Raw genomic sequence first — 57,671 nt, 5'->3', positions numbered from 1 at the left:
CCCGAGCCGCCGGCCCCGGTACCGCCCCCGGACGGCACCTGGCCGCCCTGCCCGCCCGCCCCGCCGCCCGGACCCGCCGACGGGGAGGGCTGCCCGGGCTTCGCGGGCGCGCCCGGGCTGGGCGAGGCGCCGGCCGCGCCGGAGGCCTTCCCGGGCTCGCCGGGCTTGCCCGCCTGGCCGCCCGCGGCGTCCTTCACGCCGTGGCCGTTGCCGTGCACCCCGGAGCCGCGGCCGCCGGCCGCCCCGGCGGGCCCGCCCGTGTCCTTGCCGCCGACCGAAGCCGCGGGCCCCGGCTTCGCGGCGTCCTCGCCGACGCTCATGCAGCCGGCCGTCGCCGCCACCGCGAGCGCGGAGACGGCCAGTCTGAGGGAGGCGGACAGGGAAGCGGTCAAAGGGCGCACGGGGGCACCTCCGGAGCACTGCGGCGGGGTCCGCGATGAGTGGGTCAATGAGCCCAACTCCCTTTACCCCGTAAGAGACACGCCCCTTACGCGAACAGCTGTCGCGCCACCTGCGAACCGAGTGTCACCGCTCCCAGCCCGACCAGCACCGACGCCGCGACGTTCGCCGCGGCCAGGAACCGCCAGCCGCGCTCGGCCAGCCGCAGGGTCTCGTACGAGAAGGTCGAGTAGGTGCTGAGCGCCCCGCACAGCCCCGTCCCCAGCAGCAGGTTCACCCGCGAGGAGCCCGCACCGGCCAGCGCCGCCCCCGCCAGCACCCCGAGCAGCAGACAGGCCGCCGCGTTGACCACGAAGGTCCCCCACGGGAACACGGAGTCGTGGCGCGCCTGCACCGCCCGGTCGGTCAGGTACCGCAGCGGCGCACCGACGACGGCGCCCGCGACCACCAGCAGCCAGTTCACCGGCGCCCCCGCGCGGCCAGCGCCAGCCGCGTCGCCGAGGCCGCCGCCCACACCGCGCCCAGCGCCGCCACCACCGTCAGCCCGGCGTACGCGAGCGCGGTCCCGGCCTCGCCCTCGTCCAGCAGCCGGGAGAAGTCGACGGCGTAGGTGGAGAAGGTGGTGAACCCGCCGAGCACCCCCACCCCCGCGAACGGCCGCAGCAGCGGGTGCGGGGCGCTCCGCCCGCCCTCGCTGATCAGCACCATGAGTACGCCGATCAGCGCGCAGCCCGCGGCGTTGGTCCAGAAGGTCGCCCACGGGAAGGCCCCGGGCCCGGCCGGCCACAGCAGGGCCACCCCGTACCGGGCCGAGGCGCCGACGGCCCCGCCCGCGGCGACGGCGGCGAGCACCCGGCCCTGCGGCTCGGCGCGCTGGGCGGGCACGTGGAGGTCGACGTCGGGGTCGATGGCCTCCGCGCCGGGGACGGGCTCGGTCACCCGTAGCCCAGGGCGTGCAGCCGCTCGTCGTCGATCCCGAAGTGGTGGGCGATCTCGTGCACCACCGTCACCTCCGTCTCGGCGACCACGCTCTCCCGGTCCTCGCACATCCGCAACGTGGGGTTCCGGTAGATGGTGATGCGGTCGGGGAGCACTCCGGCGTACCACTCGCCGCGCTCGGTGAGCGGGGTCCCCTCGTACAGGCCGAGCAGCTCGGGGTCGTCGGCCGGCGGCTCGTCCTCGACGAACACGGCGACGTTGTCCATCAGCCGCGTCAGCTCCGGCGGAATACGGTCCAGGGCCTCTGCGACGAGCTCCTCGAACTCCTCGCGCGTCATCTCCAGCACCCGGCCATTGTCGCCCCGGTAGGGGCGCCCGCAGCTCGCGGGGGGAAACCGTTTTGGCGATAGCTCCTCCGATCCCATATGCTTCTCACGTCCCCGACGCGCTGGAAAGTGCCCGGCGGGCCTTTAGCCCTCATCGTCTAGTGGCCCAGGACGCCGCCCTTTCAAGGCGGTAGCACGGGTTCGAATCCCGTTGGGGGTACGCAACACCATGTGCAAGACTTGTTCTTGCACACACCAGGTCCTGTGGAGCAGTTGGTTAGCTCGCCACCCTGTCAAGGTGGAGGTCGCGGGTTCAAGTCCCGTCAGGATCGCTGAGGCTGGAAACGGTCTCGTGGCTGGGTAGCTCAGTTGGTACGAGCGATCGCCTGAAAAGCGATAGGTCGCCGGTTCGACCCCGGCCCCAGCCACAAAAGGAAGGCCCCGTCCATCGGACGGGGCCTTCCGCGTTCTACTCCTCCCCCCGCTCCGCCCGGGCGGAGCGCCGCCACCGCGCCAGGCCGAACGCGATCGCGCCCGCGCCGACGAGGCCGAGCAGCGCCCAGTCCGGCACGGCGTCCGCGACGGAGCCCACCCACCGCTCGACGGCGTAGGAGTCGTCCACGTCCAGCAGCCCGGGCAGGGCGCTCGCCCCGTCGTAGGCCAGGAACAGCGCGCCCAGGGTGATGAAGAACAGCCCGGACAGCAGCGAGGTCGTGTGCAGTTCGAAGCGGCCCGCCCGGAAGGCCCGGCCGCGCAGCCAGCGCCGCCGGCCGAGGTCGAAGCGCTCCCACAGCAGGGCCAGCACGAACAGCGGTACGGCCATGCCCAGCGCGTACACCGCCAGCAGCAGGCCGCCGTAGACCGGGCTGCCGCTGACCGCCGCCACCGTCAGGACACTGCCGAGGATGGGGCCGGCGCAGAAGCCCGCCAGCCCGTAGACCGCGCCGAGGGCGTAGACCGACAGGGCGGTCGTCGGGCGGATCCGGCCGGACAGCTCGCTGATCCGCCTCGGGGCGAAGCCGAGGCCCAGGATCTGGGCGAGGCCGAGCGCGATGATCAGCCAGCCGCCGGCGAGGACGAGCAGGTCGCGGTTGCCGTGGAGGAAGCGGCCCGCGTACGAGCCCGCCGCGCCCATCGGCACGAGGGTGCTCGCGAGGCCCGCGTAGAAGATCCCGGTGCGTGCCAGGAGCCGTGAGCGGGAGTCGATGGAGTACGCGAAGAAGGCGGGCAGCAGCAGGGCGCTGCACGGGCTGAGCAGCGCGAGGAGCCCGCCGAGCAGGGCGGCCAGGTATCCGATGTGGGTCACTGCTCGGCCGCCGCCTTGGCCTTGGCGATGGCGGCGGCGAAGGCGTCCAGGGGCTGGGCGCCGGCGATGGGCTGCCCGTTGACGAGGAAGGAGGGGGTGGACTGGACGCCGATGCGGTAGCCCTCCTCCTGGTCGCGGCGCAGGGCGGCGGCGGCCCGCTCGCCGGCCAGGTCGGCCTTGAAGCGGTCCAGGTCGGGGACGCCTGCCTCGCGGGCCAGCTCGACGAGCCGGTCCTCGCCGAAGCCCTTGGCCTTGGCGCCCTCGGCGTACGCGGCCGCGTGGAAGGCGGTGAAGCGGTCCTGCTGCCCGGCGGCCCAGGCGGCCTTGGCGGCGGCCTCGGACTCGGCGCCGAAGATCGGGAAGTTGCGCCACTCGATGCGGAGGGTGCCGTCCTCGACGTACCTCTTCACCAGTTCGGGTTCGGTGTCGCGGGCGAACTTGCCGCAGTAGCCGCACTTGAAGTCGGAGTACTCGATCAGGACGACGGGCGCGTCGGCGCGGCCGACGGCGAGCTTGTCGCCGGCCTCGCGCCGGGCCAGCGCCTTGAGCTCGGCGGCGGGGTCGGTACGGGGGGTGGCGGCGGCGGTGTCGCGGCGCGGCTTCTCCTCCGGGGCGGTGGCCTGCCAGGACACCAGCCCGAGGGTGACGGCGGCGACGGCGACCCCGGCGGAGATCAGCAGGGGCTTGCGGGACGAGCGGGACATGGGTGTGCTCCAGAGCTGCGTGGCTGCGTGTGATGTAGGGGGGTGGTGGCCCCCCTACACCCGCATCACGGACAGCTCCACCGGCTTCGGCGCCCGCTGGTCGGGGCCGCGTACGGGCACCCGTGCGCGGGCCTCGGCGTGCGGGCGCGCCTGCTCGGGCGCGTGCCGCCCGGCCGCGAGCTGCGCGTGCTCCTGCCCGCCGGCCCGGGGCGGCACCCCGGACCCCTGCCCGTGCCCCTTCCCTCCGGGGTCACAGGAGGGCCCCCGCTCCCCGCCCACGTCCGCCGCCGCTCCACCGACCGCCTGCGGGCCCACGTCCGCCGCCGCTCCACCGACCGCCTGCGGGCCCGCGCCCGGCCCGGGAACCGCTCCCGGCATCCGGTCCGCTGCCGCCCGCAGGGGCGGACCCTGGTCCGGGGTCGCCCGTACCGTCCCGGCCAGGGCAAGGGCGAGGGCCGTCCCCAGCAGGACCACGAGGACGGCGGCAGCCGAACGGCGGAAGGACAACGGTGGGCGGCCTCTCACTGGCACAACTGGGGGACTCGTCCCGAAATGGTACGGGGAGGGGCACAAATGCGTTCGCCACCCGCCCGGCCCAGGTGAGATCCTCGATCAGGTATGTCTACTTCCTTCGCCGCCCTGCAGACGCTTCTCGGTGAGATCTCCCTCCGTGACGCGCACCGCCTCGGCCGCCGCCTCGAGGGCGCCCGCCGTATCCGCAAGCCCGAGGCCAGGCAGGCCGTGCTCGACGAGATCGCCGCGGAGGCCGAGAAGGCCGCCGGGCGACTGGCCGGCCGCGCCTCGCGCATGCCGGAGGTCACGTATCCCGAGAACCTGCCCGTCAGCCAGAAGAAGGACGAGATCGCCGAGGCGATACGCGACCACCAGGTCGTGATCGTCGCGGGCGAGACCGGCTCCGGCAAGACCACGCAGATCCCCAAGATCTGCATGGAGCTGGGGCGCGGCGTCCGGGGCATGATCGGGCACACCCAGCCCCGCCGGATCGCCGCCCGCACGGTCGCGGAGCGCATCGCGGAGGAGCTGAAGTCCGAGATCGGCCAGACGGTCGGCTGGAAGGTCCGCTTCACCGACCAGGTGGACCAGGACGCGACCTTCGTGAAGCTGATGACGGACGGCATCCTGCTCGCCGAGATCCAGACGGACCGCGAGCTGCGCGCCTACGACACGATCATCATCGACGAGGCCCACGAGCGCAGCCTCAACATCGACTTCCTGCTCGGCTACCTGGCCACGCTGCTGCCCAAGCGCCCCGACCTCAAGGTGGTCATCACCTCCGCGACCATCGACCCGGAGCGGTTCTCCCGGCACTTCGGTGACGCGCCGATCGTCGAGGTCAGCGGGCGGACGTACCCCGTCGAGGTCCGCTACCGGCCGCTGCTCGAAGAGGACTCCGAGGAGAGCGACCGCGACCAGATCACCGCGATCTGCGACGCCGTCGACGAGCTCCAGGGCGAGGGCCCGGGCGACATCCTGGTCTTCCTGTCCGGTGAGCGGGAGATCCGCGACACCGCCGACGCGCTGGTCAAGAAGAAGCTCCGCTTCACCGAGGTGCTCCCCCTCTACGCCCGGCTCTCGCACGCCGAGCAGCACCGGGTGTTCCAGGCCCATACCGGCCGGCGGATCGTGCTGGCCACGAACGTCGCCGAGACCTCCCTGACCGTCCCCGGCATCAAGTACGTGATCGACCCGGGCACGGCCCGCATCTCCCGCTACAGCCACCGCACGAAGGTGCAGCGGCTGCCGATCGAGCGGATCAGCCAGGCCAGCGCCAACCAGCGCAAGGGCCGCTGCGGCCGTACCAGCGACGGCATCTGCATCCGGCTGTACTCCGAGGACGACTTCAACGGCCGTCCGGAGTTCACGGACGCCGAGATCCTGCGGACGAACCTGGCGTCCGTCATCCTCCAGATGACCGCCGCCGGGCTCGGCGAGATCGAGAAGTTCCCCTTCATCGACCCGCCGGACCACCGCAACATCCGCGACGGCGTGCAGCTGCTCCAGGAGCTGGGCGCGCTGGACCCGGCGCAGAAGGACGCGAAGAAGCGGCTCACGCCGATGGGCCGCCAGCTCTCCCAGCTGCCGGTGGACCCGCGGCTGGCCCGCATGGTCGTGGAGGCGGACAAGAACAACTGCGTCCGCGAGGTCATGGTCATCGCGGCCGCCCTGTCCATCCAGGACCCGCGGGAGCGGCCGTCGGACAAGCAGACGCAGGCGGACCAGAACCACGCCCGGTTCAAGGACGAGACGAGCGACTTCCTCTCGTACCTGAACATGTGGCGGTACGTGCGCGAGCAGCAGAAGGAGCGCGGCTCGTCCTCCTTCCGCCGGATGTGCAAGCAGGAGTACCTGAACTTCCTGCGGATCCGCGAGTGGCAGGACATCTACGCCCAGCTGCGCTCGGTGGCGCGGACGATGGGGATCCACGTCAACGAGGCCGACGGCGCCGAGACCAACATCCACATCTCGCTGCTGGCCGGCCTGCTGTCGCACATCGGCCTCAAGGACACCGACAAGAACGAGTACCTGGGCGCGCGGTCCGCGAAGTTCGCGGTGTTCCCGGGCTCGGCGCTGTTCAAGAAGCAGCCGAAGTTCCTGATGTCGGCGGAGCTGGTGGAGACCTCGCGGCTGTGGGCGCGGGTGAACGCCAAGGTGGAGCCCGAGTGGGTGGAGCCCCTGGCGCAGCACCTGATCAAGCGCACGTACAGCGAGCCGCACTGGGAGAAGGACCAGGCGGCCGTGATGGCGTACGAGAAGGTCACCCTCTACGGGGTGCCGATCGTCGCCCAGCGGAAGATCAACTACGGCCGGATCGACCCGGAGGTGTCGCGGGAGCTGTTCATCCGCAACGCGCTGGTCGAGGGCGACTGGCGGACCCACCACAAGTTCTACGCCGACAACCGCAAGCTGCTGACCGAGGTCGAGGAGCTGGAGAACCGGGCGCGGCGCCGCGACATCGTCGTGGACGACGAGACCCTGTTCGACTTCTACGACCAGCGGATCCCGGAGCACGTGGTCTCGGGGGCGCACTTCGACTCCTGGTGGAAGCACAAGAAGGGCGAGGAGCCCGAACTCCTCGACTTCGAGCGCGAGATGCTGCTGACGGAGAAGGCGGCCGGGGTCACCAAGGCCGACTATCCGGACTCCTGGCGGCAGGGGCAGCTGAAGTTCCGGGTGACGTACCAGTTCGAGCCGGGCGCGGACGCGGACGGTGTGACCGTGCACATTCCGCTCCAGGTGCTGAACCAGGTGACGGACGAGGGCTTCGACTGGCAGATCCCGGGGCTGCGGGAGGAGGTCGTCACGGAGCTGATCCGTTCGCTCCCGAAGCCGATCCGCAGGCACTACGTACCGGCGCCGAACTACGCGACGCGGTTCCTGCTGACCGCGCACCCGATGCAGGAGCCGCTGCCGGTGACGCTGGCGCGCGAGCTGCACCGGATGGTGGGCGTGCCGGTGGCGGCGGAGGACTTCGACCTGGGCCGGATCCCGGACCACCTGAAGATCACTTTCCGGATCGTCGACGAGCGGCGCCGCAACCTCGCCGAGGACAAGGACCTGGAGGCGCTGCGGCTGAAGCTGAAGCCGAAGGCCCGCCAGGCCCTCTCCAAGGCCGCGGCGGCCACCGCCGAACGGGCGGGCGGGGAGTCCCTGGAGCGCACCGGTCTGACGGACTGGACGATCGGCACGCTGGAGCAGGTCTTCGAGACCCGCCGGGCCGGCCAGCCGGTGAAGGCGTACCCGGCCCTCGTGGACGACGGGGCGAGCGTCTCCGTACGGCTCTTCGACACGGAGGCGGAGCAGCAGCGGGCGATGTGGCTCGGCACCCGGCGCCTGATCCTGCTGAACATCCCGGTGAACCCGGCGAAGTTCGCCTCGGACAAGCTGTCCAACCAGCAGAAGCTGGCGCTGTCGCGCAATCCGCACGGCTCCATCCAGGCGCTGTTCGACGACTGCGCGACGGCGGCCGCCGACAAGCTGATCGCCGACCACGGCGGTCCCGCCTGGGACGAGGCCGGCTTCCGCCGGCTCTACGACCGGGTCCGGGCCGACCTGGTGGACACCACGGTGCGGACGGTCGGGCAGGTGCAGCAGGTCCTGGCGGCCTGGCAGGCCTGCGAGCGGCGGCTGAAGGCCACGGGCAGCCTGGCCCTCATGGCGAACGTCGCGGACGTGAAGGCGCAGCTGGCGGCTCTGATGCCGGCCGGTTTCGTGACCCTGACGGGGCTGAAGCGGCTGCCGGACCTGATGCGCTATCTGGTGGCGGCCGACCGGCGGCTCCAGCAGATGCCGACGGGCGCCCAGCGCGACACCACGCGCATGGAGAAGGTCCACGAGATGCGGGACGAGTACCTGTGGCTGCTGGAGCAGTTGCCGAAGGGCAGGCCGGTCCCGGAGGCGGTCACGGAGATCCGCTGGATGATCGAGGAACTGCGGGTCAGCTACTTCGCGCACGCGCTCGGGACGGCGTACCCGATCTCCGACAAGCGCATCGTGAAGGCGGTGGACGCACTCGCCCCGTGATCGGGTTCGACCGCACCCCCTGACCTGCTGTACAGTCTGATTCGCAGCCGGGCAATCGGCAGCGATCGAGGACCTGTGGAGCAGTTGGTTAGCTCGCCACCCTGTCAAGGTGGAGGTCGCGGGTTCAAGTCCCGTCAGGTTCGCAGAAACGTCAGGGCCCGTATCCCGCAAGGGATACGGGCCCTGACGCGTATCCGGGTACCGGCCGTGCGGACGGCGGTGGCGGGTCGGACCGGGTTCCCCCGCCCCCGTGATGGGCCGGGGCTCACCGGGGCCCCTGTGGGGCCGCCTGAGGGCCTCGGCGCCCCACTCGGCACTTCCTGGCCGACGGCGCTTTCCGGGGCCCTCCAGGGGCCCTGCAACAGCCCCTCCGACGAGGCTCGGGAACACATCGCCCAGAGGGGGAAAATCCCCCATTCGCGTGAAGCACTCTGTACCGGACCTCCCTTTACGGGGGACATTGCCGGATGTACAAGCGTCATCAGCTGTGACGGGTGTCACCACATGAGTTTTTGAGACTCGCACGTTTATCGGACCCATACGCGCGCTCGATTTAATATGTGCAATGGCACCCATCCCGTCGGCGCCCGGGGACGACGGGATCCCGGACCTCCCCCAGGGTCCCGCCCGGGGGACCGCGGGGCCCAGGACACAAAAAAGATCGCGCTGGACCCGGCGGAGTCCAGCGCGATCGAACGGCAGTGAGCCTGTTGGGGCAGGCCCAGCCGATGAAGCCATGTGGGTTTCATCGGATTGGGGGATCCGACACGTACCCGTTAATGCGGTGTTGCTGCGGGACCTCAGGCCTCGCTGCGCTGCTGCGGAATTCCCGCGAGCAGTGCGCGGACCTCAGCCTCGCGGTAACGGCGGTGTCCACCCAGGGTGCGGATGGACGTGAGCTTGCCAGCCTTGGCCCAGCGGGTGACCGTCTTCGGGTCCACGCGGAACATCGTGGCAACCTCAGCCGGGGTCAGCAGCGGCTCGGCATCAGGGGTGCGAGCGGTCATGAGCGGCCTCCTCGGGAGAACCGAACCATCTCGGTTCTTTCCTCTAAATTCTGCACCTTGGCCCGCGTTGCCCGAAATGGACATACGCAGGCCGAGTCGGTTATAGGACGAACGGCTTGTCCTCGGCACTACAACTACACCATCCGTCCAGCCTCGACGGCCAAACCGATGGAATTGCCCTCCGAGGTGTTCATCAGCGGCGGAAGCCGATGGACCGTCCCATAACGGACAGTCACCCCACTGTGACGATCAGTCACAGAGCGATCAGGAGTCGTCAGACCCCCCATAGAGTGCAATACCGAGCATTCCGCCCAAAGTTGGGTGGAAGGAACCCTCCCCGGACTCCTTGTCCTATTTTGGCACGAGGGTAGGGGATGGGCGCAAGGGTGTGGATAGTGCGTTCCGTCACGCTTGGGCCAATGGCCCGTATCGGGACGTAGGTCCTGGAACTAAGACCCTAATGCGGTGATCGAACCCCTGATCTGCGCATTGTGGCCGATCAGCCGATGACAACCGATACGGGCGATACGAGAAGGGTCCGAACGGGTACCGAACGGGATTCGTACATGATCCCCACCGGCCCCCGGTTCCGAAAGGGCCAAAGCGCCCCTAGTTCGCGAAGAGCCTCTCCCTGACCGCGCGCCACCGCAGCGAAAGCTCCCCGTACACCTGCGAGGCGCCCTCCCGGTCGCCCGCCCGCAGGGCCGCGAGGCCCTCCGCCAGGTCGCGGGCCGACCGGTCCCCCGCCAGGCCGTCAGCCGGCAGCGCGTGCAGCAGCCCCCCGTAGTCCAGTTCGACCATCGAGCGCGGGTGGAACTCCTCCAGCCAGCTGCCGACCTCCGCCAGCCCGTCCGCCAGCGGCCCGTAGCCCTGGCCCTCCTCCGCGCGCAGGGTCCGCAGCGCCCGCGCGAGCCGCCGCCGGGCCTGCACCATCGGCGTCCGGTAGCGCAGCCGTTCGCCCGGCAGGTACTCCCGCTCCTCGTCCGCCACCAGCACGAACCAGCGCAGCGGAACCTGCCACACCCCGGTGCGGATCCACGGCCGCGCGTCCGGGTTCCGCTCGCGCCAGGCCTCGTACGCCTCGACGGCCCGGCGGCGCTGCGCCGGCGGCAGCGCCGCGTCCAGCACCGGGCCCGGGAACTCGGCGACCAGCTCCTGGAGCGCCAGCCAGCCGCGCAGCCGGGTCCGCCAGGGGCACACCAGCAGCACCCCGTCCCGCTCCGCCGTGAAGGCGTCCCCGCTCTCGTGCGCCGGGACCCCGACCACGGGGACCCGTACCAAATCGGAGAGCGAGCGCCTCAGTTCGTCCTGGGCCGTCGGGGCGGTCCCGCGCCGGGCGTACGCCGCCCAGTGCGTGCGCTCGGGCTCCGCGAACGCGGCCAGGGGCTCGTACACGCGCAGGTAGGAGGCGTACGGGACGGCCGGCGCGGGCCGTGGGGATTCGCTCACGCCCCGCTCCTCCCCGTTTTGGCGCTCCGGCTCACCTCCGGGGCCCGGGCAACCCGGGAGTGTTCCGATCCCCGGACAGGGGCTACCACCGCGCGCCGCAGGTCTTACTCTGCTCCCAGTGCGCCCTCCCCCACCCGCAGGGCGGGCGTCTTTCCGCCGCATCTCTTCCATGGGAGTCACCACCGTGACCGAAATGACCGACGGCGTCCTGCACACCCTGTTCCGTTCGGAGCAGGGTGGCCACGAGCAAGTCGTGCTGTGCCAGGACCGAGCCACGGGCCTCAAGGCCGTCATCGCCATCCACTCCACCGCCCTGGGCCCCGCCCTCGGCGGCACGCGCTTCCACGCGTACGCCTCGGACGAGGAAGCCGTCCGCGACGCGCTGAACCTCTCGCGCGGCATGTCCTACAAGAACGCCCTTGCCGGTCTCGACCTCGGCGGCGGCAAGGCCGTGATCATCGGCGACCCGTCCGTCCTCAAGAGCGAGGAACTCCTGCTGGCCTACGGCCGCTTCGTGGAGTCGCTCGGCGGCCGCTACGTCACCGCCTGCGACGTCGGCACGTACGTCGCCGACATGGACGTCGTCGCCCGCGAGACCCGCTGGGCCACCGGCCGCTCCCCCGAGAACGGCGGCGCCGGCGACTCCTCGGTGCTGACCGCCTACGGCGTCTTCCAGGGCATGCGCGCCAGCGCCCAGCACCTGTGGGGCGACCCGACGCTGCGCGGCCGCAAGGTCGGTGTCGCGGGTGTCGGCAAGGTCGGCAAGCACCTGGTGCGCCACCTGCTGGAGGACGGCGCCGAGGTCGTGATCACGGACGTCCGCGAGGAGTCCGTCCGCGAGGTCCTCGACCTCCACCCGGACGCCAAGATCACCTCCGTCGCCGACACCGAGGCCCTGATCCGCGTGGAGGGCCTGGACATCTACGCCCCCTGCGCGCTCGGCGGCGCCCTGAACGACCACTCCGTCCCGGTCCTGACCGCCACGGTCGTCTGCGGCGCGGCGAACAACCAGCTCGCCCACCCGGGTGTGGAGAAGGACCTCGCGGACCGCGGGATCCTCTACGCCCCGGACTACGTGGTCAACGCCGGCGGGGTCATCCAGGTCGCCGACGAGCTGCACGGCTTCGACTTCGACCGGTGCAAGGCGAAGGCCTCGAAGATCTTCGACACCACGCTGGCCATATTCGCACGTGCGAAGACCGATGGGATCCCGCCGGCCGCCGCGGCCGACCGGATCGCCGAGCAGCGGATGTCCGACGCCCTCGCGGAGCGCGCCGCGGCACGCAAGGCGTAGCACTTCCGGGACCCGCCGGAGCGCGGCGAGACAGAACTCACTGCGCTTCGGCGGGTCGGCGGCCAGGAAAGCGTTAAAATCGCAGCTGACCAGCGAGTACGGGGTGTCCCGCTGGTTCTGTGGAGAGGCGCGTCATGCGGGCGGCGTACCGTATGGCCGCGGAAGCAGGTACCGTTAAACCCCTACGGACGGTCTCTCCACGGAGAGCCCGCTCCGAACCATGAACGCGTGTCAGACTCTGGGGCCGTCGAGCCCCGTCACCGAGGGGGTCGAGCCATGGGGCGCGGCCGGGCCAAGGCCAAGCAGACAAAGGTCGCCCGCCAGCTGAAGTACAACAGCGGCGGGACTGACCTCTCGCGTCTGGCCAATGAGCTGGGCGCATCGCAGACAGAGCCGCTGCCTATCAGCGCGCCGGTCGAAGTCGATGACGATCTGGACGACGACGACCCGTACGCCAAGTACGCGGATCTGTACAACGATGACGACGAGGACGAGGACGAGCAGTCCGGTCCCTCGGCGCACCGTCGCGGGGCTTGACGCAGCGATCCTCTGTTCACGGCGTGCCCACCAGCAGGCTGACTGAACTTGTTCCACATGTGCCGAAACCCGGTCCAGGGCATTGCCCCGGACCGGGTTTCAGTGCTGCTCAGACCGCGTAGCTCCCGGTCAGGGTCGCGCCCTCGGCGTGGTCGCCCCGGTCGAGGATCTCGCCGGCGACCCAGGCCTCGACGCCCCGGTCGGCGAGGGTGGTCAGGGCCACGTCCACCGACTCCTGCGGGACCACGGCCATCATGCCGACGCCCATGTTCAGGGTCTTCTCCAGCTCCAGCTGCTCGACGCTGCCGGCCTTGCCGACCAGGTCGAAGACCGCGCCGGGCGCCCAGGTGGAGCGGTCGACCGTGGCGTGCAGGTGGTCCGGGATGACCCGGGCGAGGTTCGCCGCGAGGCCGCCGCCCGTGATGTGCGAGTACGCGTGGACCTCGGCCGTGCGGGTGAGGGCCAGGCAGTCCAGCGAGTAGATCTTGGTGGGCTCCAGCAGCTCCTCGCCGAGGGTGCGGCCGAGCTCGTCGACGTGCCGGTCCAGGGACATCCCGGCCCGGTCGAAGAGCACGTGCCGGACCAGCGAGTACCCGTTCGAGTGAAGGCCCGACGAAGCCATCGCGATGACGGCGTCCCCCGTACGGATGCGATCGGCGCCGAGGAGGCGGTCGTACTCGACCACACCGGTGCCGGCGCCCGCGACGTCGAAGTCGTCCGGTCCGAGCAGGCCCGGGTGCTCGGCGGTCTCGCCGCCGACGAGGGCGCAGCCGGCGAGGACGCAGCCCTCGGCGATGCCCTTGACGATGGCGGCGACGCGCTCGGGGTGCACCTTGCCGACGCAGATGTAGTCCGTCATGAAGAGCGGCTCGGCGCCGCAGACGACGATGTCGTCCATGACCATGGCGACCAGGTCGTGGCCGATGGTGTCGTAGACGCCCATCTGGCGGGCGATGTCCACCTTGGTGCCGACGCCGTCGGTGGCCGAGGCCAGCAGGGGGCGCTCGTAGCGCTTGAGGGCGGAGGCGTCGAAGAGGCCGGCGAATCCGCCGAGGCCGCCGAGGACCTCGGGGCGCTGCGTCTTCTTCACCCACTCCTTCATCAGCTCGACGGCGCGGTCGCCCGCTTCGATGTCGACGCCGGCGGCTGCGTAGCTGGCACCGGTGGTCTTCTCTGTCATGACAGGCGAGAGCTTTCGTGTCGTTGCTGCGTGTGGTGCCGGACCCCGGGAGAAGCCTCAAAGACAGGGCTCGGCGCAGGTGGAGCCGGGCCGGCCCGGAAAGGGCCGGCCCACGCGCCTACGGGCGGCGGAGAGCGTCGGCGGCGTCGGTGCCGCCCGCGAGCTCGTTCTCCAGGAGCTGCTTGCCCAGCAGCTGCGGGTCGGGCAGCTCCATGGGGTACTCGCCGTCGAAGCAGGCACGGCAGAGGTTGGGCTTCTGGATGGTGGTCGCCTCGATCATCGCGTCCAGCGAGATGTACGAGAGCGAGTCCGCGCCCAGCGACGTGGCGATCTCGTCGACCGTCATGCCGTTGGCGATCAGCTCGGCCCGGGTGGCGAAGTCGATGCCGAAGAAGCACGGCCACTTCACCGGCGGGGAGGAGATCCGGATGTGGACCTCGGCCGCACCGGCCTCGCGGAGCATCTTCACGAGGGCGCGCTGGGTGTTGCCGCGGACGATCGAGTCGTCGACGACGACGAGGCGCTTGCCCCGGATGACTTCCTTGAGCGGGTTGAGCTTGAGGCGGATGCCGAGCTGGCGGATCGTCTGCGAGGGCTGGATGAAGGTCCGGCCGACGTAGGCGTTCTTGACCAGGCCGGAGCCGTACGGGATCCCGCTGGCTTCGGCGTAACCGACGGCGGCGGGCGTGCCGGACTCCGGCGTCGCTATCACCAGGTCGGCCTCGACCGGGGCCTCCTTGGCGAGGCGCCGGCCCATCTCGACGCGCGAGAGGTAGACGTTCCGGCCGGCGATGTCGGTGTCCGGGCGCGCCAGGTAGACGTACTCGAACACACAGCCCTTGGGCTTCGCTTCTGCGAAGCGCGAGGTGCGCAGGCCGTTCTCGTCGATCGCGATGAGCTCGCCCGGCTCGACCTCGCGGACGAAGCTGGCTCCGCAGATGTCGAGGGCGGCGGTCTCGCTCGCGACCACCCAGCCGCGCTCCAGGCGGCCGAGGACCAGCGGGCGGATGCCCTGCGGGTCACGGGCGGTGTAGAGGGTTCCCTCGTCCATGAAGACCAGGGAGAAGGCGCCCTTGACCTGGGGGAGGACCTTGGCGGCCGACTCCTCGATGGTCAGGGGCTTGCCGTCCTCGTCGGTCTGTCCGGCGAGGAGGGCGGTGACCAGGTCGGTGTCATTGGTGGCGGCCACCTGGGTGGCACGGCCGTCCTGACGGGGGAGGTCGGCGACCATCTCGGCGAGCTCGGCGGTGTTCACCAGGTTGCCGTTGTGACCCAAGGCGATCGAGCCGTGGGCGGTCGCCCTGAAGGTGGGCTGAGCGTTCTCCCAGACGGAGGCTCCGGTGGTCGAGTAGCGGGCGTGACCGACCGCGATATGACCTTGGAGGGATCCGAGGGAGGTTTCGTCGAAGACCTGGGAAACGAGGCCCATGTCCTTGAAGACGAGGATCTGGGAACCGTTGCTCACAGCGATTCCCGCGGACTCTTGTCCGCGGTGCTGCAGTGCATACAGTCCGAAGTAGGTGAGCTTGGCGACCTCTTCACCCGGAGCCCAGACACCGAAGACGCCGCAAGCGTCCTGGGGGCCCTTCTCGCCGGGGAGCAGGTCGTGGTTGAGTCGTCCATCACCACGAGGCACACCACCGAGTGTAGGCGAGATCGACCACTGGTCCGAATTGGGGACGGCCGGGAAATCTCACAGCACAGAGGGTGACCGGACCGCCCCGTCTCGTATTCCGATCAGTTTGTTGACAGGTACGAGGGAATTCGTACAGGCTCTCGCCCCATGCAGCCTCTCGGTGACCGCACCGTCACCCTCGTCGAGCGCCGTCACGTAGACCTGGTCCGTGTCGCGAGCGCCATCTGTCGCTGTTCTGCGTAGTCACAACTCTTTCTCCCTTTTCCTGATTTCGCTCGCCAAGCCCCGCCCAGCCCCGCCCTGCCGTGCCGCGCGCCGTCCCGCGCCCGCCCCGGGGCAGGGGCGGCCGGGCCGCGCCTTGGAGTTCTCGTGTCTTCGTACAACAGCAAGCTGTCCCGCCGGGCCTTCGGAGGTGCCGTCGGAGTGACCGCGGCGACCGCCGCCGTGGGGCTGGGCGCCGGTCCGGCGCAGGCCGCCGACGCCCGTGAGGCGGGCCCGGAGGAGCGTGAGTTCCGGGCCGCGCGCGGGCGCCGGTCGCGCCGCCCGAACATCCTGTTCATCCTCGGGGACGACCTCGGCTGGGCCGACCTCTCCTCGTACGGGTCCCCGCACATCAAGACCCCGAACCTGGACCGGCTCGCCCGCCAGGGGGTCCGCTTCACCGACGCATACTCGGGCTCCGCGACCTGCTCCCCGACCCGTTTCAGCCTGTACACCGGGCGCTACCCGGCCCGTACCAAGGGCGGTCTGGCGGAGCCGATCGCCGACAAGTCCGCGGGACTGGACCCCACGCACCCGACGCTGGCCTCACTGCTGAAGGAGGCCGGCTACGCCACCGCGCTGATCGGCAAGTGGCACGCCGGCTACCTCCCCGACTACAGCCCGACCAAGTCCGGCTGGGACACGTTCTTCGGGAACTTCGGCGGAGCGCTGGAGTACTACTCCAAGCTGGGCCTGGGCGGCGAGTACGACCTCTACGAGGGCGACGCCGCGTACAAGGACCTGCGCTACTACACGCGGATCATCACGGAGCGGGCGGGCGAGTACGTCTCCCGCGACCACGGCGGCAGGCCCTGGCTGCTGAACCTGAACTTCACCACCCCGCACTGGCCGTGGATCGCCGACGGCGACACCGCCGAGAGCGCCGAGATCGTCCGGCGGATCAAGGCGGGCGACGCGCGGGCGCTGTGGCACCAGGACGGCGGCTCGGTCGGGAAGTACAAGCAGATGGTCGAGGACCTCGACCGGTCGGTCGGCGAGGTCCTCCAGGCGCTGAAGCGCTCCGGGCAGGAGGACGACACCCTGGTCGTCTTCTCCAGCGACAACGGCGGCGAGCGCTTCTCCTACAACTGGCCGCTGTCCGGCAACAAGGCCTCCCTCCAGGAGGGCGGGATCCGGGTGCCGAACATCGTGCGCTGGCCCGCCCGGCTGGACGGCGGCCAGGTCAGCCGGGTGCCCGTGTTCAGCCCCGACTGGACCGCGACGCTGCTGGAGGTGGCCGGGACCCGGCCGCACCGGGCGTACCCGCTGGACGGGGTGAGCCTGGCCGGGTACCTGCTGCGCGGCGAGCGGCCGGCCGAGCGGGACCTGTTCTGGCGGGTGCGCGGGGAGCGAGCGCTGCGCCGGGGCGACTGGAAGTACTACCGCGGCAAGTCGGGGCGCGACCAGCTGTTCGACCTGGCCGGGGACCTGCGGGAGCAGGCCGACAGGGCGGCCGTCGAGCCGGCCAGGCTGGCGGAGCTGCGGAATGCCTGGGAGGCGGTCGACGCCGGGCTGCTGCCCTACCCGGGCTGACCGCGTCCGGGTCACTCCGCGGCGGAGGCGGCCTCGGCGGTGAGGGCGGTGCCGTCGGGGGCGGTGAGCGTGAGGGTCCGGCCCTGGACCTTCCAGGTCAGGGGGCCCGAACCGAAGAGGCCGGTCAGGGCCCGCTCCAGTTCTCCCGCCGCGCCCTCGCAGGCCATCCGGGTGGTGGTCGGCGGACCGAAGGCCACGGTGGTGCCGTCGACGGTGACCGGGGCGCTGAAGCGGTTGCAGCCCAGGGTGCCGCTCGCCTGCCCCTCGGGGGTGAGGGTGAAGCGGGCCTCCCGGTCGCCGGGGGCGGTGACCCCGGCGGCGGAGTGCACGGTCCAGACGGTCGCGGTGAGCGGGGCGTCCGGGACGGGCGGCGTGGTGGAGGTCTGCACGGTCAGGGTGGCGTCGCCGCGGTCCTGCCCGGCCGCACTGCACGCGGTCAGGGCCAGTACGAGGGCCAGGGCGCCGGTCGTGAGGAGCCTGAGGGTACGCATGCCCCTGGGACGGGGCCGGCGCCCGGCCGGTTCCACGGCTCAGGCCATCAGGGGGAGCAGCCCGGACAGGTCGGCCCGCTCCCCACTGGCGCTGACCCGGGCGGCGTCCAGTTCCGCGGCCCAGCCCGTACGGCCCGTCGCGAGCCGGACCCAGGTCAGCGGGTCGGTCTCCACCACGTTCGGCGGGGTGCCGCGGGTGTGGCGGGGGCCCTCGACGCACTGGACCACCGCGAAGGGCGGCACCCGGACCTCGACGGAACCGCCGGGGGCCTTCAGCGCGAGGGCGTCGGCGAGGAGGCGCGTACAGGCGGCCAGGGCCTGCCGCTCGATCGGGATGCGGACGCCCGCGGCGCGGTTCAGGTCGTCGGTGTGGACCACCAGTTCGACGGTCCGGGTGACCAGGAAGTCGGCCAGGGTCATGTCCCCGATCCACAGGTCCAGCACCCGGCTGCCGGGGCTGGCCTCCAGCGCCCCGGCGAGGCGGGCGCCGGCCCGCTCGTACAGCTCGGGGAGCGGGGCGCCGGTCAGGGTCTCCCGGGCGGCCTCGGAGATCTTCCCGGCGAGGGAGGCGGTGGCGAAGGGCCACTCGACGGCGGTCAGCTCCGCGACGGCGGCGGGCGGCCGGGCCAGGCCGCCGGCCAGCGAGTCGGCGATCCACGCGACGTGCGCGGCGAGCTCGGCCACGCTCCACTCCCCGAGCCCGCTGGGCCGCGCGAGCTGCTCGGGGGTCAACTCCCCGACGCCCCGGGCCACATGTCCGAACTGCGCGGTGACCGCGGCGCGGATCTTCGCCTGGTCGTAGGTACGTGGCTTCCTCTTGGCGGGCGGCATGCCCCGACCCTACTGGGGGAGGCGGAGGGCGGTGCAGCCCCGGCGGGCCGCCGCCTCGGTGGCGTAGGCCGTGAACAGCCCGGTCGTACGGCGGCCCAGCACCCGCCCGTAGGACTCGGCCGTGTCCATCGTGAAGGCGGCCGGCCGTCCCGCGCAGGTGGCGGACGCGTACAGGACTTCGCCGTCCCGGCCCGCTCCCAGCCGGGTGACCGGCCGGGGTTCGTGGCGCGGGCCGACCGCGACGGTCCCGGCTTCGTCCCCGAAGTAGGACTGGGTGTGGATCCACCAGGGACGCCGGGTCAGGGCGTCGCGCTCGTCGTCGCCCCGCTCGGCCGCGGTCAGTTCCGGGGAGATCCGGCGGACGGCGGCCGGGCTCACGGCCAGCACGCAGGACTCGGCCCGGCTGTCCTTCGCCGTGGGGGCCCCGGAGGAACGGTCGGGCAGCCGCGCGCGGTCGGCGGCGCCGCGCAGGTGGGAGGCGTACCAGCCGCAGGTGCCCCCGTCCGACCCTGCGGGGCCCAGCAGGAGGGAGGGCATGGTGAGCCGGGCGGGCAGCTCCGGGAGCGTCGTCCGGCAGCCCAGCCGCCGCGCGGCGTCCACGGCGGCCGTCCGGGCGATCCGGGCGATCGTCCGCAGGTCGGCGTCCGTCGGTGCTTCCTCGTATTCGCCCGCGGCGGTGACCAGCAGCGTCGTCGGGTCCGGGCCCACCGCGCCCTCGCAGCGGGCTGTGATGGTGGCGCTCTTGCGCCCGTGGTCCCCCAGTCGGCCGTCCCCGAGCGGGGAGCGGTTCGGACGGTCCACCCGTGCGGTGGGGTCCTCGCCCCGGTCGGAGCGCCGCCCGCCGAACGGCTCGTCGTCGACGCCGATCTGGTGCAGGTAGGGTCGGCCGGGCTGCGGCAGGGCGTGCACGGTGAGGGAGAAGTGGGCCGAGCGCTCCGTCCGGCCGTCCGTCCCGCGGAGGCTGTCGAAGCCGCACGCACCGGGCAGCCTCCCCGGCTCCGGGCCGTAGGGCGATCCGGACTCGACGCGGTCCGTGCCGCCGTTCAGCCGCAGGACCGCCGCCGGGTCCACCAGTCCCGCGCATCCCTCGGCGATGGTCTCCCGGCTCTCCCGGCGGTCCTGCCACCGCTCCCAGGAGCCGTGGAGCGACCAGCCGCTCAGCACGACGCCGGCGAGAGCGACCGTACACAGGAGCGAATTCCATCGATTGCGCCACGGCCCCCGATCCGGCAGGATCCGCCGATGATCCCCTTCGAACGGCCCGAACGAGCCCGGTAAAGGATCGAACACTACGGACCCACCCCCATTGCAGATGCGATGCCCGCACGCTACCAACAAGGACGGGACGCGCCGAGGCCCCGCCCACACGCTGTGGACGGGGCCTCGTACAGCCGGTCGGGACGATCAGGCCAGCAGGGCCGGGATCGTGGCCTCGTGGGCCTCGCGGAGCTCGGCCAGGGGGAGGGTGAACTCGCCCTGGACCTCGATCTCCTCGCCGTCGACCACGCCGATGCGGGCGGCCGGCAGGCCCCGCGCACCGCACATGTCGGTGAAGCGGAGCTCCTCGCTGCGCGGGACGGCCACGATGGCGCGGCCCGCGGACTCGGAGAACAGGAAGGTGAACGCGTCCAGGCCCTCCGGGACCACCACGCGCGCACCGTTGCCGCCCTTGAGGCAGGACTCGGTGAGCGCCTGGATGACGCCGCCGTCCGACAGGTCGTGCGCGGCGTCGATCATGCCGTCGCGCGAGGCGGAGATCAGGATCTCCGCGAGCAGCTTCTCTCGGCCCAGGTCCACCTTGGGCGGCAGGCCGCCGAGGTGCTGGTGGACGACCTGCGACCAGGCGGAGCCGCCGAACTCCTCGGCCGTGTCGCCCAGCAGGTACAGCAGCTGGCCGGCCTCCGCGAACGCCATCGGCGTACGGCGGTTGACGTCGTCGATCACGCCGAGGACCGCCACGACCGGGGTCGGATGGATCGCGACGTCGCCCGTCTGGTTGTAGAGGGAGACGTTGCCGCCGGTCACCGGGGTGCCCAGCTCCAGGCAGCCGTCCGCCAGACCGCGGCAGGCCTCGGCGAACTGCCACATGACGTCCGGGTCCTCGGGGGAACCGAAGTTCAGGCAGTCGGAGATCGCGAGGGGCTTGGCGCCGGTCGCGGCCACGTTGCGGTACGACTCGGCCAGCGCCAGCTGCGCGCCGGTGTACGGGTCGAGCTTGGCGTAGCGGCCGTTGCCGTCGGTGGACATGGCCACGCCGAGGTTGGACTCCTCGTCGATGCGGACCATGCCCGCGTCCTCGGGCTGCGACAGGACGGTGTTGCCCTGCACGAAGCGGTCGTACTGGTCGGTGACCCACGACTTCGAGGCCTGGTTCGGGGAGGAGACCAGGGCCAGGACCTGCGCGCGCAGCTCCTCGGAGGTCTGCGGGCGCGGCAGCTTGCCCGCGTCGTCCGCCTGGAGCGCGTCCTGCCAGGAGGGGCGCGCGTAGGGGCGGTTGTAGACCGGGCCCTCGTGGGCGACGGTGCCCGGGGGCACGTCCACGATCTGCTCGCCGTGCCAGAAGATCTCCAGGCGCTCGCCGTCGGTCACCTCACCGATGACGGTGGCGATGACGTCCCACTTCTCGCAGATCTCCATGAAGCGGTCGACGTACTGCGGCTCGACGATCGCGCACATGCGCTCCTGCGACTCGCTCATGAGGATTTCCTCGGGCGAGAGCGTCGCGTCGCGCAGCGGGACGGTGTCCAGCTCGACGCGCATGCCGCCGGAGCCGGCGGAGGCGAGCTCGGAGGTGGCGCAGGAGAGCCCGGCGCCGCCGAGGTCCTGGATGCCCGCGACCAGCTTCTCCTTGAAGATCTCCAGGGTGCACTCGATGAGGAGCTTCTCCTGGAAGGGGTCGCCGACCTGGACGGCGGGGCGCTTGGTGGGCTTGGTGTCGTCGAAGGTCTCGGACGCGAGGACCGAGACGCCGCCGATGCCGTCGCCGCCCGTGCGGGCGCCGTAGAGGATGACCTTGTTGCCGGGGCCGGAGGCCTTGGCGAGGTGGATGTCCTCGTGCTTCATCACGCCGATGCAGCCGGCGTTGACGAGCGGGTTGCCCTGGTAGCACTCGTCGAAGACGACTTCGCCGCCGATGTTGGGCAGGCCCAGGCAGTTGCCGTAGCCGCCGATGCCCGCGACGACGCCCGGCAGGACGCGCTTGGTGTCGGGGTGGTCGGCCGCGCCGAAGCGCAGCGGGTCCACGACCGCGACCGGGCGGGCGCCCATCGCGAGGATGTCGCGGACGATGCCGCCGATGCCGGTGGCCGCGCCCTGGTAGGGCTCGATGTACGAGGGGTGGTTGTGCGACTCGACCTTGAAGGTGACCGCGTAGCCCTGGCCGACGTCGACGACGCCTGCGTTCTCGCCGATGCCGACGAGCATGGCGTCGTTCTTGGGGGCCTTCTTGCCGAACTGGGCGAGGTGGACCTTGCTGCTCTTGTACGAGCAGTGCTCGGACCACATCACCGAGTACATGGCGAGCTCGGCGCCGGTGGGACGGCGGCCGAGGATCTCGCGGATCCGGGCGTACTCGTCCTCCTTGAGGCCGAGTTCCTTCCAGGGCTGGGAGGCGTCCGGGGTCTCGGTGGCGTTCTTTACGGTGTCGAGGCTCATGCGCTGACCAGCTTCTTCAGGACCGACGTGAAGAACGGGAGGCCGTCGGTGCGGCCGGTCCCGATCAGCGGCTCGACCGCGTGCTCGGGGTGCGGCATGAGGCCGACGACGTTGCCCGCGGCGTTGGTGATGCCGGCGATGTCGCGCAGCGAGCCGTTCGGGTTGACGTCGACGTAGCGGAAGGCCACTCGGCCTTCGGCCTCCAGTTCGTCGAGCACGCGCTCGTCGGCGACGTACCGGCCGTCCATGTTCTTGAGCGGTACGGAGATCTCCTGGCCGGCGGTGTAGTCGCCGGTCCACGCGGTCTCCGCGTTCTCCACCCGCAGCTTCTGGTCGCGGCAGATGAAGTGGAGGTGGTTGTTGCGGAGCATCGCCCCCGGCAGCAGGTGGGCCTCGGTGAGGACCTGGAAGCCGTTGCAGATGCCGAGGACGGGCATGCCGGCCTTGGCCTGCTCGATGATGGTCTCCATCACCGGTGAGAACCGGGAGATGGCTCCGGCGCGCAGGTAGTCCCCGTAGGAGAAGCCGCCCGCGAGGACGACCGCGTCGACCTGGTGCAGGTCCTTGTCGCGGTGCCAGAGCGAGACCGGCTCGGCCCCCGCGAGGCGGACGGCGCGCAGCGAGTCACGGTCGTCGAGCGTTCCGGGGAACGTGACGACTCCGATGCGTGTGGTCACCGTCAGGCCTCGACCTTCACGGTGAAGTCTTCGATGACGGTGTTGGCGAGGAACGTTTCGGCCATCTTGTGGATGCGGTCGAGGGCGGCCTGGTCGACCGGTCCCTCCACTTCCAGTTCGAAACGCTTCCCCTGGCGGACGTCGGCGATCCCGTCGAAGCCCAGGCGCGGCAGTGCACGCTGCACCGCCTGGCCCTGGGGGTCGAGGATCTCCGGCTTGAGCATGACGTCGACTACGACGCGTGCCACTGGCACTCCCGATGAGGTGGTTGGTGCGAAGGCGGTTCCCTCAGCGTACCCGCCCGAAATTTCTACGCGGGTAGATATCCGCGGTGTCCGATCCCGTCGCCGTTTCGGCTTCACCAACGCTTCGCAAAATCCGCCGGAAAACCACGCCCCCGGGATTGCGACGGGACACGCGGGGAGAATTAACTGGGCTTCGCAATTCAATGCGAATCGCGGTACAAAGGAATCAGCCGGGACCGTAACATTTGCCGCTTCACGACGGGCACGGTTTGACGTATTCCACCGAAACAACCACACAGGCGACATCACCGCACGTCAGCGGGCGGCGACGGCGCACGAAGGGACCGATATCCGTGGCGCAGCGCGTAGTAGTCACGATCTCCGACGACATCGATGGCGGAGAAGCGGCGGAAACGGTCACGTTCGCCCTGGACGGTAAGTCGTACGAGATCGACCTCAATGCGGCCAACGCAAAGAAACTGCGGAAGACCCTGGCCCCCTTCGTGGCCGCCGGCCGCCGCCGCTCCCGCTCCGGGAAGACGTTCAGGACGACGTCGATCGCACCGGACCCGGCGGTCGTGCGGGCATGGGCGCGCTCCCACGGGCACGACGTGCCGCCGCGGGGCCGCATCCCCAAGGCCGTCTACAGCGCGTACGAAGCGGCCCACTGACCGTCCGGCGGCCGGAGGGTGACCGTCGGGCGGCCGCCCGCCCGACGGTCCGCCGACCGGATTTGCCATGCACCCCCTCCGATCGGCTAGTGTGTGGATCACGCCGAGGGGCGAGGCCGAAAGGCAAGAACCCCGAAGTCGTGCGGGTGTAGTTCAGTAGCAGAACACCCCCCTTCCAGGGGGGAGGCGCAGTGTGCAATCCCTGTCACCCGCTCTGCACCGCTTTACCGGCCACGGTTGTGGATCAGGTAGAGTAGTGCTCGCATCGCAACGGCCCAGGTCGTAGCGAGATGCGGACGTAGCTCAGTTGGTAGAGCACCACCTTGCCAAGGTGGATGTCGCGCGTTCGAGTCGCGTCGTCCGCTCAGAGAACGAAGGCCCCGATCGGATTCCGGTCGGGGCCTTCGTCTTTTCCGCCCCCACTCCTTCCGCTTTTGTGGCGCGGCTCACATCCGATGACAAATGTCATCGCCGGCGGTGACAGCGCGCACTGCTCCGTCCGCCGGGCCGCGGCGAGGCTTGAGCCATGACCACCGACACAGTGATCCAGGCAGAGGAACTGCGCCGCGGCTACGCCGGGGGCTTCGAAGCCGTGCGGGGCGTCACCTTCTCCGTGGCGCGCGGCGAGGTCTTCGCCCTGCTCGGCACCAACGGCGCCGGCAAGACCTCCACGGTCGAGCTGCTCGAAGGGCTCGCCGCCCCGACCGGCGGGCAGGTCCGCGTCTTCGGGCTCGACCCCCGCACCCGGCGGGCCGAGGTCCGCCCGCGGACCGGGGTCATGCTCCAGGAGGGCGGGTTCCCCTCGGACCTGTCGGTCGCCGAGACCGTCCGGATGTGGAGCGGGCTCACCACCGGCGCCCGCCCGGCGGCGGAGGTGCTGGAGCTGGTCGGACTGGGCGCGCGGGCGTCCGTACGGGTCAAGCAGCTGTCCGGGGGCGAGCGGCGGCGGCTCGACCTCGCGCTCGCCCTGCTGGGCCGGCCGGAGGTGCTCTTCCTGGACGAGCCGACCACCGGGATGGACCCCGAGGGCCGCCAGGACACCTGGGCACTCGTACGGGAACTGCGGGCACAGGGCACCACGGTGCTGCTGACCACGCACTACCTGGAGGAGGCCGAGCAGCTCGCGGACCGCCTCGCGATCCTGCACGAGGGCGAACTGGTGCTGTCCGGCACCCCCGCCGAGGTGACCGCGACCCAGCCGTCCCGGATCCGCTTCACCCTGCCCGCCGGGGTCCCGGCCGCCCGGCTGCCGCTGGCGCTGCACGCGGCGGCCGACGGCCCGCAGGTCGAGATCCGCACCGAACGGCTCCAGGAGGACCTGGGCGCGCTGCTGCTCTGGGCCGGCGAGGCCGGGGTCGCGCTGGCCGGGCTCGACGCCCGCCACGCCTCCCTGGAGGAGGCCTTCCTGGAGATCGCGCGGAACCGGCGCCACACGGGCACCGGCGCTCTTGCCCACGACGACACGATGGCGGGGACCCGATGAGCACCATGACCCTGAACCCCGGACGGCTCGCCGCACTCGGCCGCTCCGAACTGACCCTGCTGCTGCGCAACCGGGCCGCGCTGAGCGTGGCCGTGCTGCTGCCCGCCCTGATGGTGTTCATACTGCGCTCCTCCGTCGGCGGGGACACCGCGGCCGCCGTCGCCGAGGCCACCCTCACCGGTGGGATCGGGATGGTGCTGCTCCTCGTCGTCTACATGAACCTGGTCTCGGCGTACGTGGCCCGCCGCGAGGAGCTCGTACTGAAGCGGCTGCGCACCGGGGAGGCCCGCGACCTGGAGATCCTCGCCGGGACGGCACTGCCCGCCACGGTCATCGCGCTCGCGCAGATCGCCGCGCTCACCGCGGCAGGCGCCTCGGTGCTGGGCGCGCCGATGCCCGACAACCCGGCACTGGTGGCCGCGGGCGTGCTCGCCGCGATGCCGCTGCTCGCCGGACTGGCCGCGCTCACCAGCGCGTTCACCCGCAACGTGGAGACCGCCGGGCTGACCACGCTGCCGCTGTTCCTGGCCACGATGATCGGCTCCGGGGTGTTCGCGTCGACGGACGAGATGCCCGACGTGGTGGCCTCGGTGTGCGAACTGCTGCCGCTCAGCGGGGTGATGACCCTCGTCCGGGCCGGCTGGAGCGGCGGCGTGTCGGGGTACGACCTGCTGGGGGCCGCGCTCACCACGCTGGCCTGGATGATCGTCACGGTGTTTGCTGTCCAGCGGTGGTTCCGCTGGGAACCGCGACGCTAGCCAGAAGAAGAGCCGGGGGGACGGGGACCGTGTCGAAACTGACCGGGTGGTGGAAGAAGCGCAGCAGCGCGGGGAAGGTCGAGGTGTACACACGCTGGTCCTTCCACCTGTTCGTGCTCATCGAGATCGTGTCCTTCGGGCTGGTCGCCCTCCTCGGCACCGTGAACGAGGAGGAGAACACCACCCCGCACGCGCTGGCCTACGCCGCCTTCCTCCTGGTCGTCGCCCACTCCGTCCTCGTCGGCTTCCTCTCGTCCAGGTCCCTGGACGCGGCGTGCGGCCGACGCGAACGCCCGGTGCGGCTCGCGGTGGTGACGACGGCCGCCACCGTCGCGGCCGTACTGCTCTTCCTCTTCCTGCGCCGGTTCGGCAGCCTCGACGACGGCGTGGCCCCGGGCCTGGTGGTGGGGGTGGTCTGCTTCGGCTGCGGATCCCTCGTGCTGGCCATGGAGAAGGTCCAGCACATGAAGTACGTGCCCCTGGTCGCCGCAGTGGGGACCTCGGCGACCGTCGCCGCGCTGGGCCTGCCCCTGAACGAGATCATCGGGTACTTCGTCGGCGTCCTGCTGACGAGTGTCTTCCTCGTCTTCACCTGCGGGTTCTCCGGCTGGCTGCTGCGCACCGTCTACGAACTCGACCACGCCCGGGAGGTCCAGGCGCAGTTGGCCGTCGCCGAGGAACGGCTGCGGTTCGGGCGGGACCTGCACGACGTGATGGGCCGCAACCTGGCGGTGATCGCCCTCAAGAGCGAGCTGGCGGTACAACTGGCCCGGCGCGAACGCCCCGAGGCCGTGGACCAGATGATCGAGGTGCAGCGGATCGCCCGCGAGTCGCAGCGGGAGGTGCGCGACGTCGTGCGCGGCTACCGGGAGGCGGACCTCGCGGTGGAGCTGGAGGGCGCGCGCGGGGTGCTGAGCGCGGCCGGGATGGACTGCCGCGTCGAGTACGCGACGGCCGGGCGGGAGCTGCCGGGCGAGGTGCAGTCGGCCCTGGGCTGGGTGGTCCGGGAGGCGACGACGAACGTCCTGCGGCACGGGGACGCGCGCAGCTGCCTGATCCGCCTCTCGGCCCTGGACGGCTCCGGCACCGTGACGCTGCTGGTGGAGAACGACGGGGTCCCCGAGACACCCGCGGGAATGCCCGGGTCCGGACTGGCGGGGCTGCGGGAACGGCTCGCGGCGGTGGACGGGACCCTGCTGGCGGGGCCGGCCGAGGGCGGCCGGTTCCGGCTGCGGGCCGAGGTGCCCCTGGACACACGACGAGTGGAGGTGCGGGCGTGAGCCCCGTACGCGTACTTCTGGCCGACGACGAGCACCTGATCCGGGGCGCGCTGGCCGCACTGCTGGGCCTGGAGGACGACCTCGTCGTCGTGGCCGAGGCGGCCTCCGGGCCGGAGGCGCTGGCGATGGCGCGGGCGCACCGGCCGGACGTGGCGGTGCTGGACCTCCAGATGCCGGGGGCGGACGGTGTGAGCGTGGCCACAGCGCTGCGGGCCGAACTGCCCGACTGCAAGACCATGATCGTGACCAGCCACGGGCGCCCCGGGCACCTGAAGCGGGCGCTCGCGGCGGGGGTGCGGGCCTTCGCGCCGAAGACGGTCTCGGCGCAGCGGCTGGCCGAGCTGATCCGCACCGTGCACGCCGGAGGGCGTTACGTGGACCCTGAGTTGGCGGCCGACGCGATCAGCGCGGGCGACTCGCCGTTGACGGCCCGCGAGGCGGAGGTGCTGGAACTCGCGGCGGACGGGGCCCCGATCGCGGAGATCGCGGAGCGCGCCTCGCTGTCGCAGGGGACCGTGCGCAACTACCTGTCGTCGGCGGCGACGAAGCTCGGCGCGGAGAACCGGCACACGGCAGTGCGTCTCGCACGGCAGCGGGGTTGGGTATAGTAGGTCTCGCGCTACGGCGCACAGGCGGACATAGCTCAGTTGGTAGAGCACCACCTTGCCAAGGTGGATGTCGCGCGTTCGAGTCGCGTTGTCCGCTCAGTGAACGAAGGCCCCGATCGGTTGATCGGGGCCTTCGTCGTATCAGCTCCAGGTCTGGCCGGTGAGGCGCTCGTAGGCCTCGACGTACTTGGCGCGGGTCTGCGCCACGACCTCCTGCGGGAGGACCGGGGGCGGGAGCTCGCCCTTGGAGTCCCAGCCGGAGGCCGGGGAGGCCAGCCAGTCGCGGACGTACTGCTTGTCGAACGAAGGCTGGGTGCGGCCCGGCTGCCACTGGTCGGCGGGCCAGAAGCGGGAGGAGTCCGGGGTGAGGACCTCGTCGGCGGCGACGAGCGTGCCGTCCGTGTCGAAGCCGAACTCGAACTTGGTGTCCGCGAGGATGATGCCGCGCTCGCGGGCGACGTCGCGGGCGCGCCCGTACACGGCGAGAGTGGTCTGGCGCAGCAGCGCCGCCGTCTCGGCGCCGGTGGTGCGGGCGACCTCCTCGTAGGAGACGTTCTCGTCGTGGTCGCCTACCTCGGCCTTGGCGGCCGGGGTGAAGATCGGGGCGGGCAGCTCGGAGCCGTCCACCAGCCCCTCGGGGAGGGCCAGCCCGCAGACCGTGCGGGACTGGACGTACTCCTTGAGGCCGGAGCCGGTGAGGTAGCCGCGGGCCACGCACTCGACGGGGACCATGTCGAGGCTCTTGCAGACCAGCGTGCGGCCCTCCCAGTCGGCGGGGGCGCCGGCGGGCAGGTCGGTGCCGAGGACGTGGTTGGGGACCAGGTCGGCGAGCTGGTCGAACCACCAGAGGGAGAGCTGCGTCAGGATGCGGCCCTTCTCCGGGATCTCGGTGGGCAGCACCCAGTCGGCCGCCGAGATGCGGTCGCTGGCGACCATCACGAGGTTGCCGTCCTCGTCGCGGTAGAGGTCGCGGACCTTGCCGGTGTGGAGGTGGGCGAGGCCGGGCACCTGCACCGGCTCGGGCTTTTCGACGAATCCGGGCACGGGGTCTCCCTGTGGTTCTGTACGAGCGCGGAACCATTCTCCCGCACGGTGTGCCGTGCCCGGGGCAGGGGGTGTCAGTCGCGCTTGCAGATCCGGTCGAGGAGGTTGGCCGTCGCCCGCTGGACCCGCTCGTCCACGTGCCCGGGGCGGTCGAGCGCCGGGGACCAGGCGAAGGTGCCGGACGCGAAGACCAGGGCGCCGCTCGGGGCCCGGTACAGGGAGGTCTCCTGGTGGCGCTTGGCCCCGTCGCCGTCGAGGTAGGGGGAGTGCGCGAGCAGGATCCGGTCCTGGTGCTCGGGGAGCTGGGTGCGCGGGAAGTAGCGGTCGGCCTCCCCGGCCACCAGCCCGTCGAGCTCGTCGTTCTCGGTGGCGCCGGTGGAGTCCCAGAGCCAGTGCGAGGCGTTGCGGACGATCAGCGGCGCGGGCTCGGGGACCCGCCCCGCGTACTGGATGCCGAGCAGCTGCTGCTCGGGGCGGTCGATCTCGCGCCACAGGGCGGGGCGGCCGGGGCCGCGGCGTTTTCGGCAGGTCAGGAGCCGGTCCTCGACCCCGGAGGGCGAGGGGGCCAGCTCGACCTGCCAGTACATGGTGTTCGCGGAGAGGAAGACGAGGGAGGTGCCGTGGTCGCGGGCGCGCTCGACGGTGCGGCGCATGGAGACCGACCAGTACTCGTCGTGGCCGGGGAAGACCAGGCCCCGGTAGCGGGTCGGGTCGATGCGGCCGGCGTGCAGGTCGCGGGTGTCGGCGTAGGCGAGGTCGTAGCCGTAGCGCTCGGCCCAGCGGATGAAGTCGTAGGCGTGGCCCACGTGCAGGGGCAGGCCGGCGCCCGCGTAGGGGCGGTCGAAGGAGATGGTGATGGCGGCGTCGCGCTCGCCGAGCAGCCGGCCCTGCTCGTCCCAGGCGTGGTAGAGGCTGGCGCCCGTGCGGCCGTCCTCGGGGTAGAGGTTGTAGGCCTGCCAGGTGATGTCCGGGAGCAGCAGGAGGAGGTCGGCGGGGTGGTCGTCGCGGACCGTGAAGGGGATGTGGGAGCGGTAGCCGTCGGCGGTGGTGAGGACGGCCACGTAGGCGCCGATGCTCCAGTACGAGGGGACCTGGAGGCGCCAGGAGAGCCACCAGTGGTGGCAGGAGACGGTGCGGTCCGCGGTGAGCGGCGGCGGCTGGACGATGCCGGACAGCCGGGGGCTGGTGGTGATCTTGGAGGCGCCGTCGCCGCCGTAGTGGCCGATCCGGTAGACGTCGACGGAGAACTGCTGGGGCGGGTCGACCGTGATGTGGAAGTCGATGGCCTCGCCCGGGGCGACGGCCCCGGTGGAGGCGAAGCCCTTGATCTGCCGGTGGACGTCGTCGGCGGTGCGGGGGCCGCCGCCCCGGGGGTTCTGGCCGGGGTTCCGGCCGGGGGTGGCGAGGGCCGGGTCCACGTACCAGGGGACCACCTGGCCGGTGTCGTCGAAGTACAGCTCGCTGCCCCGGAACCAGGGCAGGGGGCCCTGGCCGAAGGGGTCGGTCACCGCGTGCGCGAGCGCACCTGACTCCCAACGCCGGATCTGGTCCGCACCCATTCCGCTCCCCTCCCTCGCTCCCCCGAACGCGTTTGCTCCACTCAGGTGCGCGGCGGGTTTTCGGACACCCTTCCGCGCCCGATCCCAAGCACATCACATAACGCACTCACTCCGTCACCGTTCGTCGTGAATTGACGCGACCGGAACGCAGGGCGCCGCTCGGGGCGGGAGCCGGACCTGGGGCGTCCGGGGGCGGTCCGGGCGCGGCTCAGAGGAGGCGGACGGGCTTCTCGGGGCGTACGCCGAGCTCCGCGAGCCAGTCCCGCAGGGGCTCGGGGTCCCCGTCCTCGACGAGGGAGAGCACCCGGGGGGCGAGGTCCGCGCGGCGCTCGCCGCCGACCAGCAGCACGGGGCCGTCCAGCCAGTCCAGGCCGGGGCCCGCGCCGGCCGAGTCCACGGCGGCGCAGCAGACCAGGGCGGTGACGTGGTCGGCGAGCAGGTCCCGGCCGCTGCGCGGGGGCTGGAGCGGGAACAGCGGCAGCGTGTCCGCTCCGCCGCGCGGCTGGGGCCTGGCGGCTCCGGCGGCGCGCTCCTCGCGGGCCAGGTCGCCGCTGAGCCGCCCGGCGAGGGCCTCCCCGGCCGCGCCCTCCCCGGCGGGGTCGGTGAGGTAGCCGAGGACGCGCTCCAGGGTCGGCCCGCCCGGGGGCACCGGTCCGCCCAGGACGGGCCGGTCCGCGGGGCGGCCGGCGGCAGGGGCGGCGGGGCCGCCGGGACCGCCGCTCACGGGACCGGCGGCTTCTGCCGGGGCGGGGGCGCCCGTGGTCACCGGCACCGGCTCCGCCGGGGCCGGGGAGCCGTCCGGCCGGGCCGGGGAGCCGGCGGGCGGTGCCAGGCCGGCCGGGACGGACAGGGCGTCCAGGGCGGCGTGCAGGCGGGCCGCCTCGGTACGCCACTTCCGGTCCACGACCTCCTGCGGGTAGGCCGCCCAGTCCACGGGCGACCAGTCCGGCCCCGCCTCGGCCGGGCCGCCGTGGAACAGCCGGGCCGCCAGCAGGGAGGCGGCCTCGTCGACCACGCCGGGCTGCTCCAGCAGGTCGCAGGCGGGGCGCTCGCCGAGCCGCGAGGCGAACCCCTCGGCCAGCCGGTCCCGCCGGGACAGCTCGGTCAGGGCGGAGACCACCCCGGCGTCCAGGTGCGCCGGCCAGCGGCCCATCCGCCAGGCGGGCAGCGCGACCCGGGTCAGCAGCCGGTCCCAGCCCGCGTAGGCCAGGCCCACCTGTTCCTGGGCGAGGATGCGCAGCGCGTAGTCCACGCCCTGTGCGCGGTCGGAGGCGGCTGCGGCCACTCCGCGCTCCATCTCGGCGGCGTCCGTCCGGCACAGCCGCAGCAGCAGCCGGGCCGGGCGGCCGATCCAGCCCAGGCCGGGCCTGCCGCCGATGTCCACCGCCGCGTCGAGCCCCCGTACGAAGCCGCGCGCGTCGGCTATGTCCGGGTGCGCGGAGGGGCCCGTACCGGCGACGACGGGGGCGAGGACGGCCCGCAGCTCCGCGACCCGCATCCACCACAGGAACGGCGAGCCGATCACGAGGACGGGCGCGGCGCCGGGCTCGCACTCCGGGCCGGTGCCCGCGCCGGTCCGGCGGTGGGCGGCGTGGGCGCGGTCCTCCAGCCAGCTGTCGCAGTCCGGGGTCAGGGCTATCGCGGACGGCGCGGGGACGTCCATCCGGTCGGCCAGCTCCCGCACGAGCCGGTAGAGGTCGGGGGCGGCGGCCTCCGGCAGCGGCACCGTCGGGGTCACGGCGGGACCCGCGCGCAGCACCACCGCCCCGAATATCCCGCCCGCCAGCAGTACCAGCGCGGCGACCGCGCAGACGGCCAGGGTCACCGCCGGCCAGGGGTCACCGGCCAGCCGGCCCGTCATCCGGGCGGCGACGAGCACCACCGCGAGCGCGGCGGGCAGCAGCACGGCGGCCATGGCCCTGCTGCGGACCCGCAGCACGGCGAGGGCCCGCGAACGCGCGGACGGCGCGCCCACTTCTGCGATCGAACCGGTTCCGGACACGGCCGGACCTCACCCCCTCTGCCCTGCGGCGGCTTTGCTCACTCCCCCACTGTGACACCCGCCACTGACATCGCAATGCCGGTGGGCCATGTGCCGGAATGCTTGCGCCGCACCCTAGTTGGGGCGGGGGCGGGCGTCAGGCAGTCCGGGTGACGATCACCCGATGGAATGGCTTTGGGTAAAGCTGGCTGCGTTCGAAGGCGGCCGGATGCAGTCGCACGCGTACGCACGCGCGGGCCCGGTGCGCGTCTCCGCGCCCCGGGCCCGCGTCGTGGCGGCCGTGCTGGTCAGCGGCCTTCGGCCGCCTTCGCGGCGATGTCCGTACGGTGCTGGGAGCCGTCGAGCTTGATCCGCCCGACCGCCTTATACGCCTTCTCGCGCGCCTGCGCCAGGTCGGAACCGGTCGCCGTCACCGAGAGGACGCGACCGCCCGCGCTGACGACGGCGTCGCCCTCGCGCCGGGTCCCCGCGTGCAGCACGTACGCGTCGGGCGCGTCCTGCGCCGCCACCTCGCCCAGGCCCTCGATCGGGTCGCCGGTGCGCGGGGTGTCGGGGTAGTTGTGGGAGGCGATGACCACCGTGACGGCCGCGTCGTCGCTCCAGTTCAGCGCCGGGAGGGCGTTCAGGGTGCCGTTCGCGGCGTTCAGCAGCACGCCCGCGAGGGGGGTGCGCAGCCGGGCCAGGACCACCTGGGTCTCCGGGTCGCCGAAGCGGGCGTTGAACTCGATGACGCGGGTGCCGCGGCTGGTGATGGCCAGGCCCGCGTAGAGCAGCCCGGAGAACGGGGTGCCGCGGTGGCGGAGCTCGTCCACGGTCGGCTGGAGGACCAGCTCCATGACCTCGTCGACGAGCTTCGGGTCCGCCCACGGGAGCGGCGAGTACGCGCCCATGCCGCCGGTGTTGGGGCCCCGGTCGCCGTCGAGCGCGCGCTTGAAGTCCTGCGCGGGCTGGAGCGGCAGCACGGTGACGCCGTCGGTGATGGCGAAGAGGGAGACCTCGGGGCCGTCGAGGTACTCCTCGATGACGACCCGGTCGCAGGCCAGCGCGTGCTCGCGGGCGGCGGCCCGGTCCTCGGTGACGACGACGCCCTTGCCGGCGGCGAGGCCGTCGTCCTTGACCACGTACGGGGCGCCGAAGGCGTCGAGGGCCGCGTCGACCTCCTCGGCGGTGGTGCAGACGTAGCTGCGCGCGGTCGGGACCCCGGCGGCGGCCATCACGTCCTTGGCGAAGGCCTTGGAGCCCTCCAGCTGCGCGGCTTCGGCGGACGGCCCGAAGACCGGGATGCCGGCCGCGCGGACGGCGTCCGCCACCCCGGCGACCAGGGGAGCCTCCGGGCCGACGACGACCAGGCCGGCGCCGAGTTCGGTGGCGAGGGCGGCGACCGCCGCCCCGTCGAGGGCGTCGACCGGGCGCAGCTCCGCCACCTCGGCGATGCCGGCGTTGCCGGGGGCGCAGTACAGCGCGGAGACGTCGGGGTCGAGGGACAGAGAGCGGCACAGGGCGTGTTCGCGGGCGCCGCCGCCGATGACGAGGACCTTCACGCCGCCCAGGGTAGCCCGGACGGCGCGGCCGGTTTCGTGCGGCCACCCAATCAGCGGGGGCTACTCATTCGTGTATTCCTCCACAACGGTCGCTCCGAGCTCGCGCACGATCAGGTCGTGTCCGGTCAGGGCGCTGTCGACGAGGTCCGGGTCGTCCTCCTCCGGTACGTCGTCCTCGGGGGCGACCGGCGGCGGTGCCTGCTGCACGGGCGGCTGCGGCGCGGGGGCCGACTGCTGGGGCGGCGGCTGGTACGCGGACGGCTGCGGGGCCTGCTGGACCGGCGGCTGGGCGGGCTGGGCCTGCGGGGCCGCCGACGGCGGGCTGTAGGCGGGTGCGGCCGGCGCGGAGTAGGAGGAGTACGAGGAGGGCGCGGCCGGAGCCGGTCCGCCGCCCCCGACCACGGCGTCGATCTTCCAGTTGACCTGGAACTGCTCGGCGAGGACCGCCTTGAGGACGTCCTCGCTGCCGCTGCTCGCGAAGTTGTCGCGGGCTCCGGCATTGGGGAAGCCGAGCTGGAGGGTGGTCCCGTCGAAGCCGGTGACCTGGGCGTTCTGGCTGAGCAGGATCCAGGTGAAGCGGCGGCGGTTCTTGACGGCCTCCAGTACGCCGGGCCACATCGCCTGGACCTGTCCGGCCCCGGCCGACATCTCGGCGGAGGGCGCGGCGGCCACCGGCGCGGCCGCGGGGGCCGCCGGGGCGGGGGTGGGAGTGGGCGCGGGGGCGGCCGGAGCACCGCTGCCGGGGAGGGCCGCGCTGGGCCACGCCCCGGCGGCCGGGGCGGCGGGTGCGGCCGGGGCGGAGGCCCCGGGCCAGGCCCCGGGGGCGGGCGCTCCGCTGCCGGGCTGCGCGGCGCCGGGCCACGCGCCGGGGGCCTGCGCGGGCGCGGCGGCGGCCGGAGGAGCGGCGGCCTGCACGGGCGCGGGGGCCTGCACGGGCGCGGGGGCCGGAGCCGGAACGGGGGCCGGGGCCTGCACGGGCGGTGCCTGTGCCACGGCGGCGTCCGGCACCGGACCCGGACCCCGTACGGCGGCACGCGCGGCGGCGACCCCGCCGCCGGGCCCGGCCGGGGCCATGCCGTGCGCCTCGGGCCCGGGCACGTAGCCCATGGCGGGCTGCGCGGCCGGCGCGGCGAAGGCGGCCGCGGGGGGTCCGCTGCGCTCCAGCCGGTCGAGGCGGGCCTGGAAGGAGCGCTCGTCGTCGAAGGCCGCCGGCAACAGCACCCGGGCGCAGATCAGCTCCAGCTGGAGCCGGGGCGAGGTGGCGCCGCGCATCTCGGTGAGCCCGGCGTTGACCAGGTCGGCGGCGCGGCTGAGCTCGGCGGCGCCGAACACCGACGCCTGGGCCTGCATCCGCTCCACGACATCGGCGGGGGCGTCGATCAGCCCCTTCTCCCCGGCGTCGGGCACGGCGGCCAGGATCACCAGGTCGCGCAGCCGCTCCAGCAGGTCGGCGACGAACCGGCGCGGGTCGTTCCCGCCTTCCACCACCCGGTCGACGACCTCGAAGGCGGCGGCCCCGTCCCCGGCGGCGAACGCGTCCACGACGGAGTCGAGCAGGGACCCCTCCGTGTAACCGAGCAGGGAGGTGGCCATGGCGTACGTCACACCCTCCTCGCCCGCACCGGCGAGGAGCTGGTCCATGACGGACATGGAGTCACGCACGGACCCGGCGCCGGCGCGCACGACGAGCGGCAGCACGCCGTCCTCGACCTTGGCGCCCTCGCGCCCGCAGACCTCGCCGAGGTACTCGCGAAGCGTCCCGGGCGGCACGAGCCGGAAGGGGTAGTGGTGCGTCCTGGAGCGGATCGTCCCGATGACCTTCTCGGGCTCGGTGGTCGCGAAGATGAACTTGAGGTGCTCCGGGGGCTCCTCGACCACCTTCAGCAGGGCGTTGAAGCCCGCCGAGGTGACCATGTGGGCCTCGTCGATGATGTAGATCTTGTAGCGGCTCGACGCGGGCCCGAAGAAGGCCTTCTCGCGCAGGTCGCGGGCGTCGTCGACACCACCGTGCGAGGCGGCGTCGATCTCGATCACGTCGATGGACCCCGGCCCGTTCCTGGCGAGGTCACGGCAGGACTGGCACTCGCCGCACGGATCCGGGGTGGGACCCTGCTCACAGTTGAGGCAGCGCGCCAGGATGCGCGCGCTGGTCGTCTTGCCGCAGCCGCGCGGGCCACTGAACAGGTACGCGTGATTGACCCGGTTGTTCCGCAGGGCCTGCATCAGCGGGGCAGTGACATGCTCCTGCCCGATGACCTCGGCGAACGACTCGGGGCGATAGCGGCGGTACAGCGCAAGGGACGACACGTCTACGAGGTTATCCGGGCCCACCGACAACAGTGGCCCGCCGACGCCCCCGGACCCGCCCCGGAACGCAAAGCGCCCCCCACGCACCCGCCAGAGCCCACTTACCCTTGCTGCCTTCCGGCCCTGGGGGAGTTGGGTGAGATAGCGCCACGTGAGGGGCTGGGCCCCACCCTAGCGGATACGGGCCCCCGGAATCGAGCCGGGCCCCTCCCCGGATCCGATCGGGACCCCCGGCCCGGATCGTGTTCGCGAGCACCCCTCAACGTCTTGTATTGTTTGCGGCGGAGGATTCGCCTAGAGGCCTAGGGCGCACGCTTGGAAAGCGTGTTGGGGGCAACCCCTCACGAGTTCGAATCTCGTATCCTCCGCACTCGCCCACCAGGGCAAACGAAGGACCCGACCGCTCAGCGGCCGGGTCCTTCGTCGTTCGGTGGTCTCAGTTCTGGTCTCAGTTGCGCGGGGCGGACAGCCGTGGATCTCCACGGACAGGCTTCGACCGCTCTCTGCCGAAGATCAGGTACGGGGGCCGTGATCGTCGACCGCATCGAGACCAAGATCCTCCTGAGCGACCGGCATGAGGCTTCGAGGCAGCATGCGGGCCACACCTGGCCGAGCTGGCTCCTTGAACCGGCCAGCAGAGAGGTCGACCACAGCCGCATTGTCGGAGGGCCAAAATAGGATGCCCCGCGGCTCCACGGCTTCTAGACCGTCGCCCAGACACGAGCAAGGACACCCCCATCTGATGGCAGTGACCCAGCAGGAGATCGAGAACCGGTTGTGGGACGCCGCCGACGAGCTGCGCGTGGCGATGCCCGAAGCGCAGTACTCCTCGGTCGTCTTCCCGCTGATGTTCTGGAAGTACCTGTCGGACACCTGGGAGCACAACCACCAGGAGTTCCTGGCCCAGTACGAGGGCTTGGCCGGCCTCTCCCCCGAGGAAGCCCGCGAGATCGAGTACCGCGACCATCAGTCGTTCGAGATTCCGCTCATCCAGGCTGGAACCGTCCAGGAACGTCGTGCCTCTTGGTCCTCCATCCTCACCACCGTCGCCCAGCACGGCCTCGGCCAGCGGGTTCGCGCTTCCCTCCAGGCCATCGAGTCGGCCAACCCTGACAAGTTCTCCCGTCTCTTCGGGTCCATGACCTGGACCTCCGAAGCGGTGCTGCCAGGGGAGGTGCTGGCGTCGGTCATGCGGGCGATGGACCGCACCCCCAAGATGCACGAGGGCAACATGTCCCACGACGTGCTCGGTGGAGCGTATGAGTACCTGCTCAAGCGCTTCTCCGACGGGTCAGGCACGCGCGCCGGCCAGTTCTTCACCCCGCGTGAGGTCGTCGAGCTGATTATCGAGCTGCTGGACCCCAAAAACCACGAGTCGGTGTACGACCCGACCTGCGGGTCTGGTGGCATGCTCATTGCCGCCGCGAACCTCCTGAAGGCCCACGGCGGGCGGGGGTACACACTCAGCCTGAACGGGCAGGAGGCGGTAACGGACACCGCAGGCGTGGCCCGAATGAACCTCTTCATGCACAACCTGACCGAGTTCAAGGTCGAGGTCGGCGACACCCTGAGGGACCCGCGCTTCAAGAAGCCCGACGGGTCCGTCAGGCAATTCGACGTAATTGTCGCCAATCCGCCCTACAGCCTGAAGTGGAAGCCCTGGACCAACGATCCGCGCGCCATCGGAGGGGTAGCCCCACAGTCGTCGGCGGACTGGGCATTCGTGCAGCACATGATCGCCAGCATGGATCCGAAGAAGGGCCGCGCCGGCGTCGTCCTGCCGCACGGCGTCCTCTTCCGAGGTGGCCAGGAGGCGGCCATCCGCCAGCGTGTCCTGGACGACGACCTCCTGGAAGCCGTGATCGGGCTGCCGTCGAACCTCTTTTACAACACGACGATTCCGACCTGCATCCTCGTCTTCCGTGCCCCCGGCACAAAGACCCCGGAGCGGCAGGGCGGCGTGCTGTTCATCGACGCCTCCACACGGTTTACCAAAGCCAAGAACCGCAACGTCCTCACTGACGCAGACGTCACCGGCGTCGTGACGACCTACCACTCGGGCTCCGACAGCGACGGAGAGGCTGGCCTCTCGGCGCGGTTTGTCCCCGCCACGGAGATCGTGGCAAACGGGTACGACCTCAACATCGGCCGCTACATCAAGCAGGCTGCCGCCGAGCAGGAAGACCTCGGCACCCTCATCGACGCCTACAACATCGCCCGGGCCGAGCGTCAGAAGACCGAGCAGCAAATGTTCGCCGTCCTTTCTGCCGCAGGGATCGAGGGATTCGATGAGTGACTGGCAGCAGATCACCCTCGGTGATCTGGGGGAGCCTGCGCGCCGCAAGGTAGCCGCTCCGCCGGAGGAATCGAGGGATTCGATGAGTGACGGCTATCCACTTCGTCCGCTCGGGGAGTTGATGCACCTCGACATCCAGCGCACACCGATGAAGCCAGCAACTACCTACCGCCTAGCCGGGGTCCTGAATGCCGGAAAGGGGGTTGTCGATAAAGGCGAACTCGACGGCGGAGATACAGAGTACGCAGCAATGAACGTGCTGCACACCGACCAGGTCGTGATGCGAAAGCTGACCGCGTGGGAAGGCCCGATCACCGTAGTACCTGCCGAGTTCGACGGATTCGTGGTCAGCAACGAGTTCCCGACGTTCACGCTTCACCCAGAACTGCTGCCCGCCTGGATGAGGCACGTCTGCCGCTCACCGCGACTTTGGGCAGAAATGAAGAACCGAGTGAGCGGGACGGTTCAACGGCGCAAGCGTCTCAATCCAGAGCAACTCTTGCAGATCCAACTCCCGATCCCACCCCGTCAGGTACAAGCGCGCATCGCCGACGTGCTTGATGCGGTGGACGACCAGGTCACCGCACTCGACAGGGAGGCGGATGCGCTTCGAGACGTTCTTCGCCGCCTTCGTGCTGACTCGATGACCGACGGTTCAACCAATACAGTCCGCGCGGACGAGGCATTTAGCATCACGATGGGACGCCAGCGCTCACCACAACGCGCGACCGGCCCACACATGACTTCCTACCTACGGTCGGCCAACGTCGGCTATGGAACCCTGAACCTCTCCGACGTACTTAAGATGGACTTCAACCCGAGCGAGCGCGAGACCTTCGTACTCCGGTATGGTGACGTCCTCGTCTCCGAAGGGAGCGCGAGCGCAACCGCAGTGGGAATGCCGGCCATGTGGCGGGACGAAATTCCAGCTCCGGTCTGCTTCCAGAACACCCTGCTTCGCTATCGCGCCATCCAAGGCGTCAGCATTCCGGCGTTCGTCAAGCATTGGTGCCTGTGGGCGTACGAGTCCGGGCAATTCCGTGACGTCGCCGGCGGAACCAACATCAAGCACATCGGGTCTAAGCGGGCGGTCCAGATGCTTGTGCGTCTCCCGAACGTCGCCGACCAAGAGCGCATCGCGACAGAGCTCGACTCGATGAGCGAGGTCGTCACGGCGACCCGCGCAGAGGCCGCCCGCCTCCGTGAAGTCCGGGCTGGACTGCTGGCCGGGCTACTGGACCGCGCCATCGACATCAAGTGTGCCGAGTTGGAGGTCTGAGCCGTGGCAAAGGGCATTCGGGAGCGCGAGTTCCAGAACTTGATGATCCAGTGGTCTCTTCCGATGGGGTGGGGCTTCACAGCGGGTAGGTCGCTGTCGCGTGAGACGACTCAGACCGTGATCGCAGGCCAGCTCCGGGACGCCGTCGTTCGTCTCAACCCTGGGGTGATCGACGGTTTCGACGCGGATACGGTGGTCGAGGAGATCGTCGCCACGGTCAACGCTGTCGAAGGCGGGCTGGTGCGAGCCAACGAGCAGGTGTTACGCCTGCTACGCGGGCATAAGGAGTTTCGAGATGCCGAGGGCGTGTGGCACGCACTGAAGGTCATCGACTTCGAGCATCCGACCGCCAACACCCTCGTCGTCTCGGACGAAGTGACCATAACCGTGCCAGGCAAGACCTCCCGACGGTTCGACCTCGTCTACTGGATCAACGGCCTGCCCCTGGTCGTGGTCGAAGTGAAGTCCCCGACCGCGAAGTCCGGGTGGGCTGAGGCTGCACGCGAGATCAACAACGTGTACGTCACCGAGTACCCGTGGTTCTTCACGCCCAACGTCTTCGCCGTCGCCACGGACGGACTGAAGCTGCGGTTCGGCGCCGCCGGCGCGCCCACCAACCTGTGGCAACCGTTCCGATCCACCGACGATGACGAAAATCTGTCCGGGCAAGCCGACGTGCAGCGCTCCGTCGAGTTGCTGATGAACCCCATCACCATCCTGGACATGCTCGCCAACTTCGCCCTCTTCGACACCGCCGGGGGAGGGACCGACAAGAAGTACCTCCCCCGCTACCCGCAGATGGAAGCTGCGCACTTGATCCACGAGCGTGTCCTGCAGGGCGGCTCGAAGGGCCTGGTCTGGCACCACCAGGGCTCCGGGAAGACCCTGCTGATGGTGTTCGCCGCCGCGCTGCTATTGGCCGATACCCGTACCGAGTCGCCCACGATCATTCTGCTCTCGGACCGGAATCACCTCGTCCGGCACACCTCAGGGGTTTTCACCTCGGCGATGGGGGACGCCTACTTCCACAAGCCTTCGAACAGCCAAAAGCTGCGCGCCCTGCTGGCCGACGACGTGCGTGGCGTCATCTCCACGACCGTCCACAAGTTCGCCGAGGCCGGCAAGAACCTGTCGGTCCGGAGCAACATCATCGTGCTCGTCGACGAGGCACACCGCACCCAGTCCTCCGATGAAGAGTCCCTGGCCGGGCAGATGCGCGCAGCGCTGCCCAACGCAAGGTTCTTCGGCATGACCGGCACCCCTATCAGGAACCTCGCCACCGACACCTTCGACCTCTTCGGGGAGGAGGGCGACCCGGGCAGGGTGCTGCACCGGTACTCGGTGTCCCGATCTCTGCTGGACGAGGCGACCGTCCCGGTCATACTGCATCCGCACCCGGTCTCCTTCGAGATGGACGACCAGGCGTTGCAGGCCGAGTTCGACGAGTTCGCCGACGACTTCGATCTCGACGACCCCGACCGCGAGGCCCTGTCCCGCAAGTTCGGACGCCTTACCTCAGTGTTCGCCAACCCCGACCGTATCCACACGGTCTGCCAGCACATCGTGGACCACTACCTGGCCGGCGCCTACCGCAACGGCCTCAAGGCGCAGGTCGTCGCTTACAACCGTGAGCTGGCTGTGGCGTACACGGACAAGATCAACGAGCTGCTGGCCGGCTTCGAGGCATCCCAGGTGCTCGGCGAGGTCGGGAAGCACCAGCGGATCACGGCAGAGGTGAACATCTCCGTCTCGGACTCCAAGACCGAAGACGTCGACATGAAGCCGTACCAGCTCTCGGAGACCGAGGAAGAGGAGCAAAAGCGGCGGTTCCTCAGCCCGGACGACCCCCTGTGCTTCCTGGTGGTGACCGCGAAGCTGATGACTGGGTTCGACGCTCCCAACGAGGGAGTCCTCTACCTGGACAAGCCGCTGAAGGCACACAACCTGTTCCAGACGATCACTCGCCCGAACCGCACCTGGGTGTCACCGACCGGGTTCGTGAAGACCTCCGGCGTGGTCGTGGACTACATCGGCCTGGCCGAGGAAGTCCAGCGGGCCGTCGTCGACCCCACCGCGGCTGGGCACAGCAAGGGAGGCGGGTTCGTCACCGACCTGTCCGAACTGGTCGCCGAATTCCGCACCGCCTTCGCCCGCATCGAAGACCTCCTCGCGGACGTGGACGGCGTCGACCTGACGGTCCACGGATACCAGTCCGTCCGAGCCATCAACGTCTTCCTGGATGCCAACCCCGACGCCGCCGAGGTGTTCAGCAAGGACTACCGGCTCCTGGCCCGCCTGTACCCGTTCATCAACACTGACAAGCGGGTCGCCAAGTACAGCGACGGCTTCGGACTGTTCGGGTCCGTGTACACGACCCTGTTCAAGAAGTCCTCTGACGAGGAGAGAAAGGAACGGCTGACCGAGCTGGGACCGATGGTCTTGGAGATCATCAACGCCCACGTCCACTCCTTCTCCGTAGTTGCCTCTCAGGAGGAAGCCCTCACTCTGGACGCCCAGGGCATCACCATCCTCAAGGAGCTGCTGGCGCTCGTCCGCCCGAAGACCGACAAGGATGGCGGCGAGGACACATCCACGCCGTCAGCGGCGGAAATCCTGGACCACATCAAGGCTGCCCTCGACAAGGGAGTCGAACCCGGGTCCGCGAAGTACACCGCCCTCGCGGAGCGGATCAAGCAGCTGCGGGACCGGATCATCCAGAATGCCCAGGACGCACTGGACTTCCTGTCCGAAGCACTTCGGGTGGCCCGGACCATCGTCAACGCCGAGAAGCACCCTGACGAAGCCGTCGTCGTGCTGGACGACGACCACATCGGCGTCCTGTCGCGGATAATCCACGACCACGCGCCTGCCGGCCTCACCGTCACGGAGAGGTACCTGGCCGAGGAAATCGACCAGGTAGTCACCCGCACCCTTGCTCGGGCATGGGACAACGCCGACGCCCGCAACCGAGGCGCCCGCCGCGCCACTGCCGCGGTCTTCCGCCGTTACGCACTGAAACCGGTAGGAGAGCCGTACGACGCCACCGTCGCCTACATCGAGGCCCACTACCTCGTTGACTGACGAACGCGCAGAGGCCCGGCGACCTGTGGCGGTTGCTGGGCCTCGTCGCGCCAGTGCACACGGCGGCTAGCGCTACCACTCGTCGGTGTCGCCGTACTTCCCCGGGTTCTGCGCGCGGTCCACAGCCTGTGCACACGCCTCGGCGAAGGCTTCCTCCACGGCCGCCTCGTCGGTACCGCGGACCTGGGCCTCGACCTCCTGGCCCGAGCCCGGGCGGCGTGCCGTGCGCCAGGCTGACGGGCGATCGGTGTAGGCATCAGCCTCGAACTCCCAGGCAGGCACCGACCACTGCTCGGGGAGGCCAGTCGCCTCACGCTCCCCTCCGGGGAGGAACAGCGCGCGGGCGTGGAAGACCACTGTCCGCTCGGGCATGCGCTCGCAGATCGCCCGTACGCCGCCGGGGCCCTCACGCTCCCATCGCCAGCGGTCCCACTCTTCGACTGCGGCTGTGCGGTCGGGCCAGTCCTCGCTCCACTGCGCAACCACCTCGTCGGCGTGCTCTCGGTGAAGCAATGGCACCCGCCGCTCGCCGAGACGGGCAACGTGGAGCATCAGCTCAGCAGGCACAGGACTCGCGCTGGCGCCAAGCACTGGCCCTCCGGGCACTCCGGTCTGTTCTGTGCCCCACAAGAGACCTCCGATCTTGTCTGCGGTGTCCTTCAGGACGCGGCTGGTCAGGTGCTGGTAGCGGCGGCGCATCCTGGCGGACTTGCCAGGTTCCCAGCCCATGATCGCGTCGACGACCGCGTCCGGGACGCCGAGGATCAGCAGCACGGTGGCCGCCGTGTGGCGGGCGTCGTGGAGGCGGCCGTCGCGGACCTCGGCAGCCTTCAGCAGCTCCTTCCACTTGTGGTAATCGGTGTTGGGGTTGAGGGGCTCGCCGACCGGCGAGGTGAAGACGTAGCCCTTCTCGGTCCACAGGTCGCGGGCGAGGGCTCGCTCACGGGCCTGCGCCTCCTTGTGGCGGCGGAGGAGTTCCATCAGCTCGTCCGGGGCGCCGATGGGCCTCTGGCCGGCGCGGGACTTCGCGCTCTTGGTCTCTCGCCGGATGTTGATCTTCTGGGGGCAGAAGCCGGGCTTGCGACCGCAGCGGTCACCGCAGCCGTGCTTGTATCTGGGCCTCAGCCGGCCACGGCGGACGCGGATCACGCCGAGCTCAAAGTCCACGTCGTCCCACTGCATGCCCAGGACCTCGCCCTGGCGGAGGCCGAGCGCGAGGGCGATGACCCAGCGCGCGGTGTTGCGGTGCTTGCCCGCCTCGGCGAGCAGCCGCTGGACCTCTTCGACCGAGTACGGCTCGACCTCTTCTTCGTCGACCCGGGGGGCCTTCGCGATCGTGGCCGGGTTAGCGGTGAGGTGGCCGCGGCGGACAGCCTCGTTCAGCGCGGTACGCACGGTGCGGTGGACCTGGTGGGCGGTGCCGGCGGCGCTGCCGGAGTCCTGCATCTTCTTGTAGAAGCGTTCCAGGTGTTCCGGCTCCAGCTTCTCCAGGCGGTGGGCGCCGAGGCCGGGGATGAGGTGGTGGTTTACGGCGACGCGGTAGCCGTCGATGGTGTTCTCGGAGACATGGGCTGCGGCTATGTTCTCGACCCAGTGGGTGAGCCAGGTCTCCAGCGTCCAGCTCTGGCCGGCCTTGCGGACCGTGCCCTTGTCGCGTTGCCGCTCCAGCTCGCGGACGGCCTTGGTGACCTCGGCGCGGGTCTTACGGCCGACGTGGCGCCGGTCGGGCGTGCCGTCATCCTTGACGCCGACGGTGACGCGGCCGTGCCATCTGCCGTCCTTGCCAAGGTAGATCGTGGAGGCGCCGTTGGGCTGGCGGGGCTTCGGTACGGAGGCTCGCGTCACGCGGCGGCCCCGAAGTCGCTCGCCGACAGGCGGCGGGCCAGGAAGTCGTTCACCGCCTCTGCTGGGATGCGGCGCAAGCTGCCGATCTTGACGGAGTGGATTGCCCCTGACGAGACGTACTCGTACATCTTCGTCCGGCCGATGCCGAGGCGACGTGCGGCTTCGGCGACGGTGAGGCCAACGAGGGTGGTGTCGCCCTGGTCGCCGGCGCGGGCGGCTATGAGCGCGCGGAGAGAGTCCTCGGGGACGTCGAGGAGCCGGGCGATCTGGGCAAGGGGCAGGGAGTGCTGGGGCAAGGGTGTGCTCCTCCTCCGGCGCACACGGTCACGGGGCGGCAACCCTCGCGGACCAGGCCGGTGGTGATGTTCAGGGATGGGCAGTGCTGATGCAGTAAGGCACGGGGGCACGCTTCTTGGCGTTAGCGGCCCCGAGGCGTGTGCTGCCGGAATCCGGACGGCGCAGACCTACCCGCGCTCGGCCTCGTGGCCCCACGCTCATTCAGGGGTGCTGGCGCTTCCACGCGTCTTCTTCGCGGCGCATCAACTCTTCGAGCTCGGCCTTCTGCTCGTCGCCGTAGCTTGCGAAGTGCTTCAGCTCGAACTCGATGTGGTCGAGCTCGCGTTCCAGGATCTGCGCGTCATGCTGCACACGCGCGAGCGCGGCCTGCTTGGCGATGCGTTCGCGGACGATCCCGCGGATAACCGGGTCGGCGTGCTTCATGGGCGGAGCGGTCAGCTCGTCCATGGTGAGGCCAAATACCTGGCAGAAACCAAGCGCCTCGTCGAGGTTGACCCGGCGTCGCGGCTTGCCGCTCTCGATGCGCCAGATGGCAGCCTGGTTGACCGGGTGGCCGGCCTCGGCCATTTTCTCGGCAAGGGCGACCGTGCTCCAGCCGCGCGCCTCACGTTCCTGCTTGATGCGATCGGCGACGTAGTCCTCGGGCACAGGCCGGTCCGGGCCCGCTGCGCGTGCCGCACCGTCTTTGCTGCTCATATCCACCTCCTCCCTTCAGGGTGACCCCAGGGGCCACTGCGGCCACGGTCAGAAGTGAACACCGTTGCGGAGCCGAATGCAAGTCATTGCATTATCGAACTTCCTGGGTATGCTGTCCGTCCACCCCCGAACGCCGGGGAACGTAGACGGACACGGAAAAGCCCCCGGCGCGTAGCACCGGGGGCAGAGCATGAACCCTCGAAACCGCCCATCCCTGAACGATCGAACCGGCACAGCCGGGGTTGCCGCCCCATATGGCTCGCCGGGTGAGGAGCTCAATGACCCAGGGTACGACCCTGCCGACCCAGACGCCATCCCACTTCGACGAGGGCCCCACGCCGCTGGAGCCGCCCTTCAACATCGATGCCGAGCGCGCGGTCCTCGGCGCCTGCATGCACAAAGCCGACGTCATCGACGCGGTCCGGCCCATCCTGGGCGACGACGCGTTCTACCGGCCCGCGCACGAGACGATCTGGCGCGCTCTCCTCGCCCAGCACCGCGAGGACAATCCGACCGACCCGATCGTCCTCACCGAACTGCTACAGCAGCAAGGCGACCTACAGCGGGTCGGCGGTTCCGCCTACGTGTTCCAGCTCGCCGACGCCCTCTACGGCACCGGCAGCGCGGCATACCACGCGGAGATCATCCGCAAGAAGGCCAACCTCCGCCGCCTGCTCGCCTCCGCCATACGCACGGTCCAGCGGGCGCAGGAGCCCGGCGCGGATCCCGAGGCGATACGCAGCGAGGTCGAAGCGGAAGTACGCGCGGAACGCGAGCGTGCACTCGCTTCGGGGCAGGGGCGCCTGTCCCGCTTCGCCACCGACGGATGGTCCTTCGTCAAAGAGACCGGTGCGGACGCCGAGCCCCTGTGGGGCACCCGCGAGAAGACCCTCTGGGCCCCAGGCGAGAGCCTGATGATCGTCGGCGCGCCGGGCGTCGGAAAGACCACCCTGGCCCACCAGGTGATCTTCGCCCGCCTCGGCTTGCAGGAGACCGTCCTGGAGATGCCCGTCGCCCCAAGCCGGCGGGTGCTCTACCTGGCGATGGACCGTCCCAAACAGATCGCCAAGGCCATGGCCCGCCGCGTCTTCCACACCGACGAGAAGATCCTGCGCGAGCAGCTCGTGGTCTGGGAAGGCCCGCTGCCCGCCACACTCGACAAGGAGCCCGACCTCCTCGCCGACCTCGCCGCAGCCCACCAGGCCGACACCATCGTGATCGACAGCCTCAAGGACGCGGTCACCACGATGGTCGACGACAGCCTCGCGGTCGCCTTCCACAACGCCCGTCAGCGGGCGATACGCAACGGCGTGGAGATCATGGAGCTGCACCACCAGCGCAAGGCCGCCGCCGATGCACCGCGCGGCCAGCGCCCCAGCCTGGACCAGGTCTACGGCTCCACCTGGATCACCGCCGGCGCGGGCAGCGTCCTATTCGTCACGGGCCGGGCAGGCGACCCCGCGGTCACCCTGCACCACCTCAAGACCCCCACCGGGGAAGTCGGCCCCCTGGACGTCACCCACGACCACGTGCGCGGCACCACGACCCTCGACCCGACCAAGGACCCCGCCGTCCTGCTGCGCAACGCTCCCAACGGGCTGACCGCACGTGACCTGGCAACCGTCCTCATCGGCGGGGGCGACCCCGACCGCGCCGACATCGAAAAGGCCAGGCGCCACCTCTCCCGCCTCGTCGACAGCGGCCTGGCCACCAAGGCCGACGGCATCGCCGGAGGGACCGGAGGCGGCCAGCAGGCCCGTTACTACGCCTCCGCCCGCCACCTCACCGCCGTCGGCTGACCACTTCGCTAGCCCCCGCGGACCGTTCACGCGACCGTACACGCGCCCCTCCCGCACGCACAGGCCCACAACCCGCCCCAGGCGTGCACGCTCACCACAAAACCGCAGGTCACACGTTCACGGAGGCGTACACGCCGTACACGCACCCAGGCGTACACGCGCGAGCCCCCCTTTAGAAGGGGGCTCGCGTGAACGCCCCCCGCGTGAACGCTGTGAACGACCCCAACACAAGACCCGCTTCCCCACCCTGGAGCCCCCCGCCTTGCTCTCCCCTGCCCCGAGCACCCCGGCAGCCACACGCGGCGACCGCAGCATCCGCGCCGGCATCGCCCCGCTCCCCGCCCACCCCGGCCGCCAAGGACGAGACCCTCGCCAAAGTGACGATCCTGCCGGCGCCCGCCGAGCACCCGCACCCGCCGGGGGCCGTCACGTGAACCGCAGCGGACGCATCGCCCTCGTCCTCGGCTTGGTGGCCGTCGTCCTCATGGCCTTCCGGGTCTCGTGGAACGCGCTGTCCGACGTGGCCAGCGCCATCGGCGCAGACTCCACCGCCGCCCTGCTCTACCCGATCGTGGTCGACGGACTGATGGCCCTCGCGCTGGTCTCCGCGCTCGTCCTGACCGGCACCGACCGCACGTTCGCGCTGCGGGTCTTGGCCGCCTACACCATCGCCAGCCTCCTGCTGAACTACGTGCACGGCCTCGTTCCCGCCCTGCACACCACGTCGGTCCAGTGGGGCCGACTGACCGACTGGGACCCAGCGAACTGGGCCCTCGTACTGCTGGCGACCTCGCTCCCGGTCGGGTCGATCTACTTCGGGTCGGACCTCGTGGCCAAGGTGCTGCACCACAACCCCGAGTCGGCCGACCCCATAGAAATGGCCTCCGACCAGTCGGACGACCGGCAAGCCGACCAGTCGGCTGGCGAGGAGGCCCCACAGTCGAGGTCTGGCCAGGCCAAACCGGACCTCAAGCAGCCGACCAAGTCGACCCCCATGAAGGTCACCGAGCCACCCGTGACGAGGCCGACCGAGCTCGACACACCGTCCCCCGCTGCTGCTGCCCGACCTCCCCGGTCAGCCGCCGTGGCGGAGTCGACGGGATCTGCGCCGCGTCGGGCGACCGGTCGGGTCCCCGCCGCCGCCAAGCCGACCGCCCACCGCAGCCGCACCGACGCCGAAGTCCTCCACGAGGCCCGACTCCTGACCGCCGACTGGAGCGACGACCAGCTGACCGCCGAGCGTCTGCGCACCACGCTACGGATCGGCCAGAAACCCGCCCGCCTCCTGCGCAACCAACTGCAGGCCGAGCGCACCGGCCAGACCCAGCCCGTCGCGGACGGCGGCTTCAAGGTCGGGCCACTCGACGAAGCCGCAGCCCCCGCCGGCAACGTCTGACCCCCCACAAAGGCGCCGCCCCCGCCCTTCCGGCGCGTCCCATGTCCCTATTCAGCCGAGCACAAGGCAGCACGCAGCCATGCACCCCACGGAGAACCAATCCATGCACGACCCGACCCACGAACTCCCCGCCGCCCAGCAGCACATGACCACGGGCCTCAACAGCGCAGCAAGTTGTACCCAGAGCATTGCTCCCGTCGGCAGCAATGCTCTGGGCTCCCCCGCCCCCAGGGTGGCGGGAGGTGACCAGCGCCAGGGGGCGCCGGTCCTTCGGGATGCGGCCGAGGGCGGACCGCACCCGGGCAGGGACGGACAGCACACCTGCCACACCACCCGCTGCACGCACACCACGTCGAGCTCGTCACACGTGCGCCAGCGTGAACGCCTGCGCGCCGAGAACAAGCGCATGCACCAGCCCAGCTGCCGCCTGAACGACGACGAATACCAGCTCCTCACCGACGCGGCCTCGGTCTGCCGGATGAGCGTCGCCGGCTTCCTCGCCCACGCCGCACTGAAGGCGGCACGCGACCTCGACCGCACCGAAGCCGAGATCGCCACCCGCCGGGAGATCGTCAGCGAGCTGTTCGCCCTGCGCCGGGCCCTCGGCCAAATCGGCAACAACCTCAACCAGGTCGCCACCGTCCTGAACTCCGGAGCCGACGCCCCGCACGCCAAGGCAGTCCTCGACGCCGTCCAGCGGACCGCCGAGCGCGTGGAGGACTTCACCCAGCGCTACCTGGAGACGGAGAACCCCGCCGGATGATCCCCCGCGTCCACAAGATGGGCAGCCGCACCATCGGCCTGATCCGCTACCTCTACGGCCCCGGCACCCACGAAGAACACATCGACCCGCACCTCGTCGCCGCTTGGGACAGCCTCGTCCCCGACCCCGGCCGCAACCCGGCCGCGACCTACGAGGACCTGCAAAGGCTCCTCGACCAGCCCGTCGAAGCCCTGCCGAAGTCGCGCCGCCCTACCGAGCACGTGTGGCACCTGTCCGTACGCGCCGCACCCGAAGACCCGATCCTCACGGACGAGCAGTGGGGCGACATCGCCCGTCGCATGGTTGCCGCCACCGGCATCGACCTGGGCGACGGCTCTGGCTGCCGGTGGGCGGCCGTCCGCCACGCGGAGGACCACATCCACATCATCGCCACCACCGTCCGCGAGGACGGCCGCCGCCCGCGCCGCCACAACGAAGCCAAACGCGCCCAGGCCGAAGCCCGCCACATCGAGGCCGACTACGGCCTGCGTCGCCTCAACACCGGCGACGGAACCGCAGCCCAGCGCCCCACCAGCGCCGAACGCCACAAAGCCAACCGCCACAACAGGGAGCGCACCCCGAGGGAGGAACTGCGCGAGAGCGTCCGGCGCGCGGCAGCCGGCGCCCATAGCGAGGAGGAGTTCTTCGACCGCCTCGCCGGCGCCGGTCTCCTCACCCGGCGGCGCGTCGCGCCGTCCGGGGACCTCCTCGGCTACACCGTGGCCCTGCCCGACGACCGCAACAAGAACGGCGAACCGGTCTACTACTCGGGGTCCAAGCTCGCCCCCGACCTCTCCCTGCCCCGCATCCGCGAACGCTGGACCAGGTCGGCGGAAGCCACCTCAAAGGATGACGGGAGGCCCGAGCAGCCGGCCCTGCCGCCGGTGACCGGCCCCGCATTCGCGCGGCGCAGGGCCACCGCCGCGACCTGGCAGGCGCTGCTGATCATCGACCACGGCGACGACGGAACGGCAGCAGCCCAGATCGCCGCCGCCGGAGAGATCCTCGACGCGCTGGCCAAGACCTCCGCCGCTCACACCCGCAAGGAACTCCGCGACGCGGCCTTCGCATTCGAGCGGGCCACCCGCTCCCACGTTAAGGCAGTCCGAGGGCACGACCGCGACCTGCGGCAGGCCGCCCGAGACCTCGTCCACAGCGGACCCGCCCTCGCCCGCGGCGAGGACGGCGCCACCACCGCCATGCTCATCGACATGGCCTTCTTCCTCGCCATCACGGCGGCGAACTGGCACGCCAAGAAGCACCACGCCCAACAAGCAGCAGCCGCACGTCAGGCCGCCGAGCACCTGCACGCCGCCTACCAGGCCGTAGCCGCCCAGCCCATGGCCGCGCTCCACCAGCGAGGCCAGCGCTTGGCCCTCCATGTTCAACAGCGGCAGGCCGCCCTGGTGCGCCAATCGCTGCCGGAGCTGGCCGAACGGGTCCTGGCCGAGCCCGGCTGGCCCGCCCTGGCCGCCACCCTCACCGACGCCCAGAAGGCCGGACACGACCCAGCCGCCCTGCTCGCCGAAGCCACCCAGCGGCGCGAGCTCGACACCGCCACCTCGATCAGCGATGTCCTCGTCTGGCGCCTGCGCCGCAGCGCTCACCTGCCCGTCGCCCCTGAAGCTCCGCACGAGCCGCCTGCCCGGGGAGACAGGCGCACACCGCCTGCGGCACCCGCCGCACAGCCGGCAGCCAAGGCAGCAAGCAACTCAACCCGACGGCGCTGACCGGACAAGAGCGGCTGAAGGTAACCGGCGATCCCCGGTTAGCCAAACCGGGGATTCTCCAGACCATTGATGCACACCCACCCACACCTCTGAGGAGCACCTCTATGCCCGCAACCCCCCTGCGCCCCCACATCATGGCCCTGCTGTTCGACATGGACTTCGCTCACCCCGGACGCACCTTCCACCACCTCGACGGGCGCCTCTTCACCAAGGAGGAACAGGCCCTCGCCAACGAAGCCACCCTCGAAGAGTTCCAGGCCGCCGGAGCCAAGATCCACACCGAGGTGACCCAGGAGATCGCCGATCAAGCCCTGAGCGACGCACTCGATCTCCTGCGCAAGTACTTCGCCCAGAACCCCGAAGCCGTCATCCGCTACATGACCGACGAGGACCGTGCCCAGTACGAGAGCCTCCTCACCATCGCCACCGCAGACGGCGGCCGATTCCTCACCCGCAGGAACTGACCACAAGGGGAAAGCGCCAAACAGAACCGGCGGCCGGGCCCCTGCCCGGCCGCCGACCTGCTGTACGAGGCACCGCGCGCCCCGGCGGCCATCGTCTGCCCATCAAGATGGCGTCTCCGCAGTTCGACCTTCTCCCCGTACCGAACCTCCGGCCGAGCGAGGTACGATGAACATCGGCCGCACGGGCGTGTTCTTGGTCACACTTGAATCTCATCCGTGCGGCCACCTTTGTGTCCCGGTGACAGCCAGCTCGCCCATGGAAAGTCAGGTGAGGGCGGCGATGGCGCGGGCCTAGAATGGCCGTCGTGACCGACAACACTCAGCGCCCCGACAGTGGGCCGAACAGCGCCCCCGAACTGCCGACCCAGTACGCGCCGGCCGAGGTAGAGGGGCCGCTGTACGAGCGTTGGGTAGAGCGCGGGTACTTCGAGGCCGACGCGAAGAGCGAGAAGCCTGCGTACACCATCGTCATCCCGCCGCCGAACGTCACCGGATCGCTCCACCTCGGCCACGCCTTCGAGCACACGCTGATCGACGCCCTCACCCGCCGCAAGCGCATGCAGGGCTACGAGACGCTGTGGCAGCCGGGCATGGACCACGCCGGCATCGCCACCCAGAACGTCGTCGAGCGCGAGCTCGCCAAGGAGGGCAAGTCCCGCCACGACCTGGGCCGCGAAGCCTTCGTCGAGCGCGTCTGGGAGTGGAAGGCCGAGTCCGGTGGGCAGATCGCCGGCCAGATGCAGCGTCTTGGTGAGGGCCTGGCCTGGAGCCGGGACCGGTTCACCATGGACGAGGGCCTGTCCCGTGCCGTCCAGACCATCTTCAAGAAGCTCTACGACGACGAGCTGATCTACCGCGCCGAGCGCATCATCAACTGGTGCCCCCGCTGCCTGACGGCCATCTCCGACATCGAGGTCGACTACCAGGACGACGACGGCGAGCTCGTCTCCATGAAGTACGGCGAAGGCGAGGACACCATCGTCGTCGCCACCACGCGCGCCGAGACGATGCTCGGTGACACCGCCGTCGCCGTCCACCCGGAGGACGAGCGCTACAAGCACTTGGTCGGCAAGCGCATCAAGCTGCCGCTGACCGACCGCACGATCCCGGTCGTCGCCGACACCCACGTCGACCCGGAGTTCGGCACCGGCGCCGTCAAGGTGACCCCGGCGCACGACCCGAACGACTTCGCCATCGGCCAGCGCCACAACCTCGAATCCATCGTGGTCCTCGACGAGCGCGGCATCATCACCGTCCACGGCCCCTTCCAGGGCCTGGACCGCTTCGAGGCCCGCTCCGCGATCGTTGCCGCCCTGCGCGCCGAAGGCCGGATCGTCGCCGAGAAGCGGCCGTACGTCCACTCCGTCGGCCACTGCTCGCGCTGCAAGACGACGCTGGAACCACGCCTGTCCATGCAGTGGTGGGTCAAGGTCGAGACACTCGCCAAGACCGCCGGTGACGCGGTTCGCGACGGCCGGGTCAACATCCACCCGGCCGACATGTCGCAGCGCTACTTCGACTGGGTCGACAACCTCAACGACTGGTGCATCTCGCGCCAGCTGTGGTGGGGCCACCGCATTCCCGTCTGGCACGGCCCGAACGGTGAGCTGGTCTGCGTCGGTCCCGACGAGGAGCCGCCCACGGGTGAGGGCTGGACGCGGGACACCGACGTCCTCGACACGTGGTTCTCGTCCGGCCTGTGGCCGTTCTCCACGCTGGGCTGGCCGGAGCAGACCCCGGACCTGGAGAAGTTCTATCCGAACTCCGTCCTGGTCACCGGTTACGACCTGATGTTCTTCTGGGTCGCCCGGATGATGATGTTCGGCCTGTACGCGATGGACGGGCAGCCGCCGTTCCGCACGATCGCCTTCCACGGCATGGTCCGCGACGAGTTCGGCAAGAAGATGTCGAAGTCGTTCGGGAACACGGTCAACCCGCTGGACTGGATGGACAAGTACGGCTCGGACGCGCTGCGTTTCACCCTGGCCAAGGGCGCCAACCCGGGCGTCGACGTCCCGATCGGTGAGGACTGGGTCCAGGCGTCCCGGAACTTCGCAAACAAGATCTGGAACGCGACGCGCTTCGCGCTCATGAATGGCGCCACGGTCGAGGGTGACCTGCCGCCGGCCGAGAAGCTCTCGGCGACCGACCGCTGGATCCTGTCGCGGCTGAACAAGGTCGTCGCCGAGGCGGACGCCTATTACGACGACTACCAGTTCGCCAAGCTCGCGGATGCTCTGTACCACTTCGCGTGGGACGAGGTCTTCGACTGGTACGTCGAGCTGTCGAAGACGACGTTCTTCGACGGTGGTGAGCAGGCCAAGGTCTCGGCCCGCGTCCTGGGCGAGGTCCTCGACGTCACCCTGCGGCTGCTCCACCCGATCGTCCCGTTCGTCACGGACACCCTGTGGACCACGCTGACGGGCGGGGAATCGGTCGTCATCGCCGAGTGGCCGAAGGACTCTGGCTTCCGCGACGAGGCCGCGGAGCGGGAGATCGAGCTGGTCCAGCAGGTCGTCACCGAGGTCCGCCGGTTCCGCTCGGACCAGGGCCTTCAGCCCGGTCAGAAGGTCCCGGCCCGCCTGGAGCTCGACGGCACGGCGCTGGCCCCGCACGAGGCCGCCATCCGCCAGGTGCTGCGCCTCCAGCCAGAGGGCGAGGGCTTCGCCGTCACCGCCTCCCTGCCGGTGGCCGGTGCCACGGTCTCGCTCGACCTGTCGGGCACGATCGACGTGGCGGCCGAGCGTAAGCGGCTGAGCAAGGACCTGGCCGCCGCCGAGAAGGAGAAGCAGCAGGCCGAGGCCAAGCTCGGGAACGAGGCGTTCATCGCCAAGGCCCCCGACAACGTCGTGGACAAGATCAAGGGCCGCCTCGCCAAGGCCGAGGCGGACATCGCCCGGCTCCAGGCCCAGCTGGACAAGCTGCCGCCGCAGTAGGCGCCGGAACACGCCCGAAGGGGGCCCAGACCGCATGGTCTGGGCCCCCTTCGGGGTCTCCGGCCTCGGACACGATCCCTACGGAATCCCCAGCGTCTCGTACGGACTCGACAGGGTGAACTCGCGCTGCTCCGCGACGATCTGAGCCTGGTGGAGATCGAAGTTCGCCATGTACAGGAGGTCGTCGAGGCGCGTCGGCTTCTGCTCCAGCACGTCGAGGGCGATCTCGGCAGCGCCGTCGTTCCGGTCCAGCCTGTCCTGGAAGAAGTCGAGGTTCTTCTCCACGACGAGGCGCGTCATGTCAAGCTCCGAGACTTCCGCGTCGGACACGCGCTCGACCCGCGAGTGCACCCGGTACTCGTAGAAGGGGCCGGCAATACACCGGATGTCGTTGCCCGCCCCTCGCCTGAACCTGCTGGCCAGCAGGTTGACCGCGAAAGCCCAGTCCCCCCACTTGAGCACCTTCGGGTCGTACAGACCACACGCGAGGGCGTCAGCCCGGCGGCAGACGATCGACGTGGGAACGTGGTGCTTGCGTACGACCAGGTCTTCGTGGCACGGATACGAGGAGATGGTGAACCCCTCGAAGGCACCGAACATCCACGACATCGTGTGTACGAACGCGGTGTCGGGTTCGGAGTCGAGGATCTGCGCCGCCCTGTCCGGGTAGGACCCGTCCTTGAGGAGGGGTGGTTCAGTGGCCAGCCGGTCGTCGGCGTCCACCTGCATCACGTACTCCATCCGGGCGGCTGCCACGCCGGCGTTCCGGGCCACGTGGTGCCCCTGGCGCTGGGCGAGCCGGAGGACGCGGACGCCGGGCAGCTCAGCGCAGGTGTCGATGGCCTTCAAGGTCGTGTCGTCGTCCGATCCGTCGTCGACGATGACCACCTCGTACGGACGTCGAAGGGACTGCTCGACGACGGACTCCACTGCCTCGATGAGGTAGTCCCCCGCGTTGTGGCAGGGAACGACGAAGCTGATGCCAGCGTGCGTGGTTGTCACGAGGCCGCCCTTCCCTTCATGGCCGCAGCGCCGACCGGAGCCGGGCGCCTGCGCACCGCGATGACCGTCGCGCGAGTCGCTGCGAAGTAAGTGCGCCGAGAGCGCGTGTCCTGTTCGGTGTGGTCGTCCCAGCTCACGGTGAGATCCCAGCCCTCGTAGATCCGCTCCAGGGCGCGGGCGAGGGACTTCGGCGTGTACCGGGCCTCGCCTTCGATGTTGATCTGAGCACCATGGGCGTCTTTCCGCGAGATCGCCGTAAAGATCTCGAGGTAGTGCACGTTGACCGAGCGGGAAGCCTGTACGGCCTGGGCGAGCAGGGCCTCGGCGTCGTCTCGCGACAGATAGTGGAGGACGTCCTTGGCGACGAGCACGCCGAAGTCCTCCTGGACGGGGTACTGCTCGATGAGGGACTCCACCACCGTGACCCGCTCAGCAAGGTCCTGGCGCTGTGAGAGCAGCTGGAGCAGAGGCTCGGCCGGGGCCTGGTCCACCGCGACGACGGTGAAACCGGCCTCTGCCAGGACGACGGTGTACGCGCCGGCACCGTACCCGACGTCCAGGGCGCGGCGAGGGGTGCTGATGGGGAGGGCGGCCAGCAGGGCGAGGAATCGCGGCGAAACGGGTGCGCGCAGTCTCTCTGCGGTGCTCCGGCCGTTCCGTAACGCCTCGGCGTAGAAGGCGTGGAGGGACGCCTTCGAGTGTTGTACGGGCAAGGGGTACCGCCTGGGGTTGGAGGGCTGGATGAGGGGAGGTATCTAGAACTCGGCGATCTCGACGGGCCGGCCGGGCGTGAGCAGGGAGGACGCCAGCGCCTCAGTGACCTTCATCGGCAGCAGGTGCGCCGAGAGCGAGCTCCTGTTCTCGGTCCCGCGCAGCCAGTTCTCCATGAGCTGCCGGTTGCTGTCGCTGTGGAACAGCCCGTCGAACGTCTGGACGGTCGTGTACTGCTCGTCCGGCAGCAGGGAGGCATTCGCCCTCGTGGTCAGCCGGGCGAAGGCGTCGATCTTGTCCGCGTTCTGCCCGCGGGGCACGTCGTAGCAGTGGACGTGCGCGGAGTAGAGGGTCGACAGCTGCGCTTCGAGGTCGACGCTGGAGGTGCGGCCGTTCTTGTTGTAGACGTCGTCCGGGAAGTCTTGCCAGCTGCGGATGGACGGCGTCGTCTGCTCGAAGGACAGCGTCCCGATGGTCAGGGTGCGCTCCGACGCGACGTCGACCAGGCGGAACGTGGCGGTGATGTCCGTCTCGCCGAAGAAGGCCGCCGGGCTCTCGGCGTCCGGCCAGCGCGAGTGGCCGTCCTCGAACCGGCCGGCGGCCGGATTCGGGATCCGGAGGTGCTGGTCAGCCGGGAAGGCACCGAACGAGCTGACTTCGAGCCTGAAGCGGCGGTCGGGAAACACCAGCTTGTTGAGGGACAGGCACTGCACGGCGAGATCGACGTAGTGGTAGGCCCCGTGCATCATCATCCCGTAGCCGTACCGGTAGGGGTGATCGTCCCGCGTCTCGTACTCGTGCTGGAGGTTCCAGACACCGCCGGCGGCTCGCAGGTGGAACGAGGTGACGGGAGCCTGCCAGTCCCGCACCCTCTCTTCGAGCGAGCGGAGCACCTCGCCGTTATAGATGCGGTGGTACCGGCTCAGGGTCATCACGGAGTGCTTGGCACCGGTACGGCCGGCCTGCGCGATGAGCTCCTCCATGACGTCGGTGATGCGCGACGGCGCGAACCGGCCGTCGACCAGCGGAGCCAGGACCGGCTTCTCCACCAGGGAGTCGATGCCGTTCTCGACGCAGTAGCGCAGGTACGCCTCGTGCGCCCGCACCTCAGT

The 57,671-nt window shown here is 70.7% G+C and carries 47 protein-coding genes, 8 tRNA genes and 1 other RNA gene (2 of these 56 running past the window's edge); 27 read left to right on the top strand and 29 right to left on the bottom strand.

The features are described 5' to 3' along the window. From ACZ597_RS08605 to ACZ597_RS08590, 4 genes are all read right to left on the bottom strand, one after another. Nucleotides 1–401, bottom strand: the 5' portion of a protein-coding gene (locus tag ACZ597_RS08605) for a hypothetical protein (RefSeq protein WP_471326700.1). 259 nt of this gene lie to the left of the window's left edge; only the first 401 of its 660 coding nucleotides appear in the window; its start codon is at nt 399–401; the stop codon falls past the left edge of the window. Between the two features lie 86 nt (nt 402–487). Next, nucleotides 488–862, bottom strand: a complete 375-nt coding sequence (locus tag ACZ597_RS08600) for a fluoride efflux transporter FluC (protein ID WP_471326698.1) — start codon at nt 860–862, stop codon at nt 488–490. After that, entirely contained in the window at nt 859–1,338 is a 480-nt protein-coding gene (locus ACZ597_RS08595) for a FluC/FEX family fluoride channel (protein ID WP_471326695.1), read from the bottom strand. The genes ACZ597_RS08600 and ACZ597_RS08595 overlap by 4 nt, the downstream gene beginning before the upstream one ends. Continuing rightward, nucleotides 1,335–1,685 (bottom strand): metallopeptidase family protein, encoded by a 351-nt coding sequence (locus ACZ597_RS08590; RefSeq protein WP_030225620.1) that lies wholly within the window; start codon nt 1,683–1,685, stop codon nt 1,335–1,337. Before ACZ597_RS08590 ends, ACZ597_RS08595 begins: the two co-directional genes overlap by 4 nt. A 126-nt stretch (nt 1,686–1,811) precedes the next feature. Here ACZ597_RS08590 and ACZ597_RS08585 point away from each other — a divergent pair. The 3 genes from ACZ597_RS08585 (at nt 1,812) to ACZ597_RS08575 (ending at nt 2,092) form a co-directional block, all read left to right on the top strand. Further along, nucleotides 1,812–1,884 (top strand) — tRNA-Glu (locus tag ACZ597_RS08585). A 38-nt stretch (nt 1,885–1,922) separates the two neighbouring features. Beyond that, nucleotides 1,923–1,996: transfer RNA gene (locus ACZ597_RS08580), tRNA-Asp, on the top strand. Nucleotides 1,997–2,018: 22 nt separating this feature from the next. Beyond that, nucleotides 2,019–2,092 (top strand) — tRNA-Phe (locus ACZ597_RS08575). 41 nt (nt 2,093–2,133) lie between these two features. Here the strand turns inward: ACZ597_RS08575 and ACZ597_RS08570 are convergent. The 3 genes from ACZ597_RS08570 to ACZ597_RS08560 are packed head-to-tail and all read right to left on the bottom strand — an operon-like array spanning nt 2,134 to nt 4,181. Then, nucleotides 2,134–2,970: a cytochrome c biogenesis CcdA family protein gene (locus ACZ597_RS08570; protein WP_471326692.1), complete on the bottom strand. Its 837-nt coding sequence runs from the start codon at nt 2,968–2,970 to the stop codon at nt 2,134–2,136. Further along, nucleotides 2,967–3,674, bottom strand: a complete 708-nt coding sequence (locus tag ACZ597_RS08565; protein ID WP_471326690.1) for a DsbA family protein — start codon at nt 3,672–3,674, stop codon at nt 2,967–2,969. Before ACZ597_RS08565 ends, ACZ597_RS08570 begins: the two co-directional genes overlap by 4 nt. 54 nt (nt 3,675–3,728) lie before the next feature. Then, nucleotides 3,729–4,181: a hypothetical protein gene (locus ACZ597_RS08560; protein WP_471326688.1), complete on the bottom strand. Its 453-nt coding sequence runs from the start codon at nt 4,179–4,181 to the stop codon at nt 3,729–3,731. Between the two features lie 111 nt (nt 4,182–4,292). Between ACZ597_RS08560 and hrpA the strand changes: the two genes are divergently transcribed. Beyond that, nucleotides 4,293–8,216, top strand: coding sequence for an ATP-dependent RNA helicase HrpA (gene hrpA, locus ACZ597_RS08555; RefSeq protein ID WP_471326686.1), 3,924 nt, complete (start codon nt 4,293–4,295; stop codon nt 8,214–8,216). Between the two features lie 69 nt (nt 8,217–8,285). Continuing rightward, nucleotides 8,286–8,359, top strand: a tRNA-Asp gene (locus tag ACZ597_RS08550). A 657-nt stretch (nt 8,360–9,016) separates the two neighbouring features. Here ACZ597_RS08550 and bldC read toward each other — a convergent pair. Both bldC and ACZ597_RS08540 read right to left on the bottom strand, forming a co-directional pair. Beyond that, on the bottom strand, nt 9,017–9,223 hold the full coding sequence (bldC, locus tag ACZ597_RS08545) for a developmental transcriptional regulator BldC (RefSeq protein WP_003949541.1): 207 nt from the start codon (nt 9,221–9,223) through the stop codon (nt 9,017–9,019). A 609-nt stretch (nt 9,224–9,832) separates the two neighbouring features. Continuing rightward, nucleotides 9,833–10,672, bottom strand: a complete 840-nt coding sequence (locus ACZ597_RS08540; RefSeq protein ID WP_471326684.1) for a DUF8083 family protein — start codon at nt 10,670–10,672, stop codon at nt 9,833–9,835. A 169-nt stretch (nt 10,673–10,841) separates the two neighbouring features. On the opposite strand from ACZ597_RS08540, the gene ACZ597_RS08535 reads away from it, so the two are divergent. Beyond that, nucleotides 10,842–11,966, top strand: coding sequence for a Leu/Phe/Val dehydrogenase (locus ACZ597_RS08535; RefSeq protein WP_471326681.1), 1,125 nt, complete (start codon nt 10,842–10,844; stop codon nt 11,964–11,966). A 276-nt stretch (nt 11,967–12,242) separates the two neighbouring features. Then, entirely contained in the window at nt 12,243–12,503 is a 261-nt protein-coding gene (locus ACZ597_RS08530; RefSeq protein ID WP_125602468.1) for a DUF3073 domain-containing protein, read from the top strand. A gap of 109 nt (nt 12,504–12,612) precedes the next feature. Here the strand turns inward: ACZ597_RS08530 and purM are convergent, their stop codons facing one another. Both purM and purF read right to left on the bottom strand, forming a co-directional pair. Continuing rightward, complete coding sequence (purM, locus tag ACZ597_RS08525) at nt 12,613–13,683, bottom strand: phosphoribosylformylglycinamidine cyclo-ligase (RefSeq protein ID WP_471326678.1); 1,071 nt, start codon at nt 13,681–13,683, stop codon at nt 12,613–12,615. A 118-nt stretch (nt 13,684–13,801) separates the two neighbouring features. Then, complete coding sequence (gene purF / locus ACZ597_RS08520; RefSeq protein WP_125602472.1) at nt 13,802–15,319, bottom strand: amidophosphoribosyltransferase; 1,518 nt, start codon at nt 15,317–15,319, stop codon at nt 13,802–13,804. A gap of 147 nt (nt 15,320–15,466) precedes the next feature. Here purF and ACZ597_RS08515 point away from each other — a divergent pair, with 147 nt between their 5' ends. Further along, entirely contained in the window at nt 15,467–15,562 is a 96-nt protein-coding gene (locus tag ACZ597_RS08515) for a putative leader peptide (RefSeq protein ID WP_324617183.1), read from the top strand. A 126-nt stretch (nt 15,563–15,688) separates the two neighbouring features. Beyond that, nucleotides 15,689–17,113, top strand: coding sequence for a sulfatase-like hydrolase/transferase (locus tag ACZ597_RS08510; protein ID WP_471326675.1), 1,425 nt, complete (start codon nt 15,689–15,691; stop codon nt 17,111–17,113). An 11-nt stretch (nt 17,114–17,124) separates the two neighbouring features. Here the strand turns inward: ACZ597_RS08510 and ACZ597_RS08505 are convergent, their stop codons facing one another. The 6 genes from ACZ597_RS08505 to purS all read right to left on the bottom strand — a co-directional run bounded on the left by ACZ597_RS08505 (nt 17,125) and on the right by purS (nt 23,014). Beyond that, complete coding sequence (locus tag ACZ597_RS08505) at nt 17,125–17,604, bottom strand: META domain-containing protein (protein WP_471326672.1); 480 nt, start codon at nt 17,602–17,604, stop codon at nt 17,125–17,127. 39 nt (nt 17,605–17,643) lie between these two features. Then, the gene (locus ACZ597_RS08500; RefSeq protein ID WP_471326670.1) at nt 17,644–18,435 is read right to left on the bottom strand and encodes a maleylpyruvate isomerase family mycothiol-dependent enzyme; all 792 of its coding nucleotides are present in this window, start codon (nt 18,433–18,435) and stop codon (nt 17,644–17,646) included. A 9-nt stretch (nt 18,436–18,444) separates the two neighbouring features. Beyond that, nucleotides 18,445–19,599: a hypothetical protein gene (locus ACZ597_RS08495; protein WP_471326667.1), complete on the bottom strand. Its 1,155-nt coding sequence runs from the start codon at nt 19,597–19,599 to the stop codon at nt 18,445–18,447. Nucleotides 19,600–19,839: 240 nt separating this feature from the next. Continuing rightward, the gene (gene purL, locus ACZ597_RS08490; RefSeq protein ID WP_471326666.1) at nt 19,840–22,089 is read right to left on the bottom strand and encodes a phosphoribosylformylglycinamidine synthase subunit PurL; all 2,250 of its coding nucleotides are present in this window, start codon (nt 22,087–22,089) and stop codon (nt 19,840–19,842) included. Continuing rightward, complete coding sequence (purQ, locus tag ACZ597_RS08485) at nt 22,086–22,766, bottom strand: phosphoribosylformylglycinamidine synthase subunit PurQ (RefSeq protein ID WP_030160145.1); 681 nt, start codon at nt 22,764–22,766, stop codon at nt 22,086–22,088. The genes purL and purQ overlap by 4 nt, the downstream gene beginning before the upstream one ends. Before the next feature lie 2 nt (nt 22,767–22,768). Beyond that, nucleotides 22,769–23,014 carry a phosphoribosylformylglycinamidine synthase subunit PurS gene (purS, locus tag ACZ597_RS08480; RefSeq protein WP_042801325.1) on the bottom strand — a complete coding sequence of 82 codons (246 nt, stop codon included), beginning with the start codon at nt 23,012–23,014 and terminating at the stop codon, nt 22,769–22,771. A 350-nt stretch (nt 23,015–23,364) separates the two neighbouring features. Here purS and ACZ597_RS08475 point away from each other — a divergent pair, with 350 nt between their 5' ends. The 8 genes from ACZ597_RS08475 to ACZ597_RS08440 all read left to right on the top strand — a co-directional run bounded on the left by ACZ597_RS08475 (nt 23,365) and on the right by ACZ597_RS08440 (nt 27,908). Beyond that, the gene (locus tag ACZ597_RS08475) at nt 23,365–23,682 is read left to right on the top strand and encodes a histone-like nucleoid-structuring protein Lsr2 (RefSeq protein WP_471326663.1); all 318 of its coding nucleotides are present in this window, start codon (nt 23,365–23,367) and stop codon (nt 23,680–23,682) included. A 142-nt stretch (nt 23,683–23,824) separates the two neighbouring features. Beyond that, nucleotides 23,825–23,896: transfer RNA gene (locus ACZ597_RS08470), tRNA-Gly, on the top strand. Nucleotides 23,897–23,974: 78 nt separating this feature from the next. Continuing rightward, nucleotides 23,975–24,047: transfer RNA gene (locus ACZ597_RS08465), tRNA-Gly, on the top strand. Between the two features lie 161 nt (nt 24,048–24,208). Then, the gene (locus tag ACZ597_RS08460; protein ID WP_471326661.1) at nt 24,209–25,165 is read left to right on the top strand and encodes an ABC transporter ATP-binding protein; all 957 of its coding nucleotides are present in this window, start codon (nt 24,209–24,211) and stop codon (nt 25,163–25,165) included. Further along, nucleotides 25,162–25,923 carry an ABC transporter permease gene (locus tag ACZ597_RS08455; RefSeq protein ID WP_471326658.1) on the top strand — a complete coding sequence of 254 codons (762 nt, stop codon included), beginning with the start codon at nt 25,162–25,164 and terminating at the stop codon, nt 25,921–25,923. The genes ACZ597_RS08460 and ACZ597_RS08455 overlap by 4 nt, the downstream gene beginning before the upstream one ends. 29 nt (nt 25,924–25,952) lie before the next feature. After that, nucleotides 25,953–27,203: a sensor histidine kinase gene (locus tag ACZ597_RS08450; protein WP_471326655.1), complete on the top strand. Its 1,251-nt coding sequence runs from the start codon at nt 25,953–25,955 to the stop codon at nt 27,201–27,203. Beyond that, nucleotides 27,200–27,811, top strand: a complete 612-nt coding sequence (locus tag ACZ597_RS08445) for a response regulator transcription factor (protein WP_125594806.1) — start codon at nt 27,200–27,202, stop codon at nt 27,809–27,811. Before ACZ597_RS08450 ends, ACZ597_RS08445 begins: the two co-directional genes overlap by 4 nt. A 24-nt stretch (nt 27,812–27,835) precedes the next feature. Further along, nucleotides 27,836–27,908, top strand: a tRNA-Gly gene (locus ACZ597_RS08440). Nucleotides 27,909–27,952: 44 nt separating this feature from the next. On the opposite strand, the gene ACZ597_RS08435 is transcribed toward ACZ597_RS08440, so the two are convergent. From ACZ597_RS08435 to ffs, 6 genes are all read right to left on the bottom strand, one after another. Continuing rightward, nucleotides 27,953–28,855: a phosphoribosylaminoimidazolesuccinocarboxamide synthase gene (locus ACZ597_RS08435; RefSeq protein ID WP_471326652.1), complete on the bottom strand. Its 903-nt coding sequence runs from the start codon at nt 28,853–28,855 to the stop codon at nt 27,953–27,955. Nucleotides 28,856–28,929: 74 nt separating this feature from the next. Next, a complete protein-coding gene (locus tag ACZ597_RS08430) occupies nt 28,930–30,414 on the bottom strand; it encodes a N,N-dimethylformamidase beta subunit family domain-containing protein (protein WP_471326649.1) in 1,485 nt (494 codons plus the stop codon). Nucleotides 30,415–30,622: 208 nt separating this feature from the next. Further along, nucleotides 30,623–32,416, bottom strand: a complete 1,794-nt coding sequence (locus tag ACZ597_RS08425) for a hypothetical protein (RefSeq protein WP_471326646.1) — start codon at nt 32,414–32,416, stop codon at nt 30,623–30,625. 287 nt (nt 32,417–32,703) lie between these two features. Beyond that, nucleotides 32,704–33,957, bottom strand: a complete 1,254-nt coding sequence (gene purD, locus ACZ597_RS08420; protein WP_471326643.1) for a phosphoribosylamine--glycine ligase — start codon at nt 33,955–33,957, stop codon at nt 32,704–32,706. Between the two features lie 60 nt (nt 33,958–34,017). Next, nucleotides 34,018–36,264, bottom strand: a complete 2,247-nt coding sequence (locus ACZ597_RS08415) for a DNA polymerase III subunit gamma and tau (protein WP_471326641.1) — start codon at nt 36,262–36,264, stop codon at nt 34,018–34,020. A gap of 65 nt (nt 36,265–36,329) precedes the next feature. Continuing rightward, nucleotides 36,330–36,428, bottom strand: an RNA gene (gene ffs, locus ACZ597_RS08410) — signal recognition particle sRNA small type. Between the two features lie 119 nt (nt 36,429–36,547). Here ffs and ACZ597_RS08405 point away from each other — a divergent pair. The 4 genes from ACZ597_RS08405 to ACZ597_RS08390 all read left to right on the top strand — a co-directional run bounded on the left by ACZ597_RS08405 (nt 36,548) and on the right by ACZ597_RS08390 (nt 42,920). Further along, nucleotides 36,548–36,632: transfer RNA gene (locus tag ACZ597_RS08405), tRNA-Ser, on the top strand. A gap of 374 nt (nt 36,633–37,006) precedes the next feature. Beyond that, nucleotides 37,007–38,560, top strand: a complete 1,554-nt coding sequence (locus ACZ597_RS08400; protein WP_471326637.1) for a type I restriction-modification system subunit M — start codon at nt 37,007–37,009, stop codon at nt 38,558–38,560. After that, the gene (locus ACZ597_RS08395; protein ID WP_471326634.1) at nt 38,553–39,839 is read left to right on the top strand and encodes a restriction endonuclease subunit S; all 1,287 of its coding nucleotides are present in this window, start codon (nt 38,553–38,555) and stop codon (nt 39,837–39,839) included. Before ACZ597_RS08400 ends, ACZ597_RS08395 begins: the two co-directional genes overlap by 8 nt. Nucleotides 39,840–39,842: 3 nt before the next feature. Continuing rightward, complete coding sequence (locus ACZ597_RS08390; RefSeq protein WP_471326631.1) at nt 39,843–42,920, top strand: type I restriction endonuclease subunit R; 3,078 nt, start codon at nt 39,843–39,845, stop codon at nt 42,918–42,920. 72 nt (nt 42,921–42,992) lie between these two features. On the opposite strand, the gene ACZ597_RS08385 is transcribed toward ACZ597_RS08390, so the two are convergent. From ACZ597_RS08385 to ACZ597_RS08375, 3 genes are all read right to left on the bottom strand, one after another. Further along, nucleotides 42,993–44,765: a tyrosine-type recombinase/integrase gene (locus ACZ597_RS08385; protein ID WP_471326628.1), complete on the bottom strand. Its 1,773-nt coding sequence runs from the start codon at nt 44,763–44,765 to the stop codon at nt 42,993–42,995. Next, nucleotides 44,762–45,061 carry a helix-turn-helix domain-containing protein gene (locus tag ACZ597_RS08380; protein ID WP_471326626.1) on the bottom strand — a complete coding sequence of 100 codons (300 nt, stop codon included), beginning with the start codon at nt 45,059–45,061 and terminating at the stop codon, nt 44,762–44,764. The genes ACZ597_RS08385 and ACZ597_RS08380 overlap by 4 nt, the downstream gene beginning before the upstream one ends. Before the next feature lie 202 nt (nt 45,062–45,263). Next, entirely contained in the window at nt 45,264–45,758 is a 495-nt protein-coding gene (locus ACZ597_RS08375) for a helix-turn-helix transcriptional regulator (RefSeq protein WP_471326624.1), read from the bottom strand. A gap of 278 nt (nt 45,759–46,036) precedes the next feature. Here ACZ597_RS08375 and ACZ597_RS08370 point away from each other — a divergent pair, with 278 nt between their 5' ends. The 6 genes from ACZ597_RS08370 to ACZ597_RS08345 all read left to right on the top strand — a co-directional run bounded on the left by ACZ597_RS08370 (nt 46,037) and on the right by ACZ597_RS08345 (nt 54,846). Next, entirely contained in the window at nt 46,037–47,557 is a 1,521-nt protein-coding gene (locus ACZ597_RS08370) for a DnaB-like helicase N-terminal domain-containing protein (protein WP_471326621.1), read from the top strand. Between the two features lie 430 nt (nt 47,558–47,987). Continuing rightward, on the top strand, nt 47,988–48,953 hold the full coding sequence (locus ACZ597_RS08365) for a DUF2637 domain-containing protein (protein ID WP_471326619.1): 966 nt from the start codon (nt 47,988–47,990) through the stop codon (nt 48,951–48,953). A gap of 103 nt (nt 48,954–49,056) precedes the next feature. Then, complete coding sequence (locus ACZ597_RS08360) at nt 49,057–49,716, top strand: plasmid mobilization protein (protein ID WP_471326617.1); 660 nt, start codon at nt 49,057–49,059, stop codon at nt 49,714–49,716. After that, a complete protein-coding gene (locus ACZ597_RS08355) occupies nt 49,713–51,446 on the top strand; it encodes a relaxase/mobilization nuclease domain-containing protein (RefSeq protein WP_471326615.1) in 1,734 nt (577 codons plus the stop codon). Before ACZ597_RS08360 ends, ACZ597_RS08355 begins: the two co-directional genes overlap by 4 nt. Nucleotides 51,447–51,550: 104 nt before the next feature. Then, the gene (locus tag ACZ597_RS08350) at nt 51,551–51,910 is read left to right on the top strand and encodes a hypothetical protein (protein ID WP_471326612.1); all 360 of its coding nucleotides are present in this window, start codon (nt 51,551–51,553) and stop codon (nt 51,908–51,910) included. A 305-nt stretch (nt 51,911–52,215) separates the two neighbouring features. Beyond that, the gene (locus tag ACZ597_RS08345) at nt 52,216–54,846 is read left to right on the top strand and encodes a valine--tRNA ligase (RefSeq protein WP_471326609.1); all 2,631 of its coding nucleotides are present in this window, start codon (nt 52,216–52,218) and stop codon (nt 54,844–54,846) included. 78 nt (nt 54,847–54,924) lie between these two features. Here ACZ597_RS08345 and ACZ597_RS08340 read toward each other — a convergent pair whose 3' ends face one another. The 3 genes in view from ACZ597_RS08340 to ACZ597_RS08330 are tightly spaced (at most 42 nt apart) and all read right to left on the bottom strand, a layout consistent with a single transcriptional unit that may run on beyond the window. Then, nucleotides 54,925–55,848 carry a glycosyltransferase family 2 protein gene (locus ACZ597_RS08340; protein WP_471326606.1) on the bottom strand — a complete coding sequence of 308 codons (924 nt, stop codon included), beginning with the start codon at nt 55,846–55,848 and terminating at the stop codon, nt 54,925–54,927. Beyond that, nucleotides 55,845–56,561 (bottom strand): class I SAM-dependent methyltransferase, encoded by a 717-nt coding sequence (locus tag ACZ597_RS08335; RefSeq protein ID WP_471326603.1) that lies wholly within the window; start codon nt 56,559–56,561, stop codon nt 55,845–55,847. Before ACZ597_RS08335 ends, ACZ597_RS08340 begins: the two co-directional genes overlap by 4 nt. A gap of 42 nt (nt 56,562–56,603) precedes the next feature. Beyond that, on the bottom strand, nt 56,604–57,671 hold the 3' portion of the coding sequence (locus ACZ597_RS08330; RefSeq protein ID WP_471326600.1) for a Gfo/Idh/MocA family oxidoreductase. Its footprint extends 399 nt past the window's final position; the window shows 1,068 of its 1,467 coding nt (coding positions 400–1,467); its start codon lies off the right edge, out of view — the gene reads right to left on this strand; its stop codon occupies nt 56,604–56,606.

The sequence above is a fragment of the Streptomyces sp. NPDC040718 genome (assembly GCF_055593565.1).
Note: the sequence above shows the minus strand (reverse complement) of the source record. Positions and strands in the feature narration are given on the sequence as shown.

What these genes read in the sequence shown, in the direction of transcription:
- ACZ597_RS08505 (WP_471326672.1), bottom strand. Translation starts at nt 17,604, where the DNA reads ATGCGTACCCTCAGGCTCCTCACGACCGGCGCCCTGGCCCTCGTACTG.
- ACZ597_RS08565 (WP_471326690.1), bottom strand. Translation starts at nt 3,674, where the DNA reads ATGTCCCGCTCGTCCCGCAAGCCCCTGCTGATCTCCGCCGGGGTCGCC.
- ACZ597_RS08400 (WP_471326637.1), top strand. Translation starts at nt 37,007, where the DNA reads ATGGCAGTGACCCAGCAGGAGATCGAGAACCGGTTGTGGGACGCCGCC.
- ACZ597_RS08530 (WP_125602468.1), top strand. Translation starts at nt 12,243, where the DNA reads ATGGGGCGCGGCCGGGCCAAGGCCAAGCAGACAAAGGTCGCCCGCCAG.
- purM (WP_471326678.1), bottom strand. Translation starts at nt 13,683, where the DNA reads ATGACAGAGAAGACCACCGGTGCCAGCTACGCAGCCGCCGGCGTCGAC.
- ACZ597_RS08370 (WP_471326621.1), top strand. Translation starts at nt 46,037, where the DNA reads ATGACCCAGGGTACGACCCTGCCGACCCAGACGCCATCCCACTTCGAC.
- ACZ597_RS08455 (WP_471326658.1), top strand. Translation starts at nt 25,162, where the DNA reads ATGAGCACCATGACCCTGAACCCCGGACGGCTCGCCGCACTCGGCCGC.
- ACZ597_RS08515 (WP_324617183.1), top strand. Translation starts at nt 15,467, where the DNA reads ATGCAGCCTCTCGGTGACCGCACCGTCACCCTCGTCGAGCGCCGTCAC.
- bldC (WP_003949541.1), bottom strand. Translation starts at nt 9,223, where the DNA reads ATGACCGCTCGCACCCCTGATGCCGAGCCGCTGCTGACCCCGGCTGAG.
- ACZ597_RS08375 (WP_471326624.1), bottom strand. Translation starts at nt 45,758, where the DNA reads ATGAGCAGCAAAGACGGTGCGGCACGCGCAGCGGGCCCGGACCGGCCT.
- ACZ597_RS08460 (WP_471326661.1), top strand. Translation starts at nt 24,209, where the DNA reads ATGACCACCGACACAGTGATCCAGGCAGAGGAACTGCGCCGCGGCTAC.
- ACZ597_RS08430 (WP_471326649.1), bottom strand. Translation starts at nt 30,414, where the DNA reads ATGGGTGCGGACCAGATCCGGCGTTGGGAGTCAGGTGCGCTCGCGCAC.
- purL (WP_471326666.1), bottom strand. Translation starts at nt 22,089, where the DNA reads ATGAGCCTCGACACCGTAAAGAACGCCACCGAGACCCCGGACGCCTCC.
- ACZ597_RS08350 (WP_471326612.1), top strand. Translation starts at nt 51,551, where the DNA reads ATGCCCGCAACCCCCCTGCGCCCCCACATCATGGCCCTGCTGTTCGAC.
- ACZ597_RS08395 (WP_471326634.1), top strand. Translation starts at nt 38,553, where the DNA reads ATGAGTGACTGGCAGCAGATCACCCTCGGTGATCTGGGGGAGCCTGCG.
- ACZ597_RS08535 (WP_471326681.1), top strand. Translation starts at nt 10,842, where the DNA reads ATGGGAGTCACCACCGTGACCGAAATGACCGACGGCGTCCTGCACACC.
- ACZ597_RS08360 (WP_471326617.1), top strand. Translation starts at nt 49,057, where the DNA reads ATGCACGACCCGACCCACGAACTCCCCGCCGCCCAGCAGCACATGACC.
- hrpA (WP_471326686.1), top strand. Translation starts at nt 4,293, where the DNA reads ATGTCTACTTCCTTCGCCGCCCTGCAGACGCTTCTCGGTGAGATCTCC.
- ACZ597_RS08500 (WP_471326670.1), bottom strand. Translation starts at nt 18,435, where the DNA reads ATGCCGCCCGCCAAGAGGAAGCCACGTACCTACGACCAGGCGAAGATC.
- ACZ597_RS08355 (WP_471326615.1), top strand. Translation starts at nt 49,713, where the DNA reads ATGATCCCCCGCGTCCACAAGATGGGCAGCCGCACCATCGGCCTGATC.